General features: G+C 64.2%; 50 protein-coding genes (1 of these 50 only partly in view). 31 read left to right on the top strand and 19 right to left on the bottom strand.

Translation table 11 applies throughout. The features are described 5' to 3' along the window. Positions 1–447: 447 nt before the first annotated feature. The 3 genes from QQL24_RS26185 to QQL24_RS26195 form a co-directional block, all read right to left on the bottom strand. Entirely contained in the window at positions 448–849 is a 402-nt protein-coding gene (locus QQL24_RS26185; RefSeq protein WP_284315244.1) for a hypothetical protein, read from the bottom strand. Between the two features lie 98 nt (positions 850–947). Next, the gene (locus QQL24_RS26190; protein WP_284315245.1) at positions 948–3,353 is read right to left on the bottom strand and encodes an arylsulfatase; all 2,406 of its coding nucleotides are present in this window, start codon (positions 3,351–3,353) and stop codon (positions 948–950) included. Positions 3,354–3,908: 555 nt separating this feature from the next. Next, entirely contained in the window at positions 3,909–4,844 is a 936-nt protein-coding gene (locus tag QQL24_RS26195; RefSeq protein WP_284315246.1) for a hypothetical protein, read from the bottom strand. Between the two features lie 669 nt (positions 4,845–5,513). On the opposite strand from QQL24_RS26195, the gene QQL24_RS26200 reads away from it, so the two are divergent. Together QQL24_RS26200 and QQL24_RS26205 are read left to right on the top strand one after the other, a co-directional pair. After that, positions 5,514–5,912, top strand: a complete 399-nt coding sequence (locus tag QQL24_RS26200; protein ID WP_284315247.1) for a Crp/Fnr family transcriptional regulator — start codon at positions 5,514–5,516, stop codon at positions 5,910–5,912. A 344-nt stretch (positions 5,913–6,256) separates the two neighbouring features. Beyond that, positions 6,257–6,697 (top strand): lipid-binding SYLF domain-containing protein, encoded by a 441-nt coding sequence (locus QQL24_RS26205; RefSeq protein ID WP_284315248.1) that lies wholly within the window; start codon positions 6,257–6,259, stop codon positions 6,695–6,697. Positions 6,698–6,757: 60 nt separating this feature from the next. Here QQL24_RS26205 and QQL24_RS26210 read toward each other — a convergent pair whose 3' ends face one another. Beyond that, positions 6,758–7,288, bottom strand: coding sequence for a dihydrofolate reductase family protein (locus tag QQL24_RS26210; protein WP_284315249.1), 531 nt, complete (start codon positions 7,286–7,288; stop codon positions 6,758–6,760). A gap of 751 nt (positions 7,289–8,039) precedes the next feature. On the opposite strand from QQL24_RS26210, the gene QQL24_RS26215 reads away from it, so the two are divergent. Further along, a complete protein-coding gene (locus QQL24_RS26215) occupies positions 8,040–8,744 on the top strand; it encodes a L,D-transpeptidase (RefSeq protein ID WP_284315250.1) in 705 nt (234 codons plus the stop codon). 170 nt (positions 8,745–8,914) lie between these two features. Here QQL24_RS26215 and QQL24_RS26220 read toward each other — a convergent pair whose 3' ends face one another. Further along, complete coding sequence (locus tag QQL24_RS26220; protein ID WP_284315251.1) at positions 8,915–11,368, bottom strand: arylsulfatase; 2,454 nt, start codon at positions 11,366–11,368, stop codon at positions 8,915–8,917. A gap of 12 nt (positions 11,369–11,380) precedes the next feature. On the opposite strand from QQL24_RS26220, the gene QQL24_RS26225 reads away from it, so the two are divergent. Next, the gene (locus tag QQL24_RS26225) at positions 11,381–11,647 is read left to right on the top strand and encodes a hypothetical protein (protein ID WP_284315252.1); all 267 of its coding nucleotides are present in this window, start codon (positions 11,381–11,383) and stop codon (positions 11,645–11,647) included. Between the two features lie 313 nt (positions 11,648–11,960). Here the strand turns inward: QQL24_RS26225 and QQL24_RS26230 are convergent, their stop codons facing one another. From QQL24_RS26230 to hslV, 4 genes are read right to left on the bottom strand one after another with little or no spacing between them, the layout of a single operon-like run. After that, positions 11,961–12,140, bottom strand: coding sequence for a hypothetical protein (locus QQL24_RS26230; protein WP_284315253.1), 180 nt, complete (start codon positions 12,138–12,140; stop codon positions 11,961–11,963). A 38-nt stretch (positions 12,141–12,178) separates the two neighbouring features. Continuing rightward, the gene (locus tag QQL24_RS26235) at positions 12,179–12,322 is read right to left on the bottom strand and encodes a hypothetical protein (protein ID WP_284315254.1); all 144 of its coding nucleotides are present in this window, start codon (positions 12,320–12,322) and stop codon (positions 12,179–12,181) included. Positions 12,323–12,343: 21 nt separating this feature from the next. Further along, positions 12,344–12,748, bottom strand: coding sequence for a hypothetical protein (locus QQL24_RS26240; RefSeq protein ID WP_284315255.1), 405 nt, complete (start codon positions 12,746–12,748; stop codon positions 12,344–12,346). A gap of 42 nt (positions 12,749–12,790) precedes the next feature. Continuing rightward, positions 12,791–13,396, bottom strand: coding sequence for an ATP-dependent protease subunit HslV (gene hslV / locus QQL24_RS26245; protein WP_284315256.1), 606 nt, complete (start codon positions 13,394–13,396; stop codon positions 12,791–12,793). 293 nt (positions 13,397–13,689) lie between these two features. On the opposite strand from hslV, the gene QQL24_RS26250 reads away from it, so the two are divergent. The 5 genes from QQL24_RS26250 to QQL24_RS26270 all read left to right on the top strand — a co-directional run bounded on the left by QQL24_RS26250 (position 13,690) and on the right by QQL24_RS26270 (position 19,687). Beyond that, a complete protein-coding gene (locus tag QQL24_RS26250) occupies positions 13,690–13,986 on the top strand; it encodes a hypothetical protein (protein ID WP_284315257.1) in 297 nt (98 codons plus the stop codon). Between the two features lie 572 nt (positions 13,987–14,558). Continuing rightward, positions 14,559–16,073 (top strand): sugar ABC transporter ATP-binding protein, encoded by a 1,515-nt coding sequence (locus tag QQL24_RS26255; RefSeq protein WP_284315258.1) that lies wholly within the window; start codon positions 14,559–14,561, stop codon positions 16,071–16,073. Position 16,074: 1 nt separating this feature from the next. Beyond that, positions 16,075–17,130 carry an ABC transporter permease gene (locus QQL24_RS26260; RefSeq protein WP_284315259.1) on the top strand — a complete coding sequence of 352 codons (1,056 nt, stop codon included), beginning with the start codon at positions 16,075–16,077 and terminating at the stop codon, positions 17,128–17,130. Between the two features lie 66 nt (positions 17,131–17,196). After that, positions 17,197–18,195 (top strand): substrate-binding domain-containing protein, encoded by a 999-nt coding sequence (locus QQL24_RS26265; RefSeq protein WP_284315260.1) that lies wholly within the window; start codon positions 17,197–17,199, stop codon positions 18,193–18,195. 331 nt (positions 18,196–18,526) lie between these two features. Beyond that, entirely contained in the window at positions 18,527–19,687 is a 1,161-nt protein-coding gene (locus QQL24_RS26270) for an aminotransferase (protein ID WP_284315261.1), read from the top strand. A 6-nt stretch (positions 19,688–19,693) separates the two neighbouring features. On the opposite strand, the gene QQL24_RS26275 is transcribed toward QQL24_RS26270, so the two are convergent. Next, a complete protein-coding gene (locus QQL24_RS26275) occupies positions 19,694–20,896 on the bottom strand; it encodes a hypothetical protein (RefSeq protein ID WP_284315262.1) in 1,203 nt (400 codons plus the stop codon). A gap of 191 nt (positions 20,897–21,087) precedes the next feature. Here QQL24_RS26275 and hrpB point away from each other — a divergent pair, with 191 nt between their 5' ends. The 7 genes from hrpB to QQL24_RS26310 all read left to right on the top strand — a co-directional run bounded on the left by hrpB (position 21,088) and on the right by QQL24_RS26310 (position 28,463). Next, a complete protein-coding gene (gene hrpB / locus QQL24_RS26280; protein ID WP_284315328.1) occupies positions 21,088–23,550 on the top strand; it encodes an ATP-dependent helicase HrpB in 2,463 nt (820 codons plus the stop codon). 415 nt (positions 23,551–23,965) lie between these two features. After that, positions 23,966–24,100, top strand: coding sequence for a 50S ribosomal protein L34 (gene rpmH / locus QQL24_RS26285; protein WP_082980037.1), 135 nt, complete (start codon positions 23,966–23,968; stop codon positions 24,098–24,100). Positions 24,101–24,161: 61 nt separating this feature from the next. Further along, a complete protein-coding gene (gene rnpA / locus QQL24_RS26290; protein ID WP_284315263.1) occupies positions 24,162–24,572 on the top strand; it encodes a ribonuclease P protein component in 411 nt (136 codons plus the stop codon). Further along, complete coding sequence (gene yidC / locus QQL24_RS26295; protein WP_284315264.1) at positions 24,569–26,560, top strand: membrane protein insertase YidC; 1,992 nt, start codon at positions 24,569–24,571, stop codon at positions 26,558–26,560. The genes rnpA and yidC overlap by 4 nt, the downstream gene beginning before the upstream one ends. Further along, the gene (gene yihA, locus QQL24_RS26300; RefSeq protein ID WP_284315265.1) at positions 26,553–27,203 is read left to right on the top strand and encodes a ribosome biogenesis GTP-binding protein YihA/YsxC; all 651 of its coding nucleotides are present in this window, start codon (positions 26,553–26,555) and stop codon (positions 27,201–27,203) included. The genes yidC and yihA overlap by 8 nt, the downstream gene beginning before the upstream one ends. Beyond that, positions 27,200–27,559: a DUF423 domain-containing protein gene (locus QQL24_RS26305; protein ID WP_284315266.1), complete on the top strand. Its 360-nt coding sequence runs from the start codon at positions 27,200–27,202 to the stop codon at positions 27,557–27,559. The genes yihA and QQL24_RS26305 overlap by 4 nt, the downstream gene beginning before the upstream one ends. 88 nt (positions 27,560–27,647) lie before the next feature. Next, a complete protein-coding gene (locus QQL24_RS26310) occupies positions 27,648–28,463 on the top strand; it encodes an MBL fold metallo-hydrolase (RefSeq protein ID WP_284315329.1) in 816 nt (271 codons plus the stop codon). A 161-nt stretch (positions 28,464–28,624) separates the two neighbouring features. Here QQL24_RS26310 and QQL24_RS26315 read toward each other — a convergent pair whose 3' ends face one another. Then, positions 28,625–29,086: an Lrp/AsnC family transcriptional regulator gene (locus tag QQL24_RS26315; protein WP_284315267.1), complete on the bottom strand. Its 462-nt coding sequence runs from the start codon at positions 29,084–29,086 to the stop codon at positions 28,625–28,627. A gap of 239 nt (positions 29,087–29,325) precedes the next feature. Here QQL24_RS26315 and QQL24_RS26320 point away from each other — a divergent pair, with 239 nt between their 5' ends. The 4 genes from QQL24_RS26320 to QQL24_RS26335 all read left to right on the top strand — a co-directional run bounded on the left by QQL24_RS26320 (position 29,326) and on the right by QQL24_RS26335 (position 34,766). Continuing rightward, complete coding sequence (locus tag QQL24_RS26320) at positions 29,326–31,734, top strand: transketolase (protein ID WP_284315268.1); 2,409 nt, start codon at positions 29,326–29,328, stop codon at positions 31,732–31,734. Positions 31,735–31,888: 154 nt separating this feature from the next. Then, the gene (locus QQL24_RS26325) at positions 31,889–33,034 is read left to right on the top strand and encodes an endonuclease/exonuclease/phosphatase family protein (protein WP_284315269.1); all 1,146 of its coding nucleotides are present in this window, start codon (positions 31,889–31,891) and stop codon (positions 33,032–33,034) included. Between the two features lie 188 nt (positions 33,035–33,222). After that, entirely contained in the window at positions 33,223–33,933 is a 711-nt protein-coding gene (locus QQL24_RS26330; RefSeq protein ID WP_284315270.1) for a glutamine amidotransferase, read from the top strand. A gap of 338 nt (positions 33,934–34,271) precedes the next feature. Next, positions 34,272–34,766 (top strand): hypothetical protein, encoded by a 495-nt coding sequence (locus QQL24_RS26335; protein ID WP_284315271.1) that lies wholly within the window; start codon positions 34,272–34,274, stop codon positions 34,764–34,766. A gap of 30 nt (positions 34,767–34,796) precedes the next feature. On the opposite strand, the gene QQL24_RS26340 is transcribed toward QQL24_RS26335, so the two are convergent. From QQL24_RS26340 to QQL24_RS26355, 4 genes are all read right to left on the bottom strand, one after another. Beyond that, entirely contained in the window at positions 34,797–36,116 is a 1,320-nt protein-coding gene (locus QQL24_RS26340) for a F390 synthetase-related protein (protein ID WP_284315272.1), read from the bottom strand. Further along, the gene (locus QQL24_RS26345) at positions 36,116–36,898 is read right to left on the bottom strand and encodes an MBL fold metallo-hydrolase (RefSeq protein WP_284315273.1); all 783 of its coding nucleotides are present in this window, start codon (positions 36,896–36,898) and stop codon (positions 36,116–36,118) included. The genes QQL24_RS26340 and QQL24_RS26345 overlap by 1 nt, the downstream gene beginning before the upstream one ends. 108 nt (positions 36,899–37,006) lie before the next feature. Continuing rightward, complete coding sequence (locus QQL24_RS26350; RefSeq protein WP_284315274.1) at positions 37,007–37,969, bottom strand: NAD-dependent epimerase/dehydratase family protein; 963 nt, start codon at positions 37,967–37,969, stop codon at positions 37,007–37,009. Next, positions 37,966–39,042 (bottom strand): 3-oxoacyl-[acyl-carrier-protein] synthase III C-terminal domain-containing protein, encoded by a 1,077-nt coding sequence (locus tag QQL24_RS26355; RefSeq protein ID WP_284315275.1) that lies wholly within the window; start codon positions 39,040–39,042, stop codon positions 37,966–37,968. Before QQL24_RS26355 ends, QQL24_RS26350 begins: the two co-directional genes overlap by 4 nt. A 74-nt stretch (positions 39,043–39,116) precedes the next feature. On the opposite strand from QQL24_RS26355, the gene QQL24_RS26360 reads away from it, so the two are divergent. Continuing rightward, complete coding sequence (locus QQL24_RS26360; RefSeq protein WP_284315276.1) at positions 39,117–39,740, top strand: TetR/AcrR family transcriptional regulator; 624 nt, start codon at positions 39,117–39,119, stop codon at positions 39,738–39,740. 102 nt (positions 39,741–39,842) lie between these two features. Continuing rightward, on the top strand, positions 39,843–40,970 hold the full coding sequence (locus QQL24_RS26365) for an ATP-grasp domain-containing protein (protein WP_284315277.1): 1,128 nt from the start codon (positions 39,843–39,845) through the stop codon (positions 40,968–40,970). 94 nt (positions 40,971–41,064) lie between these two features. Here QQL24_RS26365 and QQL24_RS26370 read toward each other — a convergent pair whose 3' ends face one another. Next, positions 41,065–42,144, bottom strand: coding sequence for an NAD(P)H-dependent flavin oxidoreductase (locus QQL24_RS26370; protein WP_284315278.1), 1,080 nt, complete (start codon positions 42,142–42,144; stop codon positions 41,065–41,067). Positions 42,145–42,241: 97 nt separating this feature from the next. Between QQL24_RS26370 and QQL24_RS26375 the strand changes: the two genes are divergently transcribed. After that, positions 42,242–43,120 (top strand): LysR family transcriptional regulator, encoded by an 879-nt coding sequence (locus QQL24_RS26375; protein ID WP_284315279.1) that lies wholly within the window; start codon positions 42,242–42,244, stop codon positions 43,118–43,120. Between the two features lie 50 nt (positions 43,121–43,170). On the opposite strand, the gene fusA is transcribed toward QQL24_RS26375, so the two are convergent. The 3 genes from fusA to rph all read right to left on the bottom strand — a co-directional run bounded on the left by fusA (position 43,171) and on the right by rph (position 46,916). Then, on the bottom strand, positions 43,171–45,228 hold the full coding sequence (fusA, locus tag QQL24_RS26380) for an elongation factor G (RefSeq protein WP_284315280.1): 2,058 nt from the start codon (positions 45,226–45,228) through the stop codon (positions 43,171–43,173). A 366-nt stretch (positions 45,229–45,594) separates the two neighbouring features. Further along, positions 45,595–46,203, bottom strand: a complete 609-nt coding sequence (rdgB, locus tag QQL24_RS26385) for an RdgB/HAM1 family non-canonical purine NTP pyrophosphatase (protein ID WP_284315281.1) — start codon at positions 46,201–46,203, stop codon at positions 45,595–45,597. Further along, complete coding sequence (rph, locus tag QQL24_RS26390; protein WP_284315282.1) at positions 46,203–46,916, bottom strand: ribonuclease PH; 714 nt, start codon at positions 46,914–46,916, stop codon at positions 46,203–46,205. Before rph ends, rdgB begins: the two co-directional genes overlap by 1 nt. A gap of 638 nt (positions 46,917–47,554) precedes the next feature. Between rph and QQL24_RS26395 the strand changes: the two genes are divergently transcribed. The 8 genes from QQL24_RS26395 to lpdA form a co-directional block, all read left to right on the top strand. After that, a complete protein-coding gene (locus QQL24_RS26395) occupies positions 47,555–48,628 on the top strand; it encodes a helix-turn-helix transcriptional regulator (protein WP_284315283.1) in 1,074 nt (357 codons plus the stop codon). A 372-nt stretch (positions 48,629–49,000) separates the two neighbouring features. Beyond that, a complete protein-coding gene (mdh, locus tag QQL24_RS26400) occupies positions 49,001–49,963 on the top strand; it encodes a malate dehydrogenase (protein WP_284315284.1) in 963 nt (320 codons plus the stop codon). A gap of 27 nt (positions 49,964–49,990) precedes the next feature. Next, on the top strand, positions 49,991–51,190 hold the full coding sequence (gene sucC / locus QQL24_RS26405) for an ADP-forming succinate--CoA ligase subunit beta (RefSeq protein ID WP_284315285.1): 1,200 nt from the start codon (positions 49,991–49,993) through the stop codon (positions 51,188–51,190). Further along, positions 51,190–52,074, top strand: coding sequence for a succinate--CoA ligase subunit alpha (sucD, locus tag QQL24_RS26410; RefSeq protein ID WP_284315286.1), 885 nt, complete (start codon positions 51,190–51,192; stop codon positions 52,072–52,074). The genes sucC and sucD overlap by 1 nt, the downstream gene beginning before the upstream one ends. Positions 52,075–52,181: 107 nt before the next feature. Next, positions 52,182–55,130 carry a 2-oxoglutarate dehydrogenase E1 component gene (locus QQL24_RS26415; RefSeq protein ID WP_284315287.1) on the top strand — a complete coding sequence of 983 codons (2,949 nt, stop codon included), beginning with the start codon at positions 52,182–52,184 and terminating at the stop codon, positions 55,128–55,130. Positions 55,131–55,141: 11 nt separating this feature from the next. Next, positions 55,142–55,462: a YciI family protein gene (locus QQL24_RS26420; RefSeq protein WP_284315288.1), complete on the top strand. Its 321-nt coding sequence runs from the start codon at positions 55,142–55,144 to the stop codon at positions 55,460–55,462. Positions 55,463–55,595: 133 nt separating this feature from the next. Then, positions 55,596–56,840 carry a 2-oxoglutarate dehydrogenase complex dihydrolipoyllysine-residue succinyltransferase gene (gene odhB, locus QQL24_RS26425; RefSeq protein WP_284315289.1) on the top strand — a complete coding sequence of 415 codons (1,245 nt, stop codon included), beginning with the start codon at positions 55,596–55,598 and terminating at the stop codon, positions 56,838–56,840. A gap of 98 nt (positions 56,841–56,938) precedes the next feature. Beyond that, positions 56,939–57,513, top strand: partial view of a dihydrolipoyl dehydrogenase gene (gene lpdA, locus QQL24_RS26430; protein WP_284315290.1) — the 5' portion only. The gene runs 826 nt beyond the window's last position; 575 of the gene's 1,401 nt are visible here — the first part of the coding sequence; its start codon is at positions 56,939–56,941; the stop codon falls past the right edge of the window.

Genomic DNA, 57,513 nt, shown 5'->3' on the forward strand with positions numbered 1-57,513 from the left:
GCAAAAGAGCGCTGCGGCTGGCGTGCCGCCGGGATAAACCGGAATCAACCGGGGTGGGCGGAAGCGGCGGGCCAACCAGGATCCGGATCGGCCCGCCGGTGCTTCATTCCAGGCATGAGTAGGACAGGAAAGCATATGCTTGTCAAGATCTGTTCGTTTTATGTCCGAGAGAGCGTTTGAGGACGTTGAATTGTGGGAGAGCAATCCTGTGAGAAAGCTTCATCCCATCCAACCCTGTCGAGCCTGTCCTTCGTGGGCCTGTTTGAAGGTTCGGTTCAGCCAAGTGCGGACATTGATCCACGCGTAATCAAATGTCCGAAACTCTTCACGGTAACTGACCGGCCACTTTGAGCAAATGCTCCACAGCAGCAGACATTACCGTCTGTAGAATCCCACGTAGCTTCCGATCCAAAGCCGGCAAGTCCTGCAGCGACTGATGAGAGCACACTATGACTGGGCTTTGCTGGTCCGCCAGGTCACGATCAAACACCACAGCGAAGTCGTCGCGTGATAGAACACCGCTGGCCACAACAAGATGCCGGCCAGTTCCAGAACGAGGGCGGAATAGGCAAGCACGATCGTGGCCAAGCAATTGTAGAGCGTAACACCGACTAAGAGCCCGAGAGTGCCTTGCCTCCCTTTGTCGTTTCGCGCGTCCCAGCTTGTGGCGGCAACAGCGAGCAACGCAGCACCGCAAATCCGCCCGATCACTGGTGCCTCCGGCCCTACCTGCCTTGTCCCAAACAGCAGAGAAAGCAGGATCGTCGGCACCACGAGGAGCGCCAGTCCCGTCGCACCTTCGGCGATCGCAAACAGTGACAGAAGCTTGCCTCGATGGGCGATGTCCATGGCAAAGTGTCCCCGTGCCCCGGCCTGCGACGACTGCGAGTGTGTCCGGTGCGGGCCGGCTTACAGCCGACGGCCCGTACCGTGTCAGCCCTCGTGCATCAAGGCGCTGCAAGCTCTACCTTCAAGCTGCCCAGCTTGCCCGTGAAGGCAAACGGGGTCTGATAGTCGTTATCATCGACACCGGTTCCCGTGTCCGAGCCGACATCAAAGGTTTCGCTTGCCTCCAGAGCAAAGGGGATAGTGTGAGGGAAGGTCCCGCTGGCTGCTTCGGTGCCGTCGATCGTGATTGTGCCCTTCCCACCTTTGCCAAGGCCTGGCCCGTCAGACTTGAAGGCGAAGACGAGATTGTGCTTTCCAGGTGTCAGAGCAGCCGGGCACTCCACCCTTGGCCGGGCGAGGTCCAATAGGTCGTAGACAAAAACGGGCTTCCCCTTGAGCAGGTAGAAACCCCATCCGCCGAAACGCCCGCCCGCGGTTACAAGCATACCGCTGCCGCCGTCAGCGGGAACTTCGACATCGGCAGTGATCGTGAACGACTTGTTGAGGATGCTCGGCGCAGTCCCGAGAGGCACGCCGACGATGGGTCTGGTGTAGATGAAGTTGCTACGTCCGGCGACGATGCTGGGTCGGGGTAGAATGAACCGCGTCAAGGCCGAGGCGTCCAGTGGCAGCACCTGGTATTTCGTGGCTTCGACCCAGAACAAATCCTGCAACTCTTTCAGTTTGTCAGGATTGGCGGCCGCAACGTCATTGTTTTGCGTCCAGTCCTTGGTGAGGTCGAACAGCTCCCAGGTCACGCCGTTGACGATGTCTTTTGGCGTGGGAGCCGTGCCATTCCAGGGCTCCCGATAGGGCATTGTGGAGGCAATCCACCCATCATGGTAGATCGCGCGATTGCCGAACATCTCGAAATACTGGGTCGAGTGCTTCGATGGCGCATCGGCGTTCGCCTTGTCGAACGTGTAGGCCAGGCTCACGCCTTCGATCGGCGTCTGCGTGATCCCGTTGACCGTCTCGGGGGCGCGGATGCCGGTTACCTCCAAGATCGTCGGGACAATGTCGATGACGTGGTGGAACTGGTTGCGTATGCCACCCGCATCCTTGATGTGGCCTGGCCAAGCGATGGCCATGCCGTTGCGAATGCCCCCAAAATAGGAGGCGACCTGCTTGGTCCATTTGAAGGGCGTGTCGAAAGCCCAGGCCCAGCCGACCGCATAATGCGGATAGGTCAGCGCGGACCCCCAGGCGTCATAGAATTTGAGCTGGTCCTGGACGGGCACGTCGACGCCGTTGAAGAAGGTCATCTCGTTTGGTGTTCCAGCGGGGGAGCCTTCCGCGCTCGCGCCATTATCGCCGCTGATGAAGATAATCAGCGTGTCGTCGAGCTTGCCCATGTCCTCGACCGCCTTGACGACCCGGCCAATTTCATTGTCGGTATAGGCGAGGTAGGCTCCATAGACATCGGCTTGGCGGATGAAGAGCTTCTTCTCGTCAGCCGAAAGTGCGTCCCACGGCTTGAGAATCTTATCCGGCCAGGGTGTGAGCTGCGCGTCCTGGGGAATGACCCCAAGCCTTTTCTGGTTGGCGAAGATTTGGTCACGCAGCGCATTCCATCCCTGGTCGAAGAGATGCATGTCGCTGATCTTTTTGATCCATTCCGGGGTCGGGTGATGAGGCGCGTGCGTGCCGCCCGGTGCATAGTAGAGAAAGAAAGGCTTCTTGGGATCAAGCTGGTTGAGTTGATTGAGATAGTTGATGGCGTCGTCCGCCATGTCCGTTGTCAGGTTGTAGGTGGGGTTGTTTAGATAGGGATAGACGCGGGTGGTATTGCGGTAGAGGTCCGGTTGCCACTGGTTGGTCTCGCCACTGACAAAGCCGTAGAAATACTCAAATCCCATTCCGATGGGCCATTGATCGAAGGGCCCCGCCTGACTGGTTTGGAAAGATGGCGTGTTGTGATCTTTGCCGAACCACGACGTTGCATAGCCATTTGCTTTGAGAATCGTGCCGATCGTGTCTTTGTCCGCAGTGATGACACTATCGTAACCGGGATAGCCGGTCGACGCCTCGCTGATCACACCGAAGCCGACTGAGTGATGGTTGCGGCCCGTGATGAGAGCAGCGCGTGTGGGCGAACACAGTGACGTTGTGTGGAAGTCCGTGTAGCGCAGTCCCATATTCGCAATGCGGTCGAGCGTCGGTGTGGGAATGACGCCGCCGAAGGTGCTCGGGGCAGCAAATCCCACGTCATCCGTCAGGATCAACAAGATGTTGGGTGCACCCTTGGGCGGCACGACCTGCGGCTGCCAATATGGCGTCGACTGAAGCGCGTCGAGATTAACTCTGCCGCCGAACTGGCCTGGCGGCGGCGGGATCTGGCGGCCGTCGATGGTGGTCGTCGCGCTGGGTGTGCCGGGTGTTCCATTGGTGACCTGAGCTGACGCCCCTGTCCCGCTGATCGATAGGAGCGTGAGTGCAGTGCCTAGCAGTGCCACTAGTTTCATGACCAGTCCTCCCCCCTCGGGCACATTTTATCATGCGCCTGTTGAGAGTTTCCTCCTGAAAGCCTACTTGAGCAAGCTCTAACGAAGCTTATTCTTCGCGGGTGAAGATCTATTTGCTTTGATTTAAACCAGAAGTGTGCGGAGCCTGTCATCTACGACTTTCGTGAGCCAGAGTTTCAAAGAGCGAACGACCCTACCCACTCATGATAATCGGAGGCATCTCGTTGACGGAATGGCGGCTTCCGGGAAGCGATCAACTGCATCTGAACGGCAACGATGGGGCGCCAGCGGTTGTTCGCGGCCACGCGCTTGGAAGTCCGCAAAGGGCCAGAACCGGACTCATGCGCCGCAGCAAAGTCCGCCATTTGATCACCTCGTAGGATGGATAGCTACTCGGGCAACCCGCTTCGCGCGACAATCTCCCGTCGAGCCACCAGGGTTACCGGCGGGCGAGCCCTGCGCCAGCACAGGCGCTTCAATGGGGGCTCGGCATCAACGAACTGCCGGCGCCGACCGTGGCCTCAATGTGCCAAGGGATGCCGAGAACGAGCGCGCTCACCACGCGTTGAGGTCGCTGACGAGCTGCTTATCCAGGGCTAGGCTTTCCATGCCACTGGAAAGCAAAATACCGCCTCGGTCATGGTGTCCACTTCCCGGCATGTTGCGTTTGTGGTGCAGGAAGTGACCGACCTCGTGCGCCATCACGCCAATGAAGGCTTCGCCATAGTCGAACACGGGTGGATTGCCCTGGTCGACAACCACGCATACCTGCTCATCAGGCAGATATTCCCCAGCCGCCTCCGTCGCCATGGCATCATAGTCGCCGACGAGAAAGCAGGTGAGATGGGCGCCGCGCTGCTTGAGTGGCACGATTTCCTTTCGAAAATCATCGCGCGAGATTTTTGGCCCCAGGGCTTTCTGGACCGTGATCCATGAGGCATCGGCCGGGGTGAAAAAGATGTTCGCCTGGGCCCCGAACACCCAGTTCAACCGGGTGAGGAACCAGGGAGCGTCATCCGGCGTCCATTTCGTGGCGTTGATCACGTTGCCCGACTGATCGGGCTGCCTGAGGAATTTGAAGGCGATCGAGAAGTCCTTGCGCGGCATGATGGCGACCTCCAACCTGACACCCGTGCTGCCGCGCGTGGCTTTGAGTTCCGGAATACCGCCACCTTTGTGCGAGACCTTGAGGGCGCGCGCATTGCCCCCCGGCCGCCCGGCGCGATACAGCGCCGTACGCAGCCGCAGCAACTGATCGTCGCGCTCCTGGCTTCCCAGCTTCCCATAGCGCGTTTTGATGTAGTCCTGGGCGACGCTTTCGACCTGCTCGAACTGCACATCCTCGACCTTTAACCGATCGGGATCATAGGACAGGCCGACGTCCTTGCTGTCGCGGAGGCAGACCAGGTTGAAGCCCCCCTGAGGCACGATCATGAAGCTTTCCGCGGCGTAGACGCCAGAATGGTCCAGGAACTGAGCGAAGCTCGTCATCGGGTTCCCCAACCTCAATCCACGATGGTGTCGCGTCTGGTCCATCGCATCCGGGATAACCATCCGTGATCATCGCTGTCCGGTTGAACGAGCACGATAGCGGAAATTAGCTTCGCGAGCCAATGCACTTAGGTCGAGTTTGCCCCAGGCAAGGCTTGGAAGCTGACGCTCTGGAAGCCTGACTCAAAAAGTGTGGCGAAGCCAGGAAGGCGGCGGGAACGCCGTCATTGCGAGCGGAGCGAGGCAATGAAGGCTAAGGCTCCGCTCCTGGGCTGCAAAGTTAGCGCCCATGGATCCCTGGGCGGCATCTCCGTAGATGCGGAGCAGGATAACCTGCGCGCTCGACCATAGTGAAACTTCGACGGGGTTCTCGAAATCGAACGTTTAGCCACCGCATCGCCATCGCTGCGCCAGATGCAGGGAGCCATTTTCGAATTCGAGCTGCGTTTTCGCAGTGCTCCCAGTGACCCGGGCCAAGCCTACTTGGCCAATTCCGCCGACCGCTTGGTTCTACAACTGCAAGATGCATGGCCAGCGCGGCGCGTAAGTATCCATCCGCCAAAGTAGGTACGACAAATCTAACTTTGAATTGGAACGGAACCGATGATTACGATATGATGACTATGAGATGAAGTTTAGATGACAATTTTTTGGATAGGTGAGGCAACAATGAACGACCTTTCCTCGATGACTAGGCCTGTAGCGTCGCCTATCGATTTTCGTCAGCTTGCTCGCGGTCTGGGAACTGTCATTAACTATGGCGCTGGGGATGTTGTATTTCGGGAGGGCGACAACCCAAATTACGCCTATATTATTCTCAAAGGGGCAGTTGAAGTTAGTAGTCATGATAAAGTGATCGAGCGCATTACCGAAGGGCGAGCGTTCGGTATTGTATCGATGATCGACGGCAAACAACGCTCAGCTACGGCAAAGGCCATGGAGGCATCCGAAATTGCACTGCTCGATGCAAGGCAATTTCGATTTATGGTTGAAACGACGCCGAATTTCGTCTGGTATGTGCTGGCGGAAATCGTTGACCGGTTGCGGGCGACGAATTCCGCTTTGTAATCGGATTTGAGGCGCCCAAAACCCTTGACACGCCAGCTTTGGCCGAAGGCGGGTGTCATAAGGCTCCGCTGAGGTCGCCATCGCGCCAAGGGCGGGAATTGGCCTTCTGTCCGGAAACAGACCTTCGCCTACGCGCCCATGACAGGCGATCCTGAGTCAGTCGAGCGTTGGCAGCCACGAAGACTAGGTTTGCCATCCGCCTCGTCTCGTGGCGGCCTTCCCCAAGTCGGATTCAGGCCGCGTGCTTGGAACCAATGACGGACTAGACTGTTCAGCTCTGACTATGGCATGACGCTGACGTGCCCTCCTGGCTGGGTGAGCGGCAATCTTGAGAGACATGCATCATGAAGATTTCGTCGAGATTTCGTTCAATCGCGGCTGCGGTTATTGCTGCAGCAAGCATCAGCTTTGCCGGCTCCGCACATGCCGATAGCGGCACGATCCGCTTCGCCGTCTACAAGGCTGCCTTCTTTGTGGGTGGCTCCGGAGGCGAGGGCACGCTGACCTTCCACGGTCGCCGCTATCCCATCTCTATCGGCGGCATCTCGGGCGGCCTCGCCTTCGGGGCCTCCAAGACTTATTTCCAGGGTAGGGTGAGCCACATTCGCAGCGCCCGGGATGTGTCGGGGGTCTACGGTGCGGCAGGCGGAGGCGGCGCGGTCGTCAAAGGGGCCCAGGTGATCCTCATGACCAATGACAAGGGCGCCCAACTCGAACTCACAGGCAGGCAGATAGGCCTGCAGATCAACGTCGATCTCAGCGGTCTTGCCATCACGGTGAAGTAAAGGCCGTCGCTCCGTTCGTCATATCTGCAGTCGGCGCAGTTCGTCGAGCAGATCGCGTGATCAGGCCGGAACATAGGTCAGCCTGATCGCGTCCTCGCCAATTCGATCGCTGGCCACAAGGCGGAGCGGTGGCCGGGGACCGGCGAAGAATGGCTTGCCGCGACCAAGCACGACGGGATGGAAGTAGAGGCGATACTCATCAACAAGCCCAAGGTCGGTCAGGCTTTGCGCCAGGTCTGGCCCGGAAACAGCAATCTCCCCGACGAACTCGGCCTTCAGTCTGCCTACCACCGTCTCGATGTCATCCGAAATAAGCGTGGCGTTGGGGCCGACCGACTTCAACGAGCGCGACGCGACCCACTTCGGCTGGTTCCTCCACGCCGCCGCGAACTCGTGCTGTTCCGTACTCCACTCAGGACGGTCTTCGTCCCAATATCGCATCACCTCGTACATGCGGCGACCGTACACACTGCCGGCCAGGTCGCGCACATGCTCTATCCAGTGACGAAAGAGCGCGGGGCCTATCCGCATTTCCAGGTGGTCGACATAGCCGTCCAGGGACTGGTTCATTCCGAAGACGAGCTTCGCCATGCTGAAATATCTCCATCGCTGGGTCTTCAGAGCCTGACTCAAAGAGCGCAGCAGGTTCGAGAATGGCTCAATTTTTGTCATGCCCGGGGCTTGTCCCGGGCATCCAGACGCCACTTTTCAGGCCTTTGCGCCAGCCTGGATTGCCGGGACAAGCCCGGCAATGACAAAAAGTCGAGCTTCTCGCAATTTTTCGGTCAGGCTCTTCAGAATAGCCTGAGCCGCCGTTACGCGTAAGTGAGGCAGGGTACAACTCGGCCACGGAAAGCCGGGCGGATGAACCCGGGCCCCGCTGGCCGAAGCCGTGACCCGCATGATCCTGTCGACGCTCAGCTCGAGGTGAGACGGCCAGACCGCGTGGATGTTGCCGATTTTGGTGCATGGCAGCGCCGCGCAGCGAAGCAGGGCTCTGAATCGGGGAGATCGTCATTCCCACAACCAAACCGAAGGTTTGGTTGGATGACCGAAGGGAGACCCGGAATCCATGAACGCCATCCTATGCGGACTGTGTTCATGGATTCCGGCGTTCCCACTCACAAGCAAAGCTTGTGAGGATACGCTCCACAACCAAACCTCCGGTTTGGTTGTGGGAATGACGCCCCAGCCGTCCGCACCCTTGTTAACCCGAATTCGGAGCCTCGCGCGGGCTTGCCAATCGAGCCGTCTGAGGGCAATCTCCGCCCAGCAAAACGTTCGGCTGGCGCATCCCGATGGATTCTCCGGCCGGGCGACGAAACATGGGAACTTCGAGATCATGATCATGGACGGTGGGATTGCCGATACCGGCGAGATGGACGGTGCAGCTCGGCTTGGGTCAGGGCTTCTCAATCGCCGATCGTTCCTGGTCGGCTCCGCCGTCAGTCTCGGCGCGCTCGGGCTGGCCGGTTGCGCGACATCCGGCGGCATGAGCCAGGCCGAGGCGGCGAGGCTCTACGGGGCGATGCCCGAAGAGAAATTCCCGATCCCGGCGGTCGATGTCACCAAGATCGATCCGAAATATTATCGCCGGACGGTGCGCTACGACACCAAGGAAGCGGCCGGTACGATTATCATCGATCCCGGCCATTACTACGTCTACCGCATCGAGGGCGATGGGAACGCCACCCGCTATGGCGCCAATGTCGGCCGCAAGGGATTCCTGTGGAGCGGTGAAGCCTATGTCGGGCGCAAGGCCGAATGGGCAACCTGGACGCCGCCCAAGGAGATGATCGCGCGCCAGCCAGAGGCGGGCAAATATGCCGGCGGCATGCCGGGAGGCCTGGACAATCCGCTCGGCGCCCGCACACTCTATCTCTATCAGAACGGCAAATACACGCTCTACACGATCTACAGCACGAGAATAGCCCAGTCGATCGGGACCGGCGTTTCGAGCGGCTGCACCGGCCTGCTCACGCAGGACATGATCCACCTCTATACACAAACGCCGGTCGGGACGAAGGTGGTCGTCCTGCCGGCATAGGCGACGGGGTCGGCTCTCGGCCCGGGCGCCGCCGGTGCGGGCAGCGCAAGGAACGGGGCCGTTCGCTAGGACGTCCGGCTGAAGGGCCTGAGTCGGACCCAAAGCGGACAATGGAACTGCCGGGCCGGAAGGCGTGGGCAACCGGGGGGTGCCCACGCTCATGCTCGGGTTCAATCCTTCGCGATTGCGAGCTTGCTGCGCACAATCGCTTGATCGTTTGCGCCAAGCTGCATTGGTCCCAGCTTGAACGTGACCTTATCAAGCGTGCCAGTGAAGGCGAATGGCACTTGATAGTCGTCGTCATTCACCGAGCTACGCGTATCGATGCCAACGTCGAAGGTCTCGTCGATGGTTGCAAGAAATGGAGTGCTGTGAGGAATTTGCTGGCGGGCGACTTCCTTGTCATCCACCTTCAAGACCCCAGTGCCTCCCTTGCCAGCGCCCGGACCGTCATATGTGAAGTCAAAGACGATCGAGTGCTTGCCGGGTGTGAGTGCGTCCTGGCCTTCCCACCGGAAACGCTCAAGGGCCAGAAGGTTGTAGAGAAATACGGGCCTGCCTTTCAGCAGATACAGACCGTAGCCGCCAAACCGGCCACCGAGCGTGGCAATCATGCCCTCCGCGCCCCCGGCTGGAACATCAACCTCGGCTGTGATGGTGTATGACTTCGTCAGAATGTCAGGGGCTGTGCTGGAAGGTATGCCCGAGACCTGCCCGGAGTAACTGAACGTGTCTCGACCCGCGGTCGCGCTTGGTCTGGGAGCCAGGATACGTTTGAGGACGTCGTTATCGAGCGGGAACACATTGTACTTTGCCGCCTCGACAAGGAACAGTTCTTGAAGCTCGCGCAGCTTGTCGGGATTCTGGGCGGCGATGTCGTTGCTTTCCGAATAGTCCTGAGTGAGGTTGTACAGTTCCCACTTGTAGCCATTGATCACGTCCGGCATCTGGCCGAGGCCCATCAGCCACGGGGGAGCCGGCGGTGTCGTGGCCGCGATCCAACCGTCGTGATAGATCGCGCGGTTTCCGAACATCTCGAAATACTGGGTCGTACGAGTTGAGGGCGCATTGGCATTTGCCTTGTCCCAGGTATATGCCATGCTCACGCCTTCGATCGGCCTTTGTGCAATCCCCTTTACCATCACCGGTGCTTGCACGCCGGTCGCCTCAAGGAGCGTCGGCACGATGTCAATCATGTGATGGAACTGTGATCTGATACCGCCCGCGTCCTTGATGCGAGCGGGCCATGCCATCGCCATGCCCTGGCGGGTGCCGCCAAAATGTGAGGCAACCTGCTTGGTCCATTTGAATGGGGTGTCAAAGGCCCACGACCAGGCCACCGACATATGCGGCTGGGTTACGCTCGAGCCCCAGACGTCATAAAACTTCAACTGATCCTTGACGGGAACGTTGATGCCCTGGATAGCGGCCAGGTCGAACGGCGTACCGATCGTAGACCCCTCCGCACTCGTACCGTTGTCGCCCTCGATATAGATGACGAGCGTATTGTCGAGCTTGCCCTCGTCCGCGACTTCTTGAATTACCCTCCCAATCTCATGGTCGGTGTAGGCGACGTAGGCTGCATAAACCTCTGCCTGGCGGGCAAACATCTTTTTATCATCAGCAGAAAGCGTATCCCATTTGGGCAGGCTATCCGGCCACGGCGTCAGCGCGGTAGTCGCCGGGATCACGCCGAGCCTTTTTTGGTTGGCGAAGATTTGGTCGCGCATCGCGTTCCAGCCCATGTCGAACTTGCCCTTGAATTTCTCTATCCATTCGGGTGTCGGCTGGTGCGGAGCGTGCGTGCCGCCGGGCACGTAATAAAGGAAGAACGGCTTGTCCGGTGAGCTGGCGTTGGTTTGCTTCAGATAGTCGATGGCGTTGTCCGCCAGGTCGGTTGTCAGGTTGTAACCGGGCTTGCCGATCCACGGGAAAACCTGTGTCGTGTTTTTGAAGAGGTACGGCGTCCATTGGTCTGTCTCGCCGCCCATAAAGCCGTAGAAATAATCAAAGCCCATGCCTACCGGCCATTGGTCGAACGGCCCCGACAGACTGTACTGAAAGCTTGGCGTGTTGTGGTTCTTGCCGAACCACGATGTGGAAAAGCCGTTATCCTTCAGAATTTCGCCGACGGTGGCGTTCTCCGGACCGATGACGGAGTCATAGCCGGGATAGCCGGTCGACTGCTCTGTGATGACGCCGAAGCCGACCGAATGGTGATTGCGCCCCGTGATCAAGGCCGCACGCGTCGGCGAGCAAAGGGCCGTCGAGTGAAATTCCGTGTAACGCAGTCCCGCATTCGCGACCCGATCCAACGCAGGCGTCGGAATGACGCCACCGAACGTCCCGGAAACGCCGTAGCCAGCGTCGTCTGTCATGATCAGCAAAACGTTGGGAGCCCCCGCAGGAGGGACCACCGTCGGCGGCCAATACGGCTTCGATGTCGTCGCGTCGAGATTGATCGTTCCCCCGAACGGCAGCGGAGGGCTCGGAATGTAGCGCCCATCGATCGTTTGAGTGGCGCTCGGCTCGCCAGGCGTACCGCTTATGGTTTGCGCGTGGGCCGCGACACTGCAAAGTCCGGATGAGATTAGAAACGCGGATAGCAATTTACGCGAATTCATGACGTTTCCCCTGTGCTTTCTACGACGGCATTAGACCTCGAAAAGTCCCGTTTTGTAGGCATGGTCGGCAACGTGATCTGCGGTTTGGCTGTCGCCCAGAGTCGTTTTGCTCCAGCGCGACACTACATCCAAACATTGACGAAATATAAACATACAATTTATACGCACGAGACTCAATGGAAGAAAAAAGAACTTCTTTTACTTAAAGTACTGCGCAACGTTGGCGAGGCGTTTTCCCGCTTGCAAGTGTCGTTCCAATTCAGCCTGTGGCAGCTTTAGAGTAAATCTTAGCGCCGCAGTGTTCCGGTCATGGACGCCCTGGCGGCGTATGTCCGCTTCTGGATGCCAATCCGCCTCGGGAATGACTGCTTCGGGTCAGATCCGGACCAGGCAGCGAGAAAGTCGAATATCTGCTGGAGGCCTTGGCGCTATCGGCCTTTGGTCTGCCGTCGGCCGTATTTGGGTGCTCCGGCGTCGTGGGCTGAAAGGCGCCTGCTCGGCAAGTCCCTGAGCGGCTCGTTCAAACGAATGTCCACCTCCGCCAAGCCGCCCTTCGCAAGGCGCGCGCGCCGCCCCACCTCTGCACCCCGCTCTACTTCCGCCGCGCGTTTTCGAACAGCTCCTCCAGCGGGTCCACGAAGGAGCCGCCGAGCAGGGGATAGGCGATGAGGAAATAGAGCAGCTTGCCGAGCGTGAGGAAGCCCACCCATTGCAGCACCACCATCGGGAAGGGCGGGTCGAACAGGCCGAAGCAGAGGAGGGCGCTCAGCACTAGAGCAAAGCGCGTTTAGGCGCAAACGATGCTTTGCTCTAACTCTTTGTTTCGACGCGTCTTTGCGATTCTTGGTGATTCGATCTGAAGGCAAAACGCACCAGCGTGGCGAGCAGCACCACGGCGTGGACCAGGAGCCTGGTCGCCGTGGGTTGCGCGCTGATGTCCAGCATCGGCTTCATGCGTCCCTGCCGGATCCGGCCTCAGCTCTTCCTCTTGCCTTCCTTGATCGCCGCGGCCTCGGGCGCCCTCTCGGCGACGCAGGCGTCGTAGTCCGCCTGGCTGGAGACCCGGCCCGCGGCCTGGCAGGCCGACTCGGCCTCGACATAGTCGGACTCGGTCTTGATGCAGGCATCACCCTTCGGCGTGCCGGCCTTCATGCCCTTGCGGCTGCAGGTTTCGCTGCCCATGCTGAGCGCACCTTCATGCCGTATGCAGGTCACCATGGCATCGCTGCCCGCAGCCACGCCCTTGGCCTCGCACTTCTTCTGGAACGGGTTGGTGGTGGGAAAGCTCTCCTGCTTGTCCTGCGCGCAGCTCGCCAGGGCGAAGGCGGCGAAGACGAGGGGAATGCTGATTTTTGCGAAGGACGTTCTGGCAAAAGACATGAGCAGCGCCACCACCTTTTCGTTGCGTATGGCCGACTTCTATCAGAGATCGATGCTCTCGATCACCAGATTATGATTGGTATAGACACAAATATCTGCCGCGATCGCCATGGCCTTGCGCACGATCGCTTCGGCATCCGCATCGGTATCGACCAGCGCGCGGGCCGCGGCGAGGGCATAATTGCCGCCCGAACCGATGGCCATCACCCCGCCTTCCGGATCGAGCACGTCGCCGGTGCCGGTGAGCACCAGGCCGACCTGCTTGTCCGCCACCAGCATCATGGCCTCCAGCCGGCGCAGATAGCGGTCGGTGCGCCAGTCCTTGGCGAGCTCCACGCAGGCCCGGGTGAGCTGGCCGGGATATTGCTCGAGCTTGGCCTCGAGCCGCTCGAACAGCGTGAAGGCATCGGCCGTGGCGCCGGCAAAGCCGGCAATGACGTCGCCCTTGCCAAGCCGGCGCACCTTGCGCGCATTGCCCTTGATCACCGTCTGCCCGAGGCTGACCTGCCCGTCGCCCCCGATCACTACCTTGCCGCCCTTGCGGACCATCAGGATGGTGGTGGCGTGGAAGGGCGAACGGGGCCCGCTGTCTTGGCCGGAGCTGTACGGGCCGGACTGGTTGTCGAAATTCATGGAGACCTCACTCATGCTGGTCTCTATCTAGGAGGTCGGTTGGAAAACGCAAATGCCTGCTTCCGGGAGCGCACCGCGCGCTTCCCGGCCTATCCTCGGGTGCGCCGCCAAGGCTCGGACGCGCGTGCCGTCACGAGCGGTCTCGCCATGCCTGTTTTCCGAGCGTAATTGGCGTCTCCGGCTCCGGATTTTATCTCGCGCTAAAGTTGCGGACAGGCCTCCAGTTGCGTTATGCTGACGTAAGAGCACCAAAGAGGACCTCGAACCCGGGAGGTTCAAACATGGCGGAGCGGGCCGCGATACGCTTGGTGGTTATGGCCGTCATCGTCCTGCTATCGGCGTCGATATTTTCCACCGCGCCGGCGACGGCCCGGCTGTTGCGCAATTGCAGTGGCCCGGGCACCGAGGCGTGGCAGGGCTGCTGTGCCGGCCAGGAAGGCAAGACGTTCTGGCAGCGTTTCTTTGCCGGACCCTGCACTCTCGCCCGAGGCGACATCGGCGGACGTGACAGGGCCTTGGGGGCTTCGGCGATAAGCCCACCCACGCACGAGCGTGGCGGCTCCACGGGCGGCGTCGTCAACCAGCCGCAACCGAGCGAGCCCTGATCCGACTGCGAGACCCGGCTGAAGATAAGGTGCCGCACACCCGGCATCATGGCCCGCTCGATCACGCGGGCCCGGCACGCATCGCCTGCACCGGCGGGCGGAACGCGAAGGGCAATTCCTCGACGGCCTGAACCCATGGCAATTGGATGAAGGCTTTTATGGTCATCCCGTGCGCACTGAGCCACGCAGTGGTGCGGTGCAGTCAGACCAAACGATTGTTTGGTCCGGGGATCGCGCGAGGAGAAAGCGCCTTTTCTGCTTGCGATCCCGGATCTGCGAAGCGGCATTGCACGCCGCATCGCAGATCCGGGATGACTTTCCGCTCTTCATCCGATCGCCCTGCGATCGCCCCACTTCCACGCAGCCGACGGATAAAAAATAGATTGTGCGCGGCGCGGAGTGGTGTAAAACAGAGATAATGTCAACGACACTTAATTAATAAACCAGCCCAAGGATAGAGCAGCTTTCCGGAGCCAATAGTTCCGGATGCTTGTGTGCAGCTATCAGACCTGACTTGACCATGCCGTGGCTCTGGCCGCGATCTTATAGCTGTGTCGTGTATGGGGGGATGAGTGAGCACGCCGTTGCTGACCATGACTGCTGTCACCAAGCATTTCGGAGGCGCTCAGGCCCTGCGCGGCGTCGATTTTGAGCTGCGGGCCGGCGAGATCCATGCGCTGCTGGGCGAGAACGGGGCCGGCAAATCCACCCTGATGGGCGTATTGGCGGGCGTGCATGCGCCCGATAGCGGCAGCATGGCGATCGACGGCAAGCTGGTGCAGTTCGCCAGCCCCCGCGAGGCGCAGGCGGCCGGCATCGCCACCATCTTCCAGGAACTCGACCTGGTGCCCGGCCTCGATGTCGCCGCCAATCTCTTCCTGGGGCGCGAGATCGTAAGGCCCGGCGGTTTCCTCGACAGGGCGGCCATGCGGGATGAGGCCCGGCGCCGCCTTGCCGATATCGACGTCGACATCGACGCCGAGCGGAAGGTGGGCGATCTTTCCATCGGCCAGCGCCAGGTGGTCGCCATCGTCAAGGCGCTGTCCTATGCCTCGCGCGTGCTGATCATGGACGAGCCGACGGCGGCCCTCACGGCGGGCGAGGTCGAGCGCCTGTTCGCCATCATGCGCCGGCTGAGCGCCAGCGGCGTCGGCATCGTCTATATCTCGCACCGGCTGGAGGAAGTGCCGCAAATCGCCGATCGCGTCACGGTGATGCGAGACGGCCTGGTTGCCGGGACGACGGCGGCCGATGCGCCGCAGTCCGAACTCGTGCGGCTGCTGGTCGGCCGCCCGCTCGACGAACTCTATCCCCCGCGCAGCGCCGCGGTGGGCCCCCGGCTTCTCCATCTTGAAAACGCCAGTTTCCGTCCGAAGCGCCAGCGTGCCGGCTGGCAGGTGCCGTCGGGCCTGTCGCTGGATGTGCATCGGGGCGAGATCGTCGGCCTCGCCGGCCTGATGGGCGCCGGGCGTACGGAGCTGCTCTCCGCCCTCTACGGCACCGGGCTTGCCGGGCGCTGGGAAGGCACCGTCGAGATCGAGGGCCGCGCGGTGAAGCTCGACTCGATCCGCGCCGCGCGCCGCGCCGGCATCGCCTTCGTCACCGACGACCGGCGCGGCAGCGGGCTGATGCTGCGCATGGGCGTGGGGCGCAACCTCGTGATGTCGATCCTCAAGCGCGTGTCCCCCAACGGCTTTTCCTCGGCGGCGCGCGAGGCGGTGGCCGTGCTGAAGGCGTTCGGCCAGTTCGACATCAGGCCGCGCAACCCGGATATCGCTGTCGGCGCGCTGTCGGGCGGCAACCAGCAGAAGGTGGTGCTGGCCAAGGAGATCCTCGGCGAGCCGCGCCTGCTGCTGCTCGACGAGCCGACGCGCGGCGTCGATGTCGGCGCCAAGGGCGAGATCTATGCCCGCTTGCGCGATCTCGCCCGCCAGGGGCTCGGCATCCTCGTCGCCTCCAGCGAAATGCCGGAGCTGATCGGCCTGTGCGACCGCATCATCGTGCTCAGGCAAGGGCGCGATGTCGCCGAGTTCAAGGGTTCCGTCGACGAACACACCGTGCTTGCCGCGGCGAATGCAGGGAATTGAGATGACCGACGCCAAAGCATCAGCTCCCGCCCAGCCCGGCCAGACCACGGCGCCAGCCAGCAAGCGCGATCCCCTGGCGCTGGTCGTGCGCTTCCAGAGCCTGATCGGCCTGATCCTGGTGGTGATCGGCGGCATCATCTTCTCGCCGCGCCGCCACGGCCAGATCCTCTTCCTCGCCCCCGACAACATCGCCAATATCGTGCGTGCCGTGTCGGAGACCGGCATCATCGCCATCGGCATGACCTTCGTGATCATCACCGCCGGCATCGACCTCTCGGTCGGCGCCCTGCTGGGCCTCTCCAGCGTGGTGACCGCCACGATGATGATCAACTCCGGCTTCGGCCTGGTGCCGGCCATCCTGCTGGTGCTGGCGATGGGCATCGCCTTCGGCGCCATCCAAGGCGCCATCTCGACGCGCTTCCGCCTCGAGGCCTTCATCGTCACGCTCGCCGGCCTGCAGGCGGCGCGCGGCCTCGCTCTCGTGGTCTCGGGCAACCAGTATATCAACATTTCCTATGGCGACGGGCCGGGCCTGGCGCCGCCGGTGTTCTCGATCCTGGGCGACCGCCTGTTCAACAATGTCGTGCCGGTCGCCACCATCGTCTTCGTGGTGTTCGCGGCGATCGCCACGGTGGTGCTCAACACCACGCGCTTCGGGCGCTACGTCTTTGCCGTCGGCGGCAATGAGCGAGCGGCGCGGCTCTCCGGCGCGCCGGTTTCGGGCGTGAAGATCGCCGTCTACGCCATCACCGGCTTCGCCTCGGCGCTGGCGGGCATCGTGCATGCCGGGCAGTTCAACTTCGGCAGCGCCAATGACGGCGCCGGCTATGAGCTGACCGCCATCGCCGCCGTGGTGATCGGCGGCACCAGCCTGTTCGGCGGCTCGGGCTCGCTGGTCGGCACGGTGGCCGGCACCATCATGCTCGGCGCGCTCGCCAATGTGCTCCAGCTCAACAACATCACCCCCGCCATGCAACTGCTCGCCACCGCGGCGATCATCGTGCTGGCGGCCGTGCTTCAGTCCCTCGTCCGTCGCCGCGAGGGCCTGATGCGTTGAAGGCAAAGGCGAATTTGGGAAGATGGTCCACTCGATAGTCAACACGATATAACAGGAGGAAACAGTATGAAGGCAACACGCAGAACCGGCCTGACGAGGGCCGCCTCATGCGCGCTGATGGCAGGCGCGCTCGTCGCCTTGTCGGGAGCCGCCTATGCCGCCGATCCGCTGGTCAAGGCTTGCGCGAAAAACGGCGAGTTCGTCATCGGCTTCTCGCAGGCCAACAATGCCGAGCCCTATCGCCAGCATGTCAATGACGAGCTGACGGCCGCAGCCAAGGCGGCGCCGCAATTCACGCTGCAGATCGCCGACGGCGCCGGCAATGTGAACACGCAGACCTCGCAGGTCGACAATTTCATCACCCAGAAGGTCGATCTTCTCCTGATCTCGCCCTTCGAGGCCTCGCCCCTGACGCCGGCGGTGCAGCGCGCCATAAAGGCGGGCATCCCCGTCATCGAGCTCGACCGCAAGACGGTGGGCGATCCCGGCAAGGACTACACGGCCTTCATCGGCGGCGACAATTACAAGATCGCCTTGGAGGCCGGCAAATACACGGCCGACAAGCTCCTGCCGGATGGCGGCCAGGTCGCCGTGCTGGAGGGCCTGCCGAGCTCGACCCCCGCTGTCGAGCGTCTCAACGGCTTCAAGGATGGCGTGAAGGGCAACAGCAAGATCGAGGTGGTGGCCGAGCAGGCTGCCGACTGGCTGCCGGACAAAGCGCAGACCGCCTTCGCCGCCATGCTGCAGGCCCATCCCGACATCAAGATGGTCTATGCCAGCAATGACATGATGGCGGCCGGCGCCCGCCTCGCCGCCAAGGGCGCGGGCAAGGAAGGCCAGATCAAGATCATCGGCACCGACGGCCTGCCTGGCCCCGCCGGTGGCATCCGCGCCGTGGCCGAAGGCGAATGGGCGGCGACCTTCACCTATCCCACCGGCGCCAAGGAAGCGATCGAGATGGCCAAGTCCATCCTGCTCGATTGCGCCACCGAAGTGCCGCCGAACGTGACGGTGGCGACGACGGCGATCACGCCGGACAACGCCAAGAGCCTGATGGGCAATTGAGGAGAGAGGCAAGAGGCAAAAAGTAGGGCGCGGGTAGCCTCCCCCACGAAGCTGGGGGAGGTGGCCGAACGAAGTGAGGTCGGAGGGGGTGTGGTCAGAATTGAACAAGGGAAACACCACACTCGGCTGACATTTCCTCTGCCTCACCCCGCCCACACCCCCTCCGTCATTGCTTCGCAATGCCCAGTGACAACTTCGCACGCGAAGTTGTCACGGATACCCCCAGCTTCGTGGGGGAGGCTCCCGCGCCCATTGCCTCAGCACACACCTTGCGCAAGCGCGCGCGCCTGACGTACGAGGAAAGCCGGCCGCCGGGAGACGCAGCGCCCCCATGAACAGAATCTTCGCCGACCTCAAGACCAGCGTCTTCGAGACCATGTCGCGGCTTGCCCGCGAGCATGATGCCATCAATCTCGGCCAGGGCTTCCCGGATGGGGCTGGCCCCGAGGATGTCAGGCAGAAGGCGGCGGAGGCGGTGGTCTCCGGCTGGAACCAGTATCCGCCCATGCTTGGCCTGCCGGAGCTGCGCCAGGCGGTGGCGGCGCATTACCAGCGCTTCCAGGGCCTTGCGCTCGATGCCGACAGCGAGATCATGATCACCTCGGGCGCCACCGAGGCCATCACCGACGCGCTGATGGCGGTGGTCTCGCCGGGGGACGAGGTCGTCCTGCTCCAGCCGATGTATGACGCCTATCTACCGCTGGTGCTGCGGGCCGGCGGCGTGCCGCGCTTCGTCACGCTGCAGCCGCCCCATTGGCGCCTGACCCGCGAGGCGCTGGAGGAGGCCTTCACGCCCAGGACGCGCGCGGTGCTGTTCAACAATCCGCTCAACCCGGCCGCCGTGCGCTTCTCGGACGGGGACCAGGCGCTGCTCGCCGAGTTCTGCGTGCGCCACGATGCCATCGCCATCTGCGACGAGGTCTGGGAGCATGTGATGTTCGACGGCCGCCGGCACCGGCCCCTGATGAGTTTCGAGGGCATGCGCGAGCGCACCGTCAAGATCGGCTCGGCCGGCAAGATCTTCTCGCTCACCGGCTGGAAGGTCGGCTTCGTGATGGCGGCGCCCGATATTCTCAGGGTGATTGCCAAGGCGCACCAGTTCTTTACCTTCACCACGCCGCCGAACCTGCAGGCGGCGGTTGCCTATGGCCTCGGCAAGGACGACGCTTATTTCACCGGCATGCGAGCCGACTTCCAGCGCTCGCGCGATCGCTTCGCCGCCGGCCTTGCCGATCTCGGCTTTGTCACGCTGCCCAGCGAGGCGACCTATTTCCTCAACATCGATCTCGCCGCCAGTGGCATCGAGGAGGGCGATGTGAGCTTCTGCCAGCGCCTCGTCCGGGAGCGCAAGGTGGCTGCCATCCCGGTTTCGGCCTTCTATGCCGAGCATGCCGTGACCTCGGTGATCAGGCTCTGCTTTGCCAAGCGTGACGCGACGCTCGACGCCGCGCTCGCCAACCTCAAGGGGCTGATCCCCACGCCCGCCCAGTGAGCCCTTTCAATCCCGCCGGCGGCGGGCGCCGAGACGGGCGAGGAAGGCGAGCGAGACGGTGGTGAGGCCGAGCGCCATAAGCCACCAGGTCTGCCAGGCGGCCAGCCCCGCGAACATCTCCACCAGGGCGGTGGCGCAGACCGCCAGCGCCGCCGGCGTCGAGCGGTCGTCGTCCCGGTCCATGCCGCGGAAGGTGAACCAGACCGCGATGCCCGCCAGGATGACGCCGACGGCGCCGAGCTCCAGCCAGATCTGCAGGGCGGCGTTGCGGGGCGACGTGAGGATCTGGCCACCGACGCCGCGGGTGAGGGCGGAGCTGGCGTCGAAGCCGTAGCCGGCGATCAGATGGGTCGGCAGGCTGTAGGTCACGTCGCGCCAGATGGCGACGAGATGGTCGCCCTCGGCCGGCAGCAGGAAGCCGCCATAGCGGGCCATAAGCCAGCCGATGAGAGGCGCCAGGACCAGCAGGGCCAGTGCGCCGATGCCGACGAGGCGGGCGGCGAGGCGCGGGCGCCAAAGCGCCACCATCATCACCAGGATGCCGGTGATGAAGGCGGCGAGCACCACCAGATTATGCACCAGCCACAAGGCGAGGATCGTCACCAGGCACATTAGCACGGCTTGCCAGCTGCGTCCGCGCGCCAGCACGGCGCCGACCGCCGGCCAGATCAGCAGCGCCAGCAGCATGGCGGCGCGCACGCTTTCGACATCCTCGCTGCCGACTTCACCGATGTCCCGTAGCGGCGAAAAGGGCAGGAATTCCAGCGCCAGCGCCACCGCGGCAATGGAGACACCGATCGGAATGAGGTTGACGTCGCTGAAGCGTACATTCGCCTTCAGGCAGGAGATGGTGACGGCGAACAGCAACACGACGAGCAGGACGCCGGGCAATTGACCGGCTGCAGCCGAAGGCCGCGGCGTCCAGAAGATGGTGACCGCTGCCCAGATCATCAGAAGGAAGAGCGCCAGCGTCTCATAGGAAAGCAAGGAGCGGCTGAGCCGGCGCAGGGCCGTCGGCAGGCGGCCGTCGAGGGCGGCGGCCAGGATGAGCAGGGCGGTGGCGATCGGCACGATGATCGCCACGGCATGGCGGGAGAACATCGCGAGGAGAGGCGCGAAGATCACCAGCAGGAACAAGCCCAGCCGGGTGAGTAGGCCCGAAACCGCGAGCGCGGGATCGAGCGGAGCTTCATAGGCGCGCCGTTCCATCGCCTCGTCCTCAACACAACACGCTGTAGCTATGGAGGAAGCCTCCCGGAGCGTCCATGACGAAAAAGTCACACTATGGTTAAAATCGTACGCGGCTAAAGATCTGCGAACCAATCCCAGAGCCTTATTCGGGGCGCAGCCGGAGGCGCTTGCCCATTGCGCTTGCCAGCATGATGGGCCACATCGGCGCGATGCGTTCCTTCGACCAGCCCTTGCCCATCGACGAGGCCCTGCCGGCCCTGCTCGCCGCCCTTGAAACGCGCCCGAATGCGGTGCTCGTGGCCCCGCCGGGTGCCGGCAAGACCACGCGCGTGCCCCTCGTCTTGCTCGACGAGGCCTGGACGAAGGGCGGCAAGATCGTCGTGCTGGAGCCGCGGCGCCTCGCTGCCCGGGCCGCCGCCGCGCGCATGGCCTCGACGCTGGGCGAGCCGGTCGGCGCCACCGTCGGCCTCAGGGTGAGGCTGGAATCGCGCATCTCGGCGAGGACGCGCATCGAGGTGGTCACCGAGGGCGTGTTCGCGCGCATGATTCTCGACGATCCCGGCCTGACAGGCATCGCCGCCGTGCTGTTCGACGAATTCCACGAACGCTCGCTCGATGCCGACGAGGGCCTCGCCTTCGCGCTCGACGCGCAGGCGGGCCTGCGCGAAGACCTGCGCATCCTGCCGATGTCCGCCACCATCGACGGGGGACGCGTCGCCGGCCTGATCGGCGGGGCGCCGGTGATCGAAAGCGCCGGCCGCGCCTTTCCGGTGACAACGCATTATCTCGGCCGCGACTCCCGCCAGCGAATCGACGAGGTGGTGGGCGAGGCGGTGATGCGGGCCCTGCGCGCCGAGCGGGGTTCCATCCTGGTCTTCCTGCCGGGGCAGGGGGAGATCATCCGCGTCGCCCGCCTGCTCGGCGAGAAGAGCCTCGGCGAGGATGTCGATATCGCCCCGCTCTACGGCGCCTTGGATGCGCGCGATCAGGACAGGGCGGTGGCTCCCGCGCCGGCCGGGCGCCGCAAGGTCGTCCTCGCCACCTCCATCGCCGAGACCAGCCTCACCATCGAGGGCGTGCGCGTGGTCGTCGATGCCGGCCTCGCCCGCGTGCCGCGCTATGAGCCCGATCTCGGCCTCACCCGGCTCGAAACCGTGCGTGTCTCGCGCGCCAGCGCCGATCAGCGCCGTGGCCGCGCCGGACGCACCGAACCCGGCACCTGCTACCGCCTCTGGGAGGAGGCAGCGACCGGCGCCTTCGAGGCCTTCGCCAAGCCCGAGATCCTGGCCGCCGATCTCAGCCCGCTGCTGCTCGACTGCGCCGCCTGGGGCGTCGGCGATCCGCTGACTCTCTCCTGGCTCGATCCGCCCCCGAAGCCGGCGCTCACCGAGGCGCGGGCGCTGCTCACCGCCATCGAGGCGCTGGATGACGCCGGCCGCCTCACCGATATGGGCCGGCAGCTCTCGGCTCTTGCGCTGCCGCCCCGGCTGGCGCGCATGATCGTGGCGGCCACTGAGACCGGCGAGGCCATGCTGGCGGCCGAGATCGCCGCCGTGCTTTCCGAGCGCGGACTGGGCGGGGATGGCACCGATCTCGTCGAACGCATCGAGCGCTTCCGGCGCGATCGCGGTGGCCGCTCGCAGGATATGAGGCGCCTGGCACGCGGCTGGGTGAAGGCGGTCTCGGGCGAGGCAAGGGAGACCGATCCGGCCCGCGCCGGCGCCGTGCTCGCGCTCGCCTTTCCGGACCGGGTGGCGGTGGCGCGCGGCCAGCCCGGGAGCTTCACCATGGAGAACGGCCGCGCGGCGCGGCTGGAATCGCATGACCGGCTGGCGCGCGAGCCCTTCCTCGCCATCGCCGAGATTGCGGGCAGCGCCGGGGCGAGCCGCATCCTGCTCGCCGCCCCGATCGCGCTGGAGGAAATCGACGCGCTGCATGGCGTCAGCGAAACGGTGACAACCGGGTATGATTCCGCCACCGCCAGCCTCAAGGCCCGCTCTCTCCGCCGTTACCGCCGCCTTGTACTGCAGGAATCCACCGCCGCCCTGCCACTCGATGGCGAGGCGGCGGTGCTTCTCGCCCGCGGCCTTGCCCAGAGCGGCATCGATCGTCTGCCCTGGAGCAAGGCGCAACGCCAGCTGCGTGACCGCGTGGCCTTCCTGCGCACTAGCGGCTCGCCGGGCTGGCCCGACCTTTCCGATGAGGCCCTGGCCGCCAGTGCGGAGGAGTGGCTCGCGCCGGTCCTCCAGGGCGTGCGCGGGCTCTCCGCCATCACGCCGGATATGCTGGACAGTGCCCTTTCGGGCCTCTTGCCGTGGAGCGAAAGACGCCGCCTCGACGCCGAGGCGCCGGCCTTCTTTGAGGCGCCGACCGGCTCCAATCTTGCCATCGACTATGAGGCGGAGGGCGGCCCGGCCATCTCGGTGCGGGTGCAGGAATTGTTCGGCCTGGCCAAACACCCCGCCATCGCCGGTGGGCGCGTCCCGCTGACCCTCAATCTGCTCTCGCCCGCCCATCGCCCGGTGCAGGTGACCAAGGACCTGCCAGGCTTCTGGAAGGGCTCCTACGCCGCCGTGCGGGTGGAGATGAAGGGGCGCTACCCCCGTCACCCCTGGCCGGAGGATCCGGCCGCCGCGACGCCGACGACGAGAGTAAAGCCGAGGGGGACGTAGCGCTGGGAGCTTTCTTGGGAGCGCGGACATCCTGTCCGCTCTTGAAACGATGGAGCATTAGGATGAGGCAGGCCATTGTTGCAGAGCTCGACCTTTTTAGGCCTCAGCCTTAATAACTGGCTTCGTCTTTGCCGGCGGTCGAGCCGTTTCAAGAGCGGACAGGATGTCCGCGCTCCCAGTGACGCGCTCCCAGGGATGCGCCCCAGGTGTCACGAACCCTTCGCATTCCCGCTCTTTCGGCGAGACTCCTGATTGACTTCCCGTCTGGCTTACCTCATAAGCACGGCGAATTTGGCGTCGCCCTCGGGCCGGGACGCACCCAGGGCGATGGCCGGGGCGCGTTTTTGCTGTTGCAGGTTAGGCGCTGTTCCCATTAACTCGATCGGCATCCGGCCGCGACTGCGGAGAACGACCCGTGAAACGTACCTATCAACCCTCCAAGCTTGTCCGCAAGCGTCGCCACGGCTTCCGCGCCCGTCTCGGCACCAAGGCCGGCCGCAAGGTTCTCGCTGCCCGCCGCGCCCACGGCCGCAAGCGCCTGTCCGCCTGAGGCGACCGGGCATGGCGCAATGATGGCCTGTCATTGCGCTCGACAACCCGAGCATTCATCGATGCAGCGACTGCTCAAGCGCCGGGACTTTCTGTTCGTCCGCGATGGCCGCAGGGCAAATGCTGCGACATTGTCTTTGCAGGCGCGCCGCCGGGAAGGTGGCCAGCCGGGCCTGTCCGAGGCCGCGGGACCGCAGAGCGATGAGCCGCGAGTCGGCTTTACCGTGACCAAGAAGGAAGGCGGCGCCGTCGAGCGCAACCGGATCCGCCGGCGCCTGCGCGAGGCGGTGCGGCTCTCTGGCGCGCTTCACGCGCGCGATGGCCATGATTATGTCGTCGTGGGGCGGCACTCCGCTCTCGGCGCGTCTTTTGCGACGATCGTTGACGAAATGATAGCGGCGTTCGGCCGTGTGCATGCGGAGCGCCAGGGCGCCCGCAAGCCGCGGCGCTCGGCCGATGAGGCTGCACGATGAAGAATGTAGACACCAAGAACCTCGTTCTGGCGATCTTCCTGACGCTGGTGGTGGTCGCGGTCTGGGAATATTTCATCGGCCAGCCCATGCAGCGCCGGCAGGAACTGGCGGCCCAGCAGCAACAGCAGATCCAGCAACAACAGCAGGCCGCCCAGCCGCAGCAACCGCAGGCGGCTGCGCCGGCCACCGGCAGCGGCTCGAATGTGCCGGGCGTTACCTCGGGCCAGCAGCAGTTCGGCAGCCGCGACGCGGCGGTGGAGGCTTCGCAGCGCGTGCAGATCGATTCGCAGCGCCTGATCGGTTCGATCAACCTTACCGGCGGCCTGATCGACGACCTTGCCCTGCGCGGCTATCGCGAGACGCTCGATCCCAACTCGCCGAATGTGAAGCTGTTCTCGCCGCGCGGCACGCCGATCCAGGCCGCCGATCATCACACCATCGTCGAGAATCACGGCCCCTATTTCACCTATTCCGGCTGGAAGACCGCGCCCGGCGCCAATCTGAAGGTCCCCGGCCTCGACACGGTGTGGACCGCCAAATCCACTGCGCCCTTGTCCTCGACCTCGCCCGTGCAGCTCGACTGGGACAATGGCCAGGGCCTCGTCTTCCATCGCACCATTTCGATCGACACGGACAGGTCCCAGACCGGCTGGCTCGTGCCGGAGGCCGGCGATGAACTGCCTGCGACCGCTCTCGACCTGCCGCGCCAGAACCTGCCGAAGGACGAGCAGGGCAGCGGTGCCAAGCCGATCGGCGGCTTCTTGTTCACCATCAAGGACAGCGTGGAGAACAAGGGCACCGCGCCGGTCCAGTTGGCCCAGACCTCCTACATCGCCCGTATCGGTACACCGACGGTGGGTGGCTATTCGGTGCTGCATGAGGGCCTGATCGGCCGCTTTAGCGGCACACAGGTCGAGACGACCTATAAGAGCCTCGATCCCGAAAAACCGGTCGATCATGCCAATGCCACCGGCTGGCTCGGCTTCACCGACAAATACTGGGCCAATGCCTTGGTGCCGGATCCGACCGCAACCTTCGACGGCAAGTTCGAGGTCGGCACGGTCAACGGTGTGCAGACCTATGTCGCCAGCATGTTGCGGCCGGAACAGACGGTGGCGCCCGGTTCCACCTATGAGGTGAGCACCGGTCTGTTCTCCGGCGCCAAGGAAGTCGCCACGCTCTCGTATTACGACGAGAAGACGAAGGTGGATAACCTCTCCTACCTGATCGACTGGGGCTATCTGTGGTTCATCACCAAGCCGCTCTTCCGTCTGATCGAGATCCTCTTCCATCTGTTCGGCAATTTCGGCCTGGCCATCCTCGGCACCACCGTCATCCTCAAGCTGTTCTTCTTCCCGCTCGCCAATCGCTCCTATGAGTCGATGTCGAAGATGAAGAAGGTCCAGCCGGAGATGCAGAAGATCAAGGACCAGTTCCCGGACGACAAGATGAAGCAGCAGCAGGCCACGATGGCGCTGTACAAGGAGCAGAAGATCAACCCATTGTCGGGTTGCCTGCCCATGCTCTTCCAGATCCCGGTGTTCTTCGCGCTCTATAAGGTGCTGTTCGTCACCATCGAAATGCGCCAGGCGCCCTTCTTTGGCTGGATTCATGATCTTTCGGCGCCCGATCCGACCACGATCTTCAACCTATTCGGCCTGGTTCCGTGGTCGCCGCCGGCGCAGCTGATGGTCGGCTTCTGGGTGATCCTGATGGGTTGCACCATGTTCATCCAGATGCAGCTCAACCCGGCCCCGCCGGATCCGACCCAGGCCATGATGTTCCGCTACATGCCGATCGTCTTCACCTATATGCTCGCGGCCTTCCCGGCCGGCCTGGTGATCTACTATTGCTGGAACAACTCGCTCTCGATCCTGCAGCAGACCCTGATCATGAAGAAAAACGGCGCCAAGATCGAATTGTGGGACAACCTCAAGTCGATCTTCATAAAAAAAAAGACCCCTGACGGATCCCGCGTAGATGCCTGAGGCCGTGGACTATGCAGCGGCCGGCAAGAAGCTCTTCGCCGCGAGCTGGGATTTCCGACATGCGAGCAATACGCTGGAAGCCCTGCCGCTGCCCGAGGGGGTGGAGATCGCCCTAGCCGGGCGCTCCAATGTCGGCAAGTCGAGCCTGATCAACGCGCTGACCAACCGCAATGCTCTGGCGCGCACCTCGCATACGCCGGGCCGTACGCAGGAACTGATCTTCTTCTCGGCAAATGCGCCGCTGACCCTGGTCGACATGCCCGGCTATGGCTATGCGAAGGTGAGTGATTCCAAGGTCAAGGCCTGGACCAGGCTGATCCATGACTATCTGCGCGGACGGGTGAATCTCGCTCGCGTCTTCGTGCTGATCGATGCCCGGCACGGCCTCAAGACCACCGACGATGCCGTGCTGAAGACGCTCGACCAGGCGGCCGTGGTCTACCAGATCGTGCTGACCAAGGCGGACGAGGTGAAGAAGGCCGACCTTGAAAAGCGGGTTGCCGAGACCAGGGAGAAGATCTCCCGCCGCCCCGCCGCCTTCCCCGAGCTGATCGTCACTTCGAGCCGCGAAGGTACCGGCATGGACGAACTGCGCGCCACCATCGCCCAAATCCTGGTGGAGCGCGGCGGCCTGAAGCCATGATCGCCGACCGTATTCTCGCGGTGCTCGGCTGCCTGTTCGGCGCCGCCGGCATCGTGCTGATGGCGCTCGCCGCCCATGGCCGCTGGCCGGAAATCAATTACGCCGCCGTGATGGTGCTCGCCCATGCGCCGGTGCTGCTGGGCGTGGCCGCCGCCATCCGACTCGGCCTGCTGCGCGACTTCGTGGCCCGCCCCGCGGCCTTCGTGCTGGCGGGCGCCGTTGCGCTCTTTTCGGCCGATGTGGCGCTTCACGCCATCACCGAAGGCCACCTCTTCCCGATGGCCGCACCGACCGGCGGCACCGTCTCCATCCTTGCCTGGCTGATGCTGGCGGTCTCGGCGGCGATGGCGCGATAGCTCCCGTTCTCTTGAAATTCCCGAAGGTCCTTTCCCTCAGCCCCTATCGTGTATCATGTTGCCTTAACCGCTATCAGGAGCAAGGATGATGACGGTATTTCTCTGCAAGGCCTGCGGCACCTCCTATCCGGACGCTCCCCAACCGCCCGCGGGATGCCCGATCTGCGAGGACGAGCGGCAATATATTCCGGCGGGCGGGCAGGAGTGGCTGGCGCGCGAAACGCTGGTGCCTGTTCATCGCAATGCCTGGCAGCAACACGAGCTCGGTCTCTACAGTCTCCAGACGATGCCCGCCTTTGCCATCAACCAGCGTGCCTTCCTGTTGCGGACGCCGGGCGGCAATGTGCTGTGGGATTGCATCGCCCTGCTCGACGGCGCCACCAAGGCGCTGGTCGAGAGCCTCGGGGGCCTGAGCGCCATCGCCATCTCTCATCCGCATTACTACTCGACGATGCAGGATTGGGCCGCCGCCTTCGGTGCGCCCATCCATTTGCATGCGGCCGACCGCCAGTGGATCATGCGGCCCGATCCTGCCATCCGTCTGTGGGAGGGCGATGCGCTGGAACTGTGGCCGGGCATCACCCTGGTGCGCGGCGGCGGGCATTTTCCCGGCGGTACGGTGCTGCATTGGGCTGACGGGGCCGATAAACGGGGCGTGTTACTCGCCGGCGATATCCTGCAGGTCACGCCCGGCGCCCATCGCATCTCCTTCATGTGGAGCTATCCCAACATGATGCCGCTGCCGGCCGCCGAGATCAGGAGGCTGATGGAGCGGGTGTCGGCCCGGCCGTTCGAGCGGATCTACGGCGCCTTTTTCGGGCAGAATGTGCTGGCGAACGCCCATGCCGTGCTCGGCGAGTCGGCGGCGCGCTATATCGAATTGCTGGAGGGACGGACGGGGTGAATTGGGGGCGGTTGGGCGGGCCTGACTGAAAAAGAGTGGCGAAGCTGAATAGGTGTCGCAATGACGAACGCGCGACTAGCTTTTCTCGACTTCTCGATCAGGTTCTTCAGACCGATATGGAACTGCGGCCAGCCAGGATAGGACGGGGCGGCCTCCGCCCCTCACTTGATCGGCAGCACGTTCGTATATTTCACCTGCGCCAGCGCGAAGCTCGATTCGATCGAGGCGATGCCGTCGAGCCGGGTGAGCTTGTCCTTGATGAAGCGCTCATAGGCGGCGAGATCGGCGCAGACCACGCGCAGGAGATAGTCGCGCGTTCCCGTCATCAGATAGCATTCCAGCACCTCGGGCCATTGCACGATGGCGGCGTCGAAGCGGTCGAGATATTCCTCGACCTGGCGCTCGAGCTTGATCGAGATGAAGACGCTGACCGGTAGGCCGACTTCCTTCTGCTCGACCACTGCGACATAGCCGCGGATGACGCCGCTTTCCTCCAGCTGCCGCACCCGGCGCAGGCAAGGTGAATGGGAAAGACCGACCTGCTCCGCCAGCGCCTGCACGGTGATGCGGCCGTCCTCCTGGAGCAGGCGCAGGATCTTGTGGTCGATGGCATCGAGGGGCATGGACTTCCCTGGGATCGCAGGCTTCCAGCCTGCCTCTTGAACCGTATCACCACCTGGAAAGGAAGATGCAGGCTGGAAGCCTGCGATCCCAGAGCGTCAGCGTCGCGATCATATTACGCAGGAATTCTCTCTTTCCAAGCGATAATCGCCAAATTGGAAATTACAATCCTGCAAGATTGACCAAAATCGCCGGCGTCTTTCTGCTATCCTCGGCGGACTCACGCCCGGAACCCCTTGCCATGGCCGACTCCCGCCTGCCTTTCCTCGCCGCCCTTGAACGCAAGGCGCTCTGGCTCTCCTCCTGGATGATCCACAACGCCAATCATCTGCGCGCCAAGGAGGACGGGCTCAAGGTCGGCGGTCACCAGGCCTCTTCCGCCTCGCTGGCAACGATCATGATCGCGCTTTACGGCGCCACCCTGCGTCCGCAGGACAGGGTGGCGGTGAAGCCGCATGCCTCGCCGATCTTCCATGCGCTCAACTATCTCTTCGGCCTGCAGAGTCTCGAAAAGCTGCAGAATTTTCGTGGCTTCAAGGGCGCCCAGAGCTATCCCTCGCGCACCAAGGATGTCGACGATGTCGATTTCTCCACCGGCTCCGTCGGTCTCGGCGTCGCGCAGACGCTCTTCTCGGCCTTGGTCCAGGACTATGTGAAGGCCAAGGGCTGGGGCGCAGGCACGGGAAATGACTGGCCGGAAGGGCGCATGATCTCCCTGGTCGGCGATGCCGAGATGGACGAGGGCAACATCTTCGAGGCGCTGCTGGAGGGCTGGAAGCAGGGCATCCGCAATGTCTGGTGGATCGTCGACTACAACCGGCAGTCCCTCGACGCGGTGGTGCGCGAGGGGCTGTGGGAGCGCTTCGAGTCGATCTTCCGCAATTTCGGCTGGGATGTCGTCATCCTCAAATATGGCAAGCTCCTCGAGGCCGCCTTCGCCGAGCCGGGTGGCGAGGCGTTGCGCCGCTGGATCGACAGCTGCCCCAACCAGCTTTACGCCGCGCTGTGCTACCAGGGCGGCTCTGCCTGGCGCCGGCACCTGATGGATGCCATCGGCGACCAGGGGCGGGTGGCTGAGATGATCGAGGCCCGCTCCGACGAGGAGCTGGCGCGGCTGATGACCAATCTCGCCGGCCATGACATGCCGAGCCTGCTGGAGGCCTTCGAGGCCGCTGCCGCGCATGATCGGCCGACCTGTTTCATCGCCTATACGGTGAAGGGCTTCGGGCTGCCTTTCCAGGGCCACAAGGACAATCATGCCGGCCTGATGACGCCGACGCAGATGGAGGTCTGGCAGAAGGCGATGGGCATCCGACCCGGCCATGAGTGGGACAAGTTCGAAGGGCTGGATCTGCCACCCGAGACTATGCAGGCGGCGCTCGACAAGGTGCCCTTCGTCCAGAAGGGACGCCGGCGCCTGGCCGCCGCCAAGGTGGAGGTGCCGGAGGCGCTGCCCTACCGCGCCGCCGCCGCGATGTCGACGCAACAGGGTTTCGGCGTCATCCTGAACGATCTTGCCGCCACCGACCTGCCGGTGGCCGAGCGGATTGTCACCACGGCGCCGGACGTGACGGTTTCCACCAATCTCGGCGGCTGGGTGAACCGGCGCGGTCTGTTCGCTCGCGAAGAGTTGGCGGACACCTTCAAAAAGGAGAAGATCCCCTCCACCTTCACCTGGGAGTTCTCGCCCAAGGGCCAGCATATCGAGCTCGGCATTGCCGAGATGAACCTGTTCATCCTGCTCTCGGCGCTCGGCCTCTCCCATTCCATCAATGGCGAGCGCCTGCTGCCGATCGGCACGCTCTACGACCCTTTCATCCAGCGCGGTCTCGATGCGCTCAACTATGCCTGCTACCAGGATGCCCGCTTCATGGTGGTGGCGACGCCTTCCGGCGTGACGCTGGCCCCGGAAGGCGGCGCGCATCAGTCGATCGCCACCCCTCTCATCGGCATCGCCCAGGATGGCCTCGCCGCCTTCGAGCCGGCCTTCGTCGACGAGCTCGCCGTGATCATGCGCTTTGCCTTCGATTACATGCAGCGCGACGGGGAGGGGGACCCCGACGAGACGACCTGGCTGCGCGACCAGACCGGTGGCTCTGTCTATCTGCGCCTCTCCACCCGCACGCTCGACCAGCCCCGGCGCGCAATGACGCCGGAGCTTGCCGCCGACATCGTCAACGGCGCCTATTGGATGCGCAAGCCCGGCCCCAATGCCGAGATCGTGGTGGCTGTGATGGGCGCCCCGACTGTCGAGGCCATCGAGGCCATGGGGCTGATGAGCGAGGATCGCCGCGACGCCGGCCTGCTGGTGATCACCTCGGCCGATCGCCTCAATGCCGGCTGGACCGCCGCCGAACGGGCCCGCCAGCGCGGCAATTTCAGCGCGAGGAGCCATATCGAGCGCTTGTTCGCGCCGCTTTCGCGCGATTGCGGCCTCGTTACCGTGGTCGACGGCCATCCTGCCACGCTCGCCTGGCTCGGTGGCGTGCGCGGCCAGCGCGTGACCTCGCTCGGCGTCGAGCATTTCGGCCAGACGGGCACGATCCAGGACCTCTACCGCCATCATGGCATCGATACGAACGGGATCCTGCACGCCGCGCAGGCCCTGGCGCCGGGCAGGCCAATGCGGAACAGGCGGGAGTTGCCTTAGCTGGGAGTACCCTGGGAGCGCGGACATCCTGTCCGCTCTTGAAACGATACCGCTGAAGAAGGGGGAGCGCCCCTTAACGAACGCGCAGCCTGGCTCTAAGACGTTAGTGTTTCAAGAGCGGACAGGATGTCCGCGCTCCCAGGTCACTTCCTCGATGCCCATCTCCCTCCTGCGCGTTGCTTCCTTCAACACCCAGCTCCTGGCCCGCCCCGGTGTGCTCTTTCATGAGCAGCCGCCCTATACGCCGGGGGAATACGAGGCCAAGACCGGCTTCATCGGCGGCCTCCTGGAGCGCGGACAGGTGGATATCGCCGGCTTCCAGGAAGTGTTCCACGAGGATGCCCTGCGCCATGCGGTGGAGAAATCGCCGCGCCTCCGGGGCGCCTATGTCTGCGCGCCACTCGCCGACGACAACGGCCCCAAGACTCCCGACGGTGCCCTGAATGCCCCGCGTGTCGGCTTCGCCAGCCGTCTGCCGGTGATCCGGGCCGAATCGATCCGGGCTTTTCCCTCCGGCCTCGGCAATGGCTTTGCCGTGCGCCGCGACGCGAATGGCCGGCAGGAAGCCGTGCCCGTTGGTATCGGCTTCTTCGAGCGGCCGGTGCTGCGGGTCGAGGTCTCCTTGCCAAACGGGGTTCCGCTCGCCGTCTATGTCGTGCATCTCAAATCGCGCCGTCCGGTGGTGCTGGAGGACGAGGACAGGCGCGACCCGGCGGTGCGGGCGCTGGCGGTGGTGCGCGCGCTGGTGCAGCGCGGGGCCGAGGCGGCGGCGCTTCGGGTGATGCTGACGCGCGACCTGGAGGGGCGCGGCGCGGAGCCACGGCCCGTGATGGTGCTCGGCGATCTCAACGACGAACTCACCAGCGCCACCACGGAACTCATCCGCGGCGAGCAGCCCCTGCCCGAAAGCCTGAAGCCGCTGATGGTCGATCCCGGCGACTGGCAGCGCAAGAACCGCCGGCTCTGGGACCTGCACCTTTACGCGGCATCTGACCAGCAGGCGAGCCACATCAAGGGTACGACGCTCTACACCCACATCCATTTCGGCGACTACCAGGTGCTCGACCACATCCTGTTCAGCCAGGAATTCTACAGCCGCAACCCTAGCAAGATCGGCGATTTCCGCTATTTGCAGGTCTATAACGATCATGTTGTCGATACCCATATGACCGACATCAACCGCAATATCCGCACGGTGAGCGACCACGGCGTGCCGGTGGCGGAATTCACCTTGCTGGCCCAGCCTCCCAGGCGGGAGGGCGCGGGAACGGCGCATGGGGGCCCGCCCGGCATTGGCTGATCGGCCGTCGACGCTGGCCTTGTCCCGCCCGTTTCACGGCAGTTGGCACAGGCTTTGCTTCGTTGTCAGTCGGGCTTCATCAGTCGGACTTGGTCCGTCGGGCTTGTGCGGTTGATCACCGCACCCGCTTAACTTTTCGACAACATTTGCGTAACACTATAGTTACCAAATCGTTTTACGGGCGAATCGTGACGAGAAAGAAGATCCTCATCGTTCTGCATCAGGAGCATTCTTCTCCGGGCCGTATCGGCCGGCTCCTGATCGAGCGCGGACATGAGCTCGACATTCGGCGCCCCCGTTTTGACGATCCCCTGCCCAGGACGATGGGCGAGCACGACGGTGCGGTGATCTTCGGCGGCCCGATGAGCGCGAATGATGACGAAGCCTGGATCCGCCGCGAGATCGACTGGATCGGCGTGCCGCTGCGCGAGGACAAGCCTTTCCTCGGCGTCTGCCTCGGCGCCCAGATGCTGGCCCGCCATCTCGGCGGCAAGGTGGCTCCCCGTGAGGACGGGGCGGTGGAGATCGGCTATTGGCCGATCAAGGCGACCCAGGACGGCCACGCCATGATGGAGTGGCCCGGCCATGTCTATCATTGGCACAAGGAAGGCTTCGAGCATGTGCGCGGCACCCGCCTGCTTGCCACGGGCGAGACCTTCACCAACCAGGCCTTCGCCTGCGAGCGGGCCGCCTATGGCATCCAGTTCCATCCGGAAGTCACCTATCTGATGATGAACCGCTGGACGGCCAAGAGCGAAGAGAAGCTGCGCGCCACCGGCGCCCAGGACCGCGAGACCCAGCTTTGGGGCCGCCATCAGCATGATCACAGCGTGCAGCAATGGCTGCACAGCTTCCTCGACCTGTGGCTGAAGCCCCGCATGGCGGTTGCTGCCGAATAAGCGGTGCGATTACTTTGCGTGACCGGAAAACGGCTCGGATGAAAGGCGGGAGCTATTCTCGCCTCCTCCGAGGGCAAGATGGCTTCTCGTCGCATGCCCTAGAGCAAAGCGCGTTCAGGCGCAAACGCTGCTTTGCTCTAACTCTTTGTTTCGACGCGTCTTTGCGATTCTTGCCGATTCCGGCAAATCGCAAAACGCTTTAGCGGTCGCACGACGAATATTGACAGACCGCAGGAGTGCGATAGATTTCGGCCGCATTCCAAACACTTCCTGTGTCCCGGTGTGTCCTCGCTTCGGTTTTACAGGCCGATCCACTTGAAGATCCTTTGGATAGGACGATGAGAAGTCTCTTCTTGGTTGGCCTCGCCTTTTGCCTGGCCGGTTGTGTGACGGCGGAAGAACAGCGCGGTCAAAATCTCGCCGTCGACAATCGCAATTGTGCTGCTTCGGGTTTTGCTCCCGGTTCGCAGGCGATGGCGCAATGCATGGCGACCGCCTCGGCCGCCCGCAGCGCCGATCAGGATCGCCAGGCGCAATGGCAGGCGCAGCAGCAGGCCATGCAGGCGCAGCGCGATCGCGATCAGGCCGCGCGGGATGCCCGCAACAGGCAGATCGCCGATCAGGAGGCGCGCGACCGCGAAAACCGCATCCGGGCAACCATGAGCCAGCCGCAGCCCGGCATTCCCGCCATCCAGCCCGTCGAGATCAAGCCGAAGGATCTCGACCCGATGGGGACGCGGAATGATGACGATGGCCAGCCGCCAACCGCCTCGCGGATTCCAGGCATGAATTGCTCGGGCAGCGGTGATGAGGCGACCTGCGACGCCCGCTGAGCCAGGTCCGAAGCGGCGGCCCGCCGACGGTCACATCCATTCGCGCTGCATGGCCCCCGCCTGAGAGGCTGGCGCGCTCGGATTGATACGGCGAATGCGGCGTAGTTTGCCGGCAATGGGTTCGTGGATGCCCCGGGCCATCTGGATGGCGATGCCGTTTCCGCCGTGCTGCTCGAGCAGGCTCCGCAAGGCGGCGCCTACTCGTTCCTCGCTCTCCTCCGGTGCATCATAGGGCAGGCGCACGCGAAAGCGGCGGTGTCCGATCTGCTCGAAGCGGAAATCGTCGAGGCGCCGTTCGGCGTCGAGAATGGCGACGCGGATGGCTTCCGGCATCAAGGTGACGCCCTCCGCAACCTCGATGACATCGTCGCAGCGCCCCTCGATGCGGTCGATCGCCTGCAGCGGCGAGCCGCAGGCGCAGCGATAGGGCGACAGCACCAGGATGTCGTTGAGGCGGTAGCGGATCATGGCCTGGGCGCGCCGGCGCAGATCGGTAATGATCGGGATGAAGCGGTCGGGATGTCCCTCCACTGGCTCGCGTTCGATCAGCATGTCGTCCTCGTTGAGGTGGATCATGCCGTAGCGGCAGGTAATGCCGATGAAGCCCTCGGTTGCCTGGTAGATCGAGCGCGGCATGGCGCCATATCGGCTGGTCACCGGTATCGCGTCGAGAGGGTCGAGGACTTCGCCGCCCGCGAAGATATGAGCCGGCTTAATTTGAAAGTTCTGCTCAGCCACGGCGCGAAGAGCCTTGGGCGGCGCCACCAGCACGTCGGGCGCGAAGGCCTCCATGGCCTCGCGATGCGTGGCGATGCCGTGGCGCAAATCATAGAAGCCGAAGGCGAGCCGGCCGGATTGCTGGGTCGTCTCGTAGAGCGCATTGCCCGTGGCCATCATCACGGCGATGCGGTGCCGGGTGAAGGGAAAGTCGGGTAGCGTTCGGGCCAGAATCGAGCCAAGCCACTGATAACGCTCTGCTTCACTGATCAGAAACAGGCCCCGATTGCCCGAGGTGCCGGAGCTGGTGCCGATGGTGAGATCGCCGAGGCGGCCGGAATGATTGGCCTCGGCCAAGCTCTTCTCCGCGACGTCCCAGGCTTGCTCGGCCGTCACGCGGTGGGCATTGAGTTCGGAGAAATGGGCGAGGGTCTGAGCCTTGTCGATAACAGGCCAATAGGCGAAATGTTTGCCGGCATGGCGTTTGTAGAAGGGGATGTTGGCGCCGGCGTAATCGAGCAGGCTCGCCAGCAGCTTGTCCTGACGTCTTTTGACGTCCTGCTTCGTCCTGAGCTTGGCCAGGGTCCAGCGTTTGGCGGCGTAAGCCTTGAGGATGGCGAGGGCGGGAGACATCAGGCCGGCTCGGGGTCGTGGCAGAGGCGGATGGTCACGCCGCTGGCATGGGCGGCGCGGGTGACGGCAAGGCTGCGCAAGGCGGCTGGGCGGTCCGGCGTGATCAGCCGGGCAATCCAGGGCAGGCGCGGCTCCTTCACGATCGCCGCCATCGTCCAGGCCGCATCGACAGCGTAGAGGCAATTCTCATCCGCAAAATAGATGCCGATATGGCCTTCCATATGGCCGGGCAGGTCGACGGAGATCATCGAGCCGTCGCCGAAGATGTCGTGGCCGCTGCCGCCCCATGGCAGAGGCGCCTCCGGCGCGTGCTCGAGCGTGCGGCAGGCAAAGGCCGATTGCGCCGGCAGGAGGCCGCGGAAGAGGGCATGGCCGGAGTCACGCCAGGAGGGGCGGCGCGACCACAGCTCCAGCGTGGCGGCGGAAGCGTGCAGCGTGGCATTGCGGAAGCGGTCGAGCCCGCAGATATGGTCCGCGTGCAGATGGGTGAGGATGATGTGGCGGACGTCCTCCGGCCCGGCGCCGATGGCGGCGAGTTGAGCCCCGACAGCGCCTTCGGGCATCAGCTTCGGGCGCAGCAGGGAACGGTAGAACCACAGAGCCAGGGAATGCGAGCGATAGAGATCTTCGCTGTAGCCGGTATCCACGAGCACCAGGCCTTCCCTTGCATGCTCGACGAGGCCGTAGCGGATAGGCACATCCATGCGCTCCCAGCCGGCGGTGGGGTCCACCAGGCGGGCGGAGGCGCGAATACGGGCGCAAATGGGGAACCGGATCTTCATATCGTTCTAGCGCGTTTTACTTTCAGATCGAATCACCCGGAGCCGCAAAATGCATTTGGTACCAACTCGTTAATCTAGCAGTCCGCTTATGCCCGAATGCATTTTGCTCTAGGCAGCAGCGCGAATGGTTCGCTCCAACGCTTCATCGAGACCTATGGGAGGCCGCCAATCAAGCTTTTGCCTCATCTGGCGTAAATTAAGCGTGAGCGAATAGCTCAACAGGCCGAGTCCGTAAACCGTCACGGGCGGTTCGCGCCCCTTGGGATCGAGCCGGCAGAGCGTTTCGAGGAGATGCGCTCCCGCGAAGGCGAGGGGCGCGGGCAGGCTGCGCCAGCGCACCGGCACACCGAGGCCGCCGAGCAGCCGCTCCACCATATCGCGCAGGACGACAGGTTCGCCCTGCGAGACATTGTAGGTGCCCGCGAGTTCGGCGGGCGCTTCGGCCATGGCGAGCAGCGCGTGCGAATGTGTGTCCACGAAGGTGAGATCGGTCATGGCCCGGCCTCCCCGCAGCAGCGGCAGCGGGCCCCGGCGCGCGGCGGCGAGGAAGCGGGGCAGGAGTTGCGTATCGCCAGGGCCGAAAATGGCGCGGGGGCGGGCAATGAAGACAGTGCCGCTGAAGCGCCACGCCTCGTCCTCCGAAGCGCGCTTGGTGGCGGCATAGGCGTTGACGGGGGGCGGCAGCGTGGCGTCCTCGCGGAGATCGAGGTGGTCCTCGAAGGCGAAGTAGACGCTGCTGGAGGAGACATGCACGAGACGGCCTATCCCGGCCGCCTCTGCGGCGCGCACGACATGGCGCGTGCCGGCGACATTGACACGTTCGAAATCGCTGGTCCGGCCCCATGGCGCAGAGAGGGCCGCCAGGTGGATCACGGCATCGCAGCCAGCGAAGGTTGCCCGCAGAGCCGCCTCGTCGCCGAGATCGGCCTGAAGGAAGCGGGCCTGGCCCTGGAAATCGCCGGGGCCGGTGATGCCGCGCGCCGTGGCGACCACCTCATGGCCTCGTTCCGCGGCAAGGCGGACCAAATTGCGCCCGGCAAAGCCGGTGGCGCCGGTGATGGCGATCTTCATGGCATTTCGAGGCAGAGGCCGCCGACGGAAAAGCCCGCCGAGGTGCCGAGCACCAGCACGCGGCTGCCTCTGCCGATGCGGCCGCCGGCGAAGGCATGGTGCAGGGCCGTGGGGATGGAGGCGGCGATCTGGTTGCCGTGAGCAGCCAGAATGTCGACGATCTTGCCCCTGGGAATACCGAGCCGGCCGCTGAGATGGTCGATGGCGCCCCGGCTCGCCTGGTGGGGCACCACGAGGTCGACATCGGCGAGCCGCCAGCCGGCCTTGGCGAGCAGCCTATCGAGGAAGGGCGCCACTACCCGCGCGGCCAGGCGATAGGCCGCCTTGCCGTCCATGCGGAAGAAGGCGCTGTCGATGAAGGATCTGGTGTCGCGGTGGAGGTCATAGCGCGTGCCGCCGGCCGGCACCTCGCAATCGTGATAGCCCTCGCTCCAGCTTTCCATCAGCGAGGCGACGAGGCCGCCCTGCCGCCCCTCGGTGGGGCCGATCACCGCGGCGGCGGCGCCATCGCCAAACATGGCAGCCGTGTCCGGGTCCTGGCGCCAGGGCAGGCCGCGCGAGGCAATTTCGCTGGAGACGATCAGGATGCGGCTGCAACGTCCGGCTTCGATCATCTGGGCGGCGAGGTCGAAGGCGGTGACGAAGCTCAGGCAGCTCGCATTGACGTCGAAGCAGGGAATGCCGGATTTGCCGAGCCCCAGCCGCGCCTGCACCAGCGGCGCCATGGCCGGGATCAACTGCTCGGGGATCGAGGAGGCGGACAGGATCATGTCGAGCCCGCCAGCGGGGAGCCCGGCTGCAGCAAGGGCGCCACGCGCCGCCTCGGCCGCCATGAAGCTGGAGGATTCGGCATCGGCGACCGGCCGCTCGGCGATTCCCGTGCGTTTTTCGGTGCGGCCGACGGTCCGGCCGAGCATGCGGTCGATATCGGCGCTGCTGCGCCGGGTGGCAGGCATGTAGACGCCGGTGCCGGCGATGCGGATACGCGCCTGGAGCCGTCTTGCGGGCGAGATGTCGGGAGCGGCCTCCGTCACGCCTCTGGCTTCCATCCGCATGGGGTCGTCGAGCGTCATGTCGCCAACATTGAACAGTGTTCATTTTTTTGATATCACCAAAATGAACGCTGTTCAAGCTGTGGGAGGGGCGCATGAGTACCGGTACGGTGCGGCAGAGCCGGGCACAGGCGCGCCAGGACGCGACCCGTCAGCGCATTCTCGATGCGGCGCGCGACATCATCCAGCAGCAGGGCTTCCGCGGCCTGTCGATCCGTACCATCGCCTCGGCGGTCAACTGCTCCGTCGGCACCATCTACAACCACTTCTGCGACTTCGACGACATCGTGCTGCATCTCAACGCCGAGACCATCGCCCGCCTCGATGCGGTGCTGGAGGAGGCGGTGTTCGGGCAGCCGGATTGGCGGCCTTCGGCCCTCGTCGATGTCTATTTCGATTTCCTCGAACTGAACAATGCCGCCTGGCGCGCGCTGTTCGAGCATCATCTGCCGCGCGATTATCGCGTGCCGGACTGGTATCGCGAGGGCGTCGATACGCTGGTCGGCCATGTCGTGGCCGCCTTCGCGCCGCTGCTGCCCCATCTCAGCCGGGAGGACTGTGCCGAACTGATCGTCGGCCTGTGGGCCGGTCTCCATGGCCTGGCTTCGCTCGACCAGGAGGATAAGCTCTCAACCGTCTCGGTCGGCAGTTCGGCCCGGAAGGTCGGCCAGATGCTGGTACGGACCGCTCTGCGCGGGGCCGGCGCCAGCCGCGCCTAAGGCAAAATGCATTCAAGCAAGGCGGCCTTGCGGACTGCGCAACGGGTACCAAAGCATTTTGCGATTCTTGGTGATTCATATTCAAGGTGGGACGCCTGAGCCATGCGCCTTCTCGTCACCGGTGCCCGCGCCCCCGTCGCCGTCGAGATCGCCAGGCTGCTGCTGGCTGCCGGACATCAGGTGCACACAGCCGATTCCGGTCCCTTTGACCTCGCCGGCGGCGTGAGAGGCGTGCGGCGGCACCGCCTGCCGCCGCCCCGGCAGCAGCCGGCCGCCTTCGCTCGCGCCGTTGCCGAACTCGTGGCACGCGAGGGCATCGAGCGGGTCATTCCGACCTGCGAGGAGGTGTTCTATCTCGCGGCAGCCCGGGAGCAGGGCCACGCCCTCCCGCTCTTTGCGCCCGGCTTCGAGACCTTGCGACGATTGCACGACAAGCACGCCTTCATTACCCTCGCCGCCGGCCTTGGGCTGCCGGTGCCGCACACGCAGCTTCTCGAAAGCCGGGAACAGGCCATGGCCCTCGCTCCCCTTGCCAGGGATCTCGTGTTCAAGCCGGCCTTCTCGCGCTTCGGCACGGAGACCCTGGTGGGCGAACGTCCGGACCGCGTAAGCCCGACGCCACAGCGACCTTGGGTGGCGCAGGAGCGCCTGCAGGGTGAGGAGTTCTGCCTCTATGCCGTGGCCAGCGCCGGACGCCTGGACGCCTTCTGCGCCTATCGCCCGCTCTATCGTCTCGGCAGGGCTTCGAGCTTCTACTTCGAGCCCGTCGCGGCGCCGGATGGGGAGGCGCTGGTCCGGCGCGTGACGGGGGCCCTGGCCTATACCGGCCAGATCGCCTTCGATGCGATACGCACGCCCGATGGCCGCCTGCTGCCGATCGAGTGCAACCCGCGCGCCACTAGTGGCGTGCATCTGCTGGCGGGGACGCCGGGTTTCGCCGCCTGCCTGACGGGCGAGGCGCAAGCCGGGGCGCTGGCCGCGCCGGACGGGCCGGCCATGCTGGGCCTCGCCATGGTGCTGATCGCCTTGCCGCGCCAGCGCTTCGGACGCATCGGCGCCTGGCGGCGGGATCATGCCAGGGCGCGGGACGTGCTGGCGGGATTCAAGGGCCGGACACTCGGGACGCTGGCACAGCAGGTTCTTGAAAGCGCGCGTCGGCGTGTCCCGCTTCGGGCCATCGCCACCCATGACATCGAGTGGGGTGGCGAGCCGATCGATATGAGGGGATAGCACCCTGGGACCGCCGGCTTTCCAGCCGGCATCTTGGAAACACAGAGTTCGCCGGAGAAGAAGAGCCGGCTGGAAAGCCGGCGGTCCCAGGGTGCTACGCCGCCAGCCCGGCAAACCGCTTCAGTGCCTCCTCGGCCAGCACCCGCGTGAGTTTCCCTGCCGAAGGCGCGTCACGGCAGAGCTTCGCCGCCTGACCGGCCCACAGCGACATGAAATCGCCCGAGCCCTCCTTCTCTGTCTTGGCGCGTAGGGGCATCAGTGCCCCGCCGGCCAGCGGGAAGGCCGGGGCGAGATCGGAGATCGGGCCGACCTCGCGCATCAGGCGGTTGACGATGCCGCGGGCCGGGCGGCCGGTGAAGAGATTGGTCAACGCCGTCCTGTCGGCCTGCTCACCATGCAGGGCGGCGCGATGGGGCGCCGGCAGGCGGGCTTGCGGCGTGAAGAGATAGGCGGTGCCGATCTGCACCGCAGCGGCGCCCAGTGCGAAGGCCGCCACGATGCCTCGGGCGTCCGAGATGCCGCCCGAGGCAATCACGGGCACCTTCACGGCATCCACGATCTGGGGCACCAGGGCGAAGGTGCCGACCTGCGTGGACAGATCGTCGTCGAGGAAAATGCCGCGATGGCCGCCTGCCTCGAAGCCCTGGGCGATGACGGCATCGCAGCCATGGTCCTCCAGCCAGCGCGCCTCCTCCACCGTGGTGGCGGAGGAGAGGATCTTCGCGCCCGTCGCCCTGACGCGGTCGAGCAGGCTGCGCTCCGGCAGGCCGAAATGGAAGCTGACGACCTCCGGCCTGTAGTCCTCGACGAGGCCGCAGAGCGTATCGTCGAAGGGCGCGCGGTTCGAGACCGGGACAGGACCATTCGGATCGAGGCCGGCTTCGAGATAGTAAGACTCCAGCCGCTTGCGCCAGCCGGTTTCACGCGGGGCATCCGGCACCGGCGGCGTGTGGCAGAAGAAATTGACATTGATCGGTTTTGCCGTGCGCTGGCGGATGATGCCGAGTTCGCTGCGCACCTGGTCCACCGTGATCGTGGCGCAGGGCAGGGAACCGAGCCCGCCGGCCTCGGCCACCTCGATCACCATGTCCGACCATACGGGCCCCGCCATGGGCGCCTGTATGATGGGGAGCTCGATGCCCAGGAGATCCTGGATTCGCCGATCAGGCCACATGCTGCATCTCCTCCTGCCCTGCTGGCTGCCGAGAAAGGATCTATCATTTCGATATTAAGAATTGTATTGAATTATCATTCTTATTTTGAGAATGACGATGGACCTCGCCTCCCTCGATATCTTCCGGGCCGTCGCGGCCGCTCACAGCGTCACACGGGCCGCCGGCGTACTGGGGCGGGCGCCCTCCAATGTGACGACCCGCATCCAGCAGCTCGAGCACGATCTCGGCGTGCGCCTGTTCAGCCGCGAAGGCAAGCGCATGGACCTGACGCATGAAGGCGCGACCTTCCTCGGCTATGCCAACCGCCTGGCCGCTCTCGCTTTGGAAGCGCGGGAGGCGCTGAAGCCTTCGGCGCCGGCAGGCCTGTTCCGGGTGGGCAGCATGGAGAGTACGGCAGCGAGCCGCTTGCCGAGCGTGCTGTCGCGTTTCCATGGGCGCTGGCCGGCGGTCTCCTTGCAGCTCAGCACCGGCGCGACCCGGCCGCTCGTGAAGGGCGTGCTGGCCCATGACCTCGACTGCGCGCTGATCGGCCAGCCTTCGGGACCCGTCGATGGCGCCGTCATCGACACCGGCTATGATCCCGACGCGCTCGACGGCGAAACCATCTTCCGCGAGGAATTGCTGATCGTGCTGCCATCAGGCCATCCACCCGTGGAAAGCGCGGCCGATCTCAAGGTGAAGAAGCTCGCCGCTCTCGAGGCTGGCTGCACCTACCGCCGCATGGCGGAGCTTTGGCTGCGTCATGCGCCTTCCGCTTTGCCAGTCCAGCAGGTCGGCTCCTACCACGCCATGCTGGCGAGCGTGGCGGCGGGCAATGCCATCGGCGTCATGCCGCGCTCGGTGCTCGACCTGCTGCCCGGCGGCAGGAACGTCGGCCACCACAGCCTCGGCCTGATCGACACGCTGCTCATCCGGCGGCGCGGCGAGCCGTCGCCTGCTTTCAGGGCCTTCCGGGATCTGTTGGCGAGCCCGTGATCGGCGGGTGCGCAAACGCCGGGCAGGCTTCCCCGCCCGGCGTCGAGTCTTCAGCCGGCTGCCTCGATGATCTTCTCCGCCAACGCCTTGGGCACGGTGGCGTAGCGATCGAGGCGCATGGTGAAGCCGGCGCGGCCCTGGGACAGCGAGCGAAGCCGGTTCACATAGTTGAACAGGTTCGCCAGCGGCACATGGGCCACGATCTCATGCAGGCCACGGGCTTCGGCCGACCCGACGATCGTGCCGCGCCGGGACTGGAGGTCGCCGATGATGGCGCCGATCGCTTCGGCCGGCGTCGCGATCTCCACCCGCATCACCGGTTCGAGCAGAACCGGTGCGGCCTGCGGAAAGGCGAGCCGGAAGGCTTCTCGGGTGGCGATCTCGAAGGCCAGCGCGGACGAATCCTTCTCATGCACCGCGCCGTCGAGCAACTCCGCCTTGAGGCCGACAAGCGGGTAGCCGGCAAGGCCACCTTCCTGCAGGCAACTCCTGAGCGCCTTCTCGATCGCCGGCAGATAAGCCTTCGGCACGGCGCCGCCGACCACGCGGTTCTCGAAGACGAGGCCGTGCTGGTCCGAGGGCACCGGCTCGAAGGCCAGGCGCAGGCGGGCGAACTGGCCCGAGCCGCCATTCTGCTTGCGCAGCATATGGTCGATCTCGGTCCGCGCCGTGATGGCCTCGCGATAGGCGACGCTGGGCGGCCCCAGACGCGCCGGGATGCCGGCCTCGTCCATCAGGCTTTCGAGCGCGATGGCAAGGTGCAGTTCGCCCATGCCGCGTAGCAGCGTCTCGCCGGTCTCGGCATCGACCGAAACCCGCAGCGACGGGTCCTCGCGCGCCATCAAGGCGAGCGCCTCGCCGAGCTTTTCGCGATCGGCCGCCACGAGCGGCTCGATCACCGCTTCGATCACCGGTTCCGGCGTCTGGAAGCCGGCGAGCAGCACAGGTCTCGCCGGATCGCACAGGGTTTCCCCGGAGCGCGCCGCCTTGAGGCCTGTTACCGCGACGATGTCGCCCGCCATGGCCTCCTCGATCTCGGTCTCCTCCGCCGCATGCATGCGCAGGATGCGGCCGACCCGCTCGCTCTGCCCCGTCGAGGCGTTGAGCAGGGTCTGGCCGCGCCGCAGCCGCCCGGCATAGAGGCGGATGAAGGCGAGCGTGCCGAAGCGGCTCGCCTGGATCTTGGAGACCAGAGCGACCACGCGCGCCTGCTCGTCGGGAGCAAGCGGGATGGCCTTGCCAGTCGCAAGATCCCGCCCTTCGACCTCGGCACGATCGGCCGGCGAGGGACAATAGTCCACCACCGCGTCCAGCAAGGGCTGGATGCCGATATTGCGCGCGGCCGAACCGCAGAGCACCGCCGTGATCCGGCCGGCGAGCGTCGCCTTGCGGATCAACTCCTTGAGGATCCCAGCGTCGATGTCATCGTCCTTCTCCAGATAGAGGGCCATCGCCTCGTCGTCAGCCTCGGCCAGGCGCTCGACGAGCGCACGGCGGCGGCCGATGGCGAGGGCGACCAACTGTTCGGGCAGGGCGACGGCGCGCGGATGCGTCTCGCCCTTGTCCCAGGTCCAGGCCGTGAGGCCGACAAGATCCACCACGCCCCGGAAGTCGCCTTCCGAGCCGATCGGCATCTGCACTGCCAGTGGGGTCGCGGGCAGGCGCTCGCCGATCTCGGCCACGACGCGATCGAAATTGGCGCCGGGCTGGTCCATCTTGTTGACGAAGGCGATGCGTGGCACGCCGAGCCTGTCGGCCTGCCGCCACACCGCTTCCGACTGTGGCTGCACGCCTGCGACGGCCGAGAACAGGGCCACCGCACCGTCCAGTACGCGCAGCGACTGCTCGACCTCGATGGTGAAGTCGGCATGGCCGGGCGTGTCGAGGATGGTGATCTGGTGGCCGTTCCAGCCGCAGGAGGTCGCCGCCGAGGAGATGGTGATGCCGTGCTTCTTTTCGAGCGCACGCCAGTCCAGCTCGGCGGTGCCGTCATGCACTTCGCCGATCCTGTGCAGCCTGCCGGTATCGAACAGGATGCGTTCGGTAAGGGTGGTCTTGCCGGCATCGATATGGGCCATGATGCCGATATTGCGGATATGAGTTCTCATCGCTTTGCCCCGAAAGGACGCGCGGCCGCAAGCCGCTGCGCCGGGCCGAAGACAAAAGCCGCATGATGGCGCACGCATGGATTGCGTGGCGTTCAGCAGGCTTCATTTTCTGGGATCATGCCAGGGCGGTATCCGCGATACCGAGGGCTGGCGAGGGAGGCGCGACGATCTGACGGGAGCTCAGCACGCCTCCCGAACGCTGCTATCTTCCGTCATGGGTAACCTCCTGCAGGCCTCTTGGCCGAAGGGGTAGATCGTATAAGCGAGGGCTCTTGTCAATGCCGGGAGCGCGGACATCTTGTCCGCTCTAGGAAAAGTTACGTTCGACGACAAAAGGAAGAGCGGACAAGATGTCCGCGCTCCCGGTTATTTCAGGCAGGCCGCCGCCAGCTGCTGGAACGACCTGGCCCGGTGCGAGATCTTGTTCTTCTCGGCTTCCGGCATTTCGGCGAAGGTCTGGTCCGAGCCGTCGGGCTGGAACATCGGGTCGTAGCCATGGCCGTGGGCGCCCCGGGTCGGCCAGACCAGCGTGCCCTCGGCGCGGCCCTCGAAGGTCTCGCTGTGGCCGTCGGGCCAGACCAAGGTGAGCACGGAGACGAAAGTGCCGCGGCGCTGCGCCGGCGCGGCGGCGCCGACGGCGAGGAGCTCGTCCTGCGCCTTCTGCATGGCGACGTCCCAGCTGCGGGCCGGGCCGGCCCAGTCCGCCGTGTAGACGCCTGGAGCGCCGCGCAGGGCCTCGATGCAGAGGCCCGAATCGTCGGCCAGCGCCGGCAGGCCGGTGGCTTCCAGCGCGGCGAGCGCCTTGATGCGGGCGTTCTCCACGAAGGTCGTGCCGGTCTCCTCCGGCACCGGCAGGCCGAGCTGGCCGACCGAGACGACATCCACGCCAAACGGCGACATCAGGGCCTGGAATTCGGCGAGCTTGCCATTGTTGTGCGTGGCCAGCACCAGCCTGCCCGATAGGCGGCGGCCCATCAGGCGACGGCCTTCTTCTGGAGGTCGACCAGTTCGCCGATGCCCTTGCGCGCCAGCGCCAGCATTTCGAGGAACTGCGCCTCGCTGAAGGGTGCGCCCTCGGCCGTGCCCTGGATCTCGACCAGGCCGCCGGCGCCTGTCATCACGAAATTGGCGTCCGTCATCGCTTCCGAATCCTCGACATAATCGAGGTCGAGCACCGCCACCCCCTTGGAAATGCCGCAGGAGATGGCCGCGACATGGTCCTTGATCGGGCTGACGGTGAGCATCTTGCGTTCCATCATCCAGCGTACGCATTCCTGCAGGGCGATGAAGCCGCCGGTGATCGAGGCGGTGCGGGTGCCGCCATCGGCCTGCAGCACGTCGCAATCGATGGTGATCTGCTTTTCGCCCAGGCGCACCAGGTCGACGACGGCGCGCAGGGAGCGGCCGACCAGGCGCTGGATCTCCTGGGTGCGGCCCGAGGGCTTGCCGGAGGTCGATTCGCGCCGGGTGCGCTCATGCGTGGCGCGCGGCAGCATGGCATATTCGGCCGTGACCCAGCCCTTGCCGGTGCCACGCAGCCAGGCCGGCGGCTTTTCTTCCAGGCTCGCCGTGCACAGCACATGGGTTTCGCCGAACTTGATCAGGCAGGAGCCTTCGGCATAGCGGGCGACATTGCGCTCGATCGAAACGGGGCGCAGCTCATCGGGCGCACGGCGGGAAGGACGCATCACAATCTCCAAGAAATCCGGGCGCCTTGTAGCCCGCCGGGGATTGTCTGTCACGGCCGATTGCCGGGTGCCGTTGAATGAACCTTGCACTACGGATGTGAGACAACCTCCTCCCACTCGGGGAGGGAAATCGGCAAGAACTATCGCTGAGAAAGCATGACGCGTTGGAAGACCTTATACGGGATGTTCATCGCAGCCCTGTAGCCAGCGTGAAGAGCCCCAGAGGAGACAGGCTTTTTTTGGTGGCATCCTGCTTACGCAAAGCCAGATTTTACTATCGGATCGCGGCCCCACGACGAGGCGGAGGGGGTGAATGTCAGGGGAATTTTTGACCGACTTGGAGCAATGCGAATGCCGGACGTTATTCTTTCGATTTGATGCCGTTGCGTAATTTGCTATCGTTGGCAGCATAGGGGCGTATATTGCGCATTCAGATTGCAGGGATAAAGGAACGGTCGAGTAGCGTCGACGGCGTGATGCGCATCAACAACGAATTGCGGGAGCGTGACATTAACGTGACATGGCATACCGCAAGGGAGCATTTTATTCCGTCTTGCGAAACAACGTGTGTAGAGAATCTCAGCTGAGGAAGGCGCATAGCCGCGTCAGTCCCCTGCTGTATCGTCTGGAAAGTCGCGATGCACGAAAGCTTCGAACCGAACAGATCGATCCGGGCGGAAGGGCCCTGGGACAGTCAATTGTGGCGGTGGCAGCCTTCCAAGGGGCGCTGGTCGCCCGAACGCCATGGCCTGCCGCGCACAACCGTATTCCTTTCCCTCGATACGGCCCACGAACGCCCGAAGAACCGCTACGAATTCTGGCGGCATATCGCGCTTTACGATATCGACGGCCATCCCCGCCGCTACGATTCGCCCGAAGGCTTCCAGGCTGCCGCATCCGGACTGGTTGGGCCAACCGCCAGCCTGTTTTCCTACCAGAGTGACGCCCTGTCGGGCGAACGGACGCAAGCCGGGCGGCGCAGCGACGGCTGGGACGACGCATCGCTCGGCCTGCTCATCGATGGCGAGCGCCAGCATGCAGAGGGGGACTATCGCACCATCACCGGCCCCGGCCAGTTCTTTGCCTATGACGCCGGCCGCGACAGCCTGGTGCGCTGCTCCAGGAGCCGCGGGGTGGTGATCGCCATGCGCCGGCGTGTGCTCGAGGCGGCGCTGGGCGCCCCAGTGCCGCCTTCCGCCATTCTGGCTGAGATCGTGGGCAAGTCGGCGCTGGCGCCCTTCCTGGCGTCGCAGATGCGCCTGCTCGGCGAACTGGCCGGCACGCTCTGCGAGGCCGACAGAGCCATCATGCTGCAGAACACCGTCGATCTCGTCACCATGGCCCTGCGCAGGGCCGACAAGAAAGAAGTGCTCGACGAGGAGAACGGGCCGCGGGGCCTTCTGCTGGCGGCGCTCAACGTCATCCAGGCGAGCCTCTCCAACGCCCTGCTCGGTCCGGAGATGCTCGCCACCGCGCTCGGCTGCTCGCGTGCCAAGCTCTACCGGGCCTTTGCCGAATATGGCCTGACCATCTCGGCGGTCATCCGCGAAACGCGCCTCAAGCAGGCGCGGGTCATGATCGAGAGCCTGCTGCCAGAAATCTCGATCGCCGAAATAGGCATGCGCTGCGGCTTCCTCGACCCTGCCAATTTCAGCCGCAATTTCCGGCTCTATTTTGGGGTGAGTCCCACGGAACTTCGGCGGCGGGGTTGAACTGCCATTCGGTTTGCAACCGACGAGGATGTCTGCCTTTTCTTTGTTGCAATACTTTCATCCATAATGGCCCATGGATGGCAAAGTTGGAACAGGGATTTCAGCATTCAAATCTTCAAAACCCTGTTACATGTTACAAAATATGAAATTTGTAACGACCAATATTGATCCTTTTCGTGCAGTTTTTATCTCTCGTAAATTAGAGGTAAAATATTGATATTAAAAGATTTAATTACGATTACAGCCGCAGGCGGATTAGGTGCCTTCGGGCGATTCTGCACTTGTTCTCTGAAGCTTGAACCGGGCTCCCAAAGGGGCTATCGGAGGTGGGGACGACTTCACCTTCGGCTGATATCTCAGGGACATTACGTTATGGCACGTAGCAAGATCGCTCTTATCGGGGCGGGACAGATCGGTGGCACGCTTGCACTTCTCGCCGGTCTGAAGGAACTGGGCGACATCGTGCTTTTCGACGTGATGGAAGGCGTACCTCAGGGCAAGGCACTCGACATCGCCGAAGCCTCCCCGGTCGATGGTTTCGATGCCAAGTTCGCCGGCACCCAGAGCTATGAGGGCATCAAGGGCGCCGACGTCGTCATCGTCACCGCCGGCGTGCCGCGCAAGCCCGGCATGAGCCGCGACGATCTCCTCTCCATCAATCTCAAGGTCATGGAGCAGGTGGGCGCGGGCATCGCTAAATATGCCAAGGACGCCTTCGTCATCTGCATCACCAACCCGCTCGACGCCATGGTCTGGGCGCTGCAGAAGTCCTGCGGCCTGCCCGCCCATAAGGTCGTTGGCATGGCCGGCGTGCTCGACTCCTCGCGCTTCCGCCATTTCCTCGCCGACGAGTTCAACGTCTCGGTGGAGGACGTCACGGCCTTCGTGCTCGGCGGCCATGGCGACACCATGGTGCCGTCGGTGCGCTACTCCACCGTCGCCGGCATCCCGCTGCCAGACCTGATCAAGATGGGCTGGATCACCGAGGCCCGCCTCGCCGAGATCGTGCAGCGCACCCGCGACGGCGGCGCCGAGATCGTCAACCTCCTGAAGACCGGCTCTGCGTTCTATGCGCCAGCCGCCTCCGCCATCGTGATGGCCGAGAGCTATCTGAAGGACAAGAAGCGCGTGCTGCCCTGCGCCGCCCAGCTCAACGGACAGTATGGCGTCAAGGATCTCTATGTCGGCGTGCCCGTGGTGCTCGGCGCCGGTGGTGTCGAACGCATCGTCGAGATCCAGCTCGACAAGGAAGAGCGCGCCGGATTCGAGAAGTCGGTCAACGCGGTGAAGTCGCTGGTCGACGCCTGCAAGACCATCGCCCCTTCGCTCGCCTGATCCTGCCCGCCACCGGAGCCCAATGCCATGAACATCCACGAATACCAGGCCAAGGCCGTGCTGAAGGAATTCGGCCTGCCTGTGTCGCGCGGCGGCGCGGCGCTCACGGTCGAGGAAGCCGTCCGCGCCGCCCAGGACCTGCCCGGCCCGCTTTATGTGGTGAAGTCGCAGATCCATGCCGGCGGCCGTGGCAAGGGCAAGTTCAAGGAACTGCCTCCCGAAGCCAAGGGTGGCGTGCGCCTCGCCAAGTCGATCGACGAGGTCAAGGCCAATGCCGCCGAGATGCTCGGTAACACGCTGGTGACGGTGCAGACCGGTCCGGCCGGCAAGCAGGTCAACCGCCTCTATATCGAGGACGGCTCTGACATCGAGAGGGAATTCTATCTGTCCATGCTTGTCGACCGCGAGACCAGCCGCGTCGCTTTCGTGGTCTCCACCGAGGGCGGCATGGATATCGAGAAGGTGGCCCATGACAGCCCCGAGAAGATCATCACCTTCTCGGTCGACCCTGCGACCGGCGTGATGCCCCATCACGGCCTGGCGGTGGCCAAGGCGCTCGGCCTTTCCGGCGATCTCGCCAAGCAGGCGGTTGGCCTCACCACCAAGCTCTATGCCGCCTTCGTCGCCAAGGACATGGCGATGCTGGAGATCAACCCGCTGATCGTCACCCAGGACAACCAGCTCAAATGCCTGGACGCCAAGATCAGCTTTGACTCCAACGCCCTCTATCGCCATCCCGATATCGTGGCCCTGCGCGACGAGACCGAGGAGGATCCCAAGGAGATCGAGGCCTCGCGCTACGACCTCTCCTATATCGCTCTCGACGGCTCGATCGGCTGCATGGTCAACGGCGCCGGCCTTGCCATGGCGACGCTCGACATCATCAAGCTCTATGGCGAGGAGCCGGCGAATTTCCTCGATGTCGGCGGCGGCGCCAGCAAGGAGAAGGTGACGGCGGCGTTCAAGATCATCACCGCCGACCCGCAGGTGAAGGGCATCCTGGTCAACATCTTTGGCGGCATCATGCGCTGCGACGTCATCGCCGAGGGCGTGATCGCAGCGGTGCAGGAAGTCGGCCTCACCATCCCGCTGGTGGTGCGGCTCGAAGGCACCAATGTCGAGCTCGGCAAGCAGATCATCCGCGAATCCGGCCTGAACGTCATCGCCGCTGATGATCTCGACGATGCCGCCCAGAAGATTGTCAAAGCCGTCCGGGAAACCAAGTAATGTCCATCCTGATCAACAAGAACACCCGCGTCATCTGCCAGGGCTTCACCGGCAAAAACGGCACCTTCCATTCCGAGCAGGCCATCAAATATGGCACGCAGATGGTCGGCGGCACCTCGCCCGGCAAGGGCGGTTCGCAGCATCTGGGCCTGCCGGTGTTCGACACGGTCGCCGAGGCACGCCATGCCACGGGCGCCGACGCTTCCGTGATCTACGTGCCGCCGCCGGGCGCGGCGGACGCGATCTGCGAGGCCATCGATGCCGAGATCCCGCTGATCGTCTGCATCACCGAAGGCATCCCGGTCGCCGACATGATCAAGGTCAAGCGGTCGCTGTCGGGCTCCAAGTCGCGCCTGATCGGGCCGAACTGCCCGGGCGTGATGACCTCGGACGAATGCAAGATCGGCATCATGCCCGGCAACATCTTCCGCAAGGGGTCGGTGGGCATTGTATCCCGCTCGGGAACGCTTACCTATGAAGCAGTGTTCCAGACCTCGAATGAGGGCCTTGGCCAGACCACGGCCGTGGGCATCGGCGGCGACCCCGTCAAGGGCACCGAATTCATTGACATGCTTGAGCTTTTTCTCGGTGACCCCGACACCCATTCGATCGTCATGATCGGTGAGATCGGCGGCTCGGCCGAGGAAGACGCGGCGCAGTTCCTGATCGACGAGGCCAAGCGCGGCCGCAAGAAGCCGACGGTCGGTTTCGTAGCTGGACGCACCGCGCCTCCCGGACGACGCATGGGCCATGCCGGCGCCATCATCTCGGGCGGCAAGGGTGATGCCGGCTCGAAGATCGCGGCTCTGGAAGCGGCCGGCGTGCGGGTTTCGCCGTCGCCGGCGCGCCTGGGCACGACGTTGAGTGAACTTTTGAAGGGCTGAGAACGTGCCGACGGAGGGGCGATTACCAATCGCCCTTCTTGAAGCGACGAGTATGCCGGAAGGGCGGGCGATCGGTGATCGCCCCTCCAGTTCGAAGGAAAAGGACGATGGATCGTCAAGACGAACTGAACGGGCGAGGCTTTGCCTATGGAGGCGACGCCGCCTATCTCGAGGATCTCTACGCGCGCTACGAGGACAACCCGTCTTCGGTGACCGGCGAATGGGCTTCCTTCTTCGCCGGCCTCGCCGACGACAAGGCGATAGTCGAGAAGAACGCGCGCGGTGCCAGCTGGGCCAGGCCCAACTGGCCGATCGCCGCCAATGGCGAGCTCGTCTCCGCCCTCGACGGCAATTGGGGCCAGGTCGAGAAGAAGGTCGGCGAGAAGATCAAGGCCAAGGCCCAGGATCAGGGTGCCACCATCACCCCCGAGGCGGTGCTGCAGGCCACGCGCGATTCGGTGCGCGCCATCATGCTCATCCGCGCCTACCGCATGCGCGGCCATCTCTTCGCCAATCTCGATCCGCTCGGCCTGCAGGCGCCCCGCGACCATGAGGAACTGCATCCTCAGACCTATGGCTTCTCGGAGAACGACCTCGATCGCAAGATCTTCATCGATCACGTGCTGGGGCTCGAATTCGCCTCCATCCACGAGATCGAGGTAATCCTCAAGCGCACCTATTGCTCGACGCTCGGCGTCGAGTTCATGCATGTCTCCGATCCCACCCAGAAGGCCTGGATCCAGCAGCGCATCGAGGGCACGGACAAGGAGATCTCCTTCACCCGCGAGGGCAAGCGCGCCATCCTCAACAAGCTGATCGAGGCCGAGGGCTTCGAGAAGTTCATCGACGTCAAATATACCGGCACCAAGCGCTTCGGCCTCGATGGTTCGGAGTCGGCCGTTCCGGCGCTGGAGCAGATCATCAAGCGTGGCGGCGCCCTCGGCGTGCAGGACATCGTGCTGGGCATGGCCCATCGCGGCCGCCTCAACGTGCTCGCGCAGGTGCTGGGCAAGCCGCATCGCGCCATCTTCCACGAATTCAAGGGCGGTTCCTACACGCCCGACGATGTGGAAGGCTCGGGCGACGTGAAGTACCATCTGGGTGCTTCCTCGGACCGCGAATTCGACGGCAACAAGGTGCATCTGTCGCTCACCGCCAACCCCTCGCATCTGGAGATCGTCGATCCCGTGGTGCTCGGCAAGGTGCGCGCCAAGCAGGACCAGCATGACGACGTCAACGCCCGATCGACGGTGATGCCGCTGCTGATCCATGGCGATGCCGCTTTCGCCGGCCAGGGCGTGGTGGCCGAATGCCTGGGCTTGTCGGGCCTGAAGGGCCACCGCACCGGCGGCTCGATGCATTTCATCATCAACAACCAGATCGGCTTCACCACCTACCCGCGCTATTCGCGCTCCTCGCCCTATCCCTCCGACGTGGCGAAGATGATCGAGGCACCGATCTTCCATGTGAATGGCGATGATCCGGAAGCGGTCGTGTTTGCAGCCAAGATCGCCACCGAATTCCGGCAGACCTTCCACAAGCCCGTGGTCATCGACATGTTCTGCTATCGCCGATTCGGTCACAACGAAGGCGACGAGCCGGGCTTCACCCAGCCGCTGATGTACAAGAAGATTCGCTCGCATCCGGGCGTGGTCGAGATCTACTCGCAGCGCCTGATCGAGGCCGGCGTCGTGACGGCCGGCGAAGTCGACAAGATGAAGTCCGACTGGCGGGCGCGCCTAGAGGCCGAATATGAGGCCGGCCAGGCCTACAAGCCCAACAAGGCCGACTGGCTCGACGGCCAATGGGCCGGCCTCAAGGCGATCGGCGCCACCGACGACGATCCGCGCCGCGGCGCCACCGGCGTCGACGGCGCCAAGCTGACCAATATCGGCATGGCGCTGACCAGGACGCCGGAAGGCTTCCATGTCCACAAGACCATCCAGCGCTTCATGGAAACGCGGCGCAAGATGATCGAGATGGGCGAAGGGCTCGACTGGGCGACGGCTGAGGCGCTGGCCTTCGGCACGCTCTGCGACGAGGGCCATCGCGTGCGGCTCTCAGGCCAGGACTGCGAGCGCGGCACCTTCTCGCAGCGCCATTCGGTGCTGATCGACCAGGAGACCGAGAAACGCTACACCCCGCTGAAGAACATCCGCGAGGGCCAGGGCAGATACGAGGTCATCAACTCGATGCTCTCCGAAGAGGCCGTGCTTGGCTTCGAGTATGGCTATTCGCTGGCCGAGCCGAAGGCGCTGACCTTGTGGGAAGCGCAGTTCGGCGACTTCGCCAACGGCGCGCAGGTGGTGTTCGACCAGTTCATCTCCTCGGGCGAGCGCAAATGGCTGCGCCTGTCCGGCTTGGTCTGCCTGCTGCCGCATGGCTATGAAGGGCAAGGGCCGGAGCACTCCTCCGCGCGCCTCGAACGCTTCCTGCAGATGTGCGCCGAGGACAACATGCAGGTCGCCAACTGCACGACGCCGGCGAACTACTTCCACATTCTCCGCCGCCAGCTCAAGCGCGACATCCGCAAGCCCCTGATCCTGATGACGCCGAAGTCGCTGCTGCGCCACAAGCGCTGCGTCTCCAGGCTCAGCGAGCTCGGGGCCGATACGACCTTCCACCGCATCCTGTGGGACGATGCCCAGTTCGGCACCTCCACCACCAAGCTGGTGGCGGACGAGAAGATCCGGCGCGTCGTGCTGTGCACCGGCAAGGTCTATTACGACCTGCTCGACGAACGCGAGAAGCGGGGCATCGACGACATCTATCTGATGCGCGTCGAGCAGCTCTATCCCTTCCCGCTGAAGTCGCTGGCCGCCGAGCTGTCGCGCTTCCGCAAGGCGGATGTGGTCTGGTGCCAGGAAGAGCCCAAGAACATGGGCTCCTGGTCCTTCGTCGAGCCGTATCTCGAATGGGTGCTCGGCCAGGCCGGAACCAAGGCCAAGCGCGCCGCTTATGCCGGGCGTCCGGCTTCGGCGGCCACGGCCACGGGCCTGATGTCCAAGCATCTGTTCCAGTTGCAGGCCTTCACCGACGAAGCGCTGACCATCTGACGGGAGAGACCATGCCCTTCTTCGTTTGCCGGCTCATCGCCCCGCGCCCGACCTTCGCCTTCGACATGACGGAAGCGGAGCGCGAGATGATGGGGCGGCATGGCGCCTATCTGCGCCAATGGGCGGAGGAGGGCAGCGTCATCCTGTTCGGACCGGTGGGCGATCCCAAGGGGCCTTGGGGGCTCGCCATTTTCGAGGCCGCGGACGAGGCCAAGGTGCGTGAGATCTTGGACGGGGATCCCGTCCTCAGCTCCGGCGCCGGCTTTTCCCATGAGATACTACCCATGATGCAGGCCGTTTCCGGGCGCCGCCTGCTCCATGCAAACCCCTAGAGCAATGGGCGTTTACCCGTAAACGCCCATTGCTCTAGCTCCTTGTTTTAACGCGTCTTTGCGTTCCTGATGACTCCATCGGATCGCAAAACGCCATGGCTAGAAGAGGAACCCCGCACGGGGCGCAAAAAATATGGCGACGGAAATCAAGGTGCCGACCCTCGGCGAATCGGTCACGGAAGCCACGATCGGCAAATGGTTCAAAAAGCCTGGCGATGCCGTGAAGGTGGACGAGCCCTTGCTCGAGCTCGAAACCGACAAGGTGACGCTGGAGGTCAACGCACCCGCCGCCGGCGTGCTGGGTGAAATCCTGGCCAAGACCGGTGAGACGGTGGGCGTCGGCGCTTTGCTGGGCTCCGTCGAGGCTGGTGGCGCTGCTGTTGCCGCGCCGGCCCCTGCCGCGGCTCCAACCGTGCCCGCTCCGGCGGCAACTCCGGCGCCCGCCGCCGCTCCCGCAACCGCCATGCCGGCATCGCCCGCCGCCGCCAAGATCGCTGCCGACCGCGGCCTCAACGTGGCCGAGATCGAAGGCTCCGGCCGCCGTGGCCAAGTTCTGAAGGGCGATGTGCTTACGGCCGAAGCGCCCAAGCCTACCGCTCCGGCCCCCGTCGCCGCTCCAGCGCCCGCGCCCGCCCCTGTTCCCGCCGCGCCGCGCGTGCCGTCGCCTGCCGCCGACGCTGCCCGCGAAGAACGCGTGCGCATGACCAAGCTGCGCCAGACCATTGCCCGCCGCCTCAAGGAGGCGCAGGCCAATGCCGCCATGCTGACGACCTTCAACGAGGTCGACATGACCCACGTCATGGCGCTGCGTAACCAGTACAAGGACCTGTTCGAGAAGAAGCATGGCGTGAAGCTCGGCTTCATGTCCTTCTTCGTGCGCGCCGTGACGCAGGCTCTCAAGGAGATGCCGGCCGTCAATGCCGAGATCGACGGACAGGACATCATCTACAAGAACTACTGCCACATCGGTGTCGCCGTCGGCACCGACAAGGGGCTGGTGGTCCCCATCATCCGCGATGCCGAGACGCTCGGCCTCGCCGCTATCGAGAAGGCCATCGCCGATTTCGGCAAGCGCGCCCGCGACGGCCAACTCAAGATCGAGGAGATGCAGGGTGGCACCTTCACCATCTCGAATGGCGGCGTCTATGGCTCGCTGATGTCGACTCCGATCCTGAACGCTCCGCAGTCGGCCATCCTCGGCATGCACAAGATCCAGGAACGCCCGATGGTGGTCGGCGGCCAGATCGTGGCCCGCCCGATGATGTATCTGGCGCTCTCCTATGATCACCGCATCATCGACGGCAAGGAGGCGGTGACCTTCCTGGTTCGCGTCAAAGAAAGCCTGGAGGATCCGGCGAGGCTTGTGCTGGACTTGTGATGCGATTGGGGGGCGGGTCTTCAGACCCGCCTGTTCCGCCCTTCACATGAAAGAGCCGGGTCTGAAGACCCGCCCCCCGTTTGAAAGAGCACTTCCCCATGCCCACCCATGATCTCGTTGTTATCGGCACCGGCCCCGGCGGCTATGTCTGTGCCATCCGCGCGGCCCAGCTCGGGCTCAATGTCGCCGTGGTCGAGAAGAACGCCACCTATGGCGGCACCTGCCTGAATATCGGCTGCATCCCCTCCAAGGCGCTGCTGCACGCTTCCGAGCTTTTCGACGAGGCCGGCCACGGCTTCAAGGCCTTCGGCATCGAGGTGCCGGCGCCCGTGCTCAACCTCGCCCAGATGATGAAGCACAAGCAGGAAACGGTGGACGCCAATGTCCAGGGCGTCGCCTTCCTGTTCAAGAAGAACAAGATCACTGCCTATCGCGGCAAGGGCAAGGTCCTTGGTGCCGGCAAGGTCGAGGTCACGGCCGATGACGGCTCCAAGCAGACCGTGGACACCAAGTCGATCGTGATCGCCACCGGCTCCGACGTTGCCCAGCTGCCGGGGGTGACTATCGACGAGAAGATCGTGGTCTCCTCCACCGGTGCGCTGGAACTTGCCGGCGTGCCGAAGAAGCTCGTCGTCATCGGCGCCGGCGTGATCGGCCTGGAACTTGGCTCGGT

The sequence above is a fragment of the Labrys miyagiensis genome (assembly GCF_030160835.1).
In the GTDB taxonomy this organism is placed as follows: domain Bacteria; phylum Pseudomonadota; class Alphaproteobacteria; order Rhizobiales; family Labraceae; genus Labrys; species Labrys miyagiensis.

Bases quoted from the DNA above. Each gene is read 5' to 3' on its own strand.
- mdh (WP_284315284.1), top strand. From the start codon at position 49,001: ATGGCACGTAGCAAGATCGCTCTTATCGGGGCGGGACAGATCGGTGGC.
- QQL24_RS26205 (WP_284315248.1), top strand. From the start codon at position 6,257: ATGAAGATTTCGTCGAGATTTCGTTCAATCGCGGCTGCGGTTATTGCT.
- QQL24_RS26370 (WP_284315278.1), bottom strand. From the start codon at position 42,144: ATGTGGCCTGATCGGCGAATCCAGGATCTCCTGGGCATCGAGCTCCCC.
- sucD (WP_284315286.1), top strand. From the start codon at position 51,190: ATGTCCATCCTGATCAACAAGAACACCCGCGTCATCTGCCAGGGCTTC.
- QQL24_RS26240 (WP_284315255.1), bottom strand. From the start codon at position 12,748: ATGTCTTTTGCCAGAACGTCCTTCGCAAAAATCAGCATTCCCCTCGTC.
- QQL24_RS26420 (WP_284315288.1), top strand. From the start codon at position 55,142: ATGCCCTTCTTCGTTTGCCGGCTCATCGCCCCGCGCCCGACCTTCGCC.
- QQL24_RS26200 (WP_284315247.1), top strand. From the start codon at position 5,514: ATGAACGACCTTTCCTCGATGACTAGGCCTGTAGCGTCGCCTATCGAT.
- hrpB (WP_284315328.1), top strand. From the start codon at position 21,088: ATGCGTTCCTTCGACCAGCCCTTGCCCATCGACGAGGCCCTGCCGGCC.
- QQL24_RS26235 (WP_284315254.1), bottom strand. From the start codon at position 12,322: ATGAAGCCGATGCTGGACATCAGCGCGCAACCCACGGCGACCAGGCTC.
- QQL24_RS26415 (WP_284315287.1), top strand. From the start codon at position 52,182: ATGGATCGTCAAGACGAACTGAACGGGCGAGGCTTTGCCTATGGAGGC.
- QQL24_RS26270 (WP_284315261.1), top strand. From the start codon at position 18,527: ATGAACAGAATCTTCGCCGACCTCAAGACCAGCGTCTTCGAGACCATG.
- QQL24_RS26260 (WP_284315259.1), top strand. From the start codon at position 16,075: ATGACCGACGCCAAAGCATCAGCTCCCGCCCAGCCCGGCCAGACCACG.
- QQL24_RS26360 (WP_284315276.1), top strand. From the start codon at position 39,117: ATGAGTACCGGTACGGTGCGGCAGAGCCGGGCACAGGCGCGCCAGGAC.
- yidC (WP_284315264.1), top strand. From the start codon at position 24,569: ATGAAGAATGTAGACACCAAGAACCTCGTTCTGGCGATCTTCCTGACG.
- QQL24_RS26195 (WP_284315246.1), bottom strand. From the start codon at position 4,844: ATGACGAGCTTCGCTCAGTTCCTGGACCATTCTGGCGTCTACGCCGCG.
- QQL24_RS26210 (WP_284315249.1), bottom strand. From the start codon at position 7,288: ATGGCGAAGCTCGTCTTCGGAATGAACCAGTCCCTGGACGGCTATGTC.
- QQL24_RS26335 (WP_284315271.1), top strand. From the start codon at position 34,272: ATGAGAAGTCTCTTCTTGGTTGGCCTCGCCTTTTGCCTGGCCGGTTGT.
- rnpA (WP_284315263.1), top strand. From the start codon at position 24,162: ATGCAGCGACTGCTCAAGCGCCGGGACTTTCTGTTCGTCCGCGATGGC.
- hslV (WP_284315256.1), bottom strand. From the start codon at position 13,396: ATGAGTGAGGTCTCCATGAATTTCGACAACCAGTCCGGCCCGTACAGC.
- QQL24_RS26355 (WP_284315275.1), bottom strand. From the start codon at position 39,042: ATGACGCTCGACGACCCCATGCGGATGGAAGCCAGAGGCGTGACGGAG.
- QQL24_RS26185 (WP_284315244.1), bottom strand. From the start codon at position 849: ATGGACATCGCCCATCGAGGCAAGCTTCTGTCACTGTTTGCGATCGCC.
- yihA (WP_284315265.1), top strand. From the start codon at position 26,553: ATGCCTGAGGCCGTGGACTATGCAGCGGCCGGCAAGAAGCTCTTCGCC.
- QQL24_RS26265 (WP_284315260.1), top strand. From the start codon at position 17,197: ATGAAGGCAACACGCAGAACCGGCCTGACGAGGGCCGCCTCATGCGCG.
- QQL24_RS26190 (WP_284315245.1), bottom strand. From the start codon at position 3,353: ATGAAACTAGTGGCACTGCTAGGCACTGCACTCACGCTCCTATCGATC.
- QQL24_RS26365 (WP_284315277.1), top strand. From the start codon at position 39,843: ATGCGCCTTCTCGTCACCGGTGCCCGCGCCCCCGTCGCCGTCGAGATC.
- fusA (WP_284315280.1), bottom strand. From the start codon at position 45,228: ATGAGAACTCATATCCGCAATATCGGCATCATGGCCCATATCGATGCC.
- rph (WP_284315282.1), bottom strand. From the start codon at position 46,916: ATGCGTCCTTCCCGCCGTGCGCCCGATGAGCTGCGCCCCGTTTCGATC.
- rdgB (WP_284315281.1), bottom strand. From the start codon at position 46,203: ATGGGCCGCCGCCTATCGGGCAGGCTGGTGCTGGCCACGCACAACAAT.
- QQL24_RS26345 (WP_284315273.1), bottom strand. From the start codon at position 36,898: ATGAAGATCCGGTTCCCCATTTGCGCCCGTATTCGCGCCTCCGCCCGC.
- QQL24_RS26350 (WP_284315274.1), bottom strand. From the start codon at position 37,969: ATGAAGATCGCCATCACCGGCGCCACCGGCTTTGCCGGGCGCAATTTG.
- QQL24_RS26275 (WP_284315262.1), bottom strand. From the start codon at position 20,896: ATGGAACGGCGCGCCTATGAAGCTCCGCTCGATCCCGCGCTCGCGGTT.
- QQL24_RS26395 (WP_284315283.1), top strand. From the start codon at position 47,555: ATGCACGAAAGCTTCGAACCGAACAGATCGATCCGGGCGGAAGGGCCC.
- odhB (WP_284315289.1), top strand. From the start codon at position 55,596: ATGGCGACGGAAATCAAGGTGCCGACCCTCGGCGAATCGGTCACGGAA.
- QQL24_RS26325 (WP_284315269.1), top strand. From the start codon at position 31,889: ATGCCCATCTCCCTCCTGCGCGTTGCTTCCTTCAACACCCAGCTCCTG.
- QQL24_RS26375 (WP_284315279.1), top strand. From the start codon at position 42,242: ATGGACCTCGCCTCCCTCGATATCTTCCGGGCCGTCGCGGCCGCTCAC.
- QQL24_RS26340 (WP_284315272.1), bottom strand. From the start codon at position 36,116: ATGTCTCCCGCCCTCGCCATCCTCAAGGCTTACGCCGCCAAACGCTGG.
- QQL24_RS26315 (WP_284315267.1), bottom strand. From the start codon at position 29,086: ATGCCCCTCGATGCCATCGACCACAAGATCCTGCGCCTGCTCCAGGAG.
- QQL24_RS26310 (WP_284315329.1), top strand. From the start codon at position 27,648: ATGACGGTATTTCTCTGCAAGGCCTGCGGCACCTCCTATCCGGACGCT.
- QQL24_RS26305 (WP_284315266.1), top strand. From the start codon at position 27,200: ATGATCGCCGACCGTATTCTCGCGGTGCTCGGCTGCCTGTTCGGCGCC.
- QQL24_RS26215 (WP_284315250.1), top strand. From the start codon at position 8,040: ATGATCATGGACGGTGGGATTGCCGATACCGGCGAGATGGACGGTGCA.
- QQL24_RS26220 (WP_284315251.1), bottom strand. From the start codon at position 11,368: ATGAATTCGCGTAAATTGCTATCCGCGTTTCTAATCTCATCCGGACTT.
- sucC (WP_284315285.1), top strand. From the start codon at position 49,991: ATGAACATCCACGAATACCAGGCCAAGGCCGTGCTGAAGGAATTCGGC.
- QQL24_RS26320 (WP_284315268.1), top strand. From the start codon at position 29,326: ATGGCCGACTCCCGCCTGCCTTTCCTCGCCGCCCTTGAACGCAAGGCG.